The sequence below is a fragment of the Dickeya fangzhongdai genome (assembly GCF_002812485.1).
GTDB lineage: Bacteria > Pseudomonadota > Gammaproteobacteria > Enterobacterales > Enterobacteriaceae > Dickeya > Dickeya fangzhongdai.
In genome coordinates this window covers 1,611,486-1,669,156 of record NZ_CP025003.1, presented here as the reverse complement: position 1 = coordinate 1,669,156, position 57,671 = coordinate 1,611,486, and the positions used below count along the sequence as shown (strand labels likewise).

The 57,671-nt window shown below is 57.8% G+C and carries 44 protein-coding genes and 6 pseudogenes (2 of these 50 cut by a window edge); 13 read left to right on the top strand and 37 right to left on the bottom strand.

Annotation, left to right across the window (positions count from 1 at the left end; genetic code table 11):
* Both CVE23_RS07695 and CVE23_RS07690 read right to left on the bottom strand, forming a co-directional pair.
* Positions 1-1,286, bottom strand: the start of a protein-coding gene (locus CVE23_RS07695; RefSeq protein ID WP_225623144.1) for a type I polyketide synthase. It extends 5,605 nt beyond the left edge of the window; the window shows 1,286 of its 6,891 coding nt (coding positions 1-1,286); its start codon is at positions 1,284-1,286; its stop codon lies beyond the left edge, outside the window.
* Between the two features lie 165 nt (positions 1,287-1,451).
* Positions 1,452-2,429 carry a hypothetical protein gene (locus tag CVE23_RS07690; protein WP_145958411.1) on the bottom strand — a complete coding sequence of 326 codons (978 nt, stop codon included), beginning with the start codon at positions 2,427-2,429 and terminating at the stop codon, positions 1,452-1,454.
* Between the two features lie 695 nt (positions 2,430-3,124).
* On the opposite strand from CVE23_RS07690, the gene CVE23_RS07685 reads away from it, so the two are divergent.
* The 5 genes from CVE23_RS07685 to proP all read left to right on the top strand — a co-directional run bounded on the left by CVE23_RS07685 (position 3,125) and on the right by proP (position 8,644).
* Positions 3,125-4,252, top strand: coding sequence for an ABC transporter permease (locus CVE23_RS07685; RefSeq protein ID WP_049854999.1), 1,128 nt, complete (start codon positions 3,125-3,127; stop codon positions 4,250-4,252).
* Positions 4,253-4,261: 9 nt separating this feature from the next.
* Positions 4,262-4,981, top strand: a complete 720-nt coding sequence (locus CVE23_RS07680) for an ABC transporter ATP-binding protein (RefSeq protein WP_100849223.1) — start codon at positions 4,262-4,264, stop codon at positions 4,979-4,981.
* Positions 4,978-5,907: an efflux RND transporter periplasmic adaptor subunit gene (locus CVE23_RS07675; protein WP_100849222.1), complete on the top strand. Its 930-nt coding sequence runs from the start codon at positions 4,978-4,980 to the stop codon at positions 5,905-5,907. The genes CVE23_RS07680 and CVE23_RS07675 overlap by 4 nt, the downstream gene beginning before the upstream one ends.
* Positions 5,908-5,967: 60 nt before the next feature.
* Positions 5,968-6,681, top strand: coding sequence for a 4'-phosphopantetheinyl transferase family protein (locus tag CVE23_RS07670; RefSeq protein WP_100849221.1), 714 nt, complete (start codon positions 5,968-5,970; stop codon positions 6,679-6,681).
* Between the two features lie 457 nt (positions 6,682-7,138).
* On the top strand, positions 7,139-8,644 hold the full coding sequence (gene proP, locus CVE23_RS07660; protein ID WP_100849219.1) for a glycine betaine/L-proline transporter ProP: 1,506 nt from the start codon (positions 7,139-7,141) through the stop codon (positions 8,642-8,644).
* Between the two features lie 93 nt (positions 8,645-8,737).
* Here proP and CVE23_RS07655 read toward each other — a convergent pair whose 3' ends face one another.
* From CVE23_RS07655 to CVE23_RS07635, 5 genes are all read right to left on the bottom strand, one after another.
* Positions 8,738-8,965, bottom strand: a complete 228-nt coding sequence (locus tag CVE23_RS07655; protein ID WP_167389545.1) for a DUF1272 domain-containing protein — start codon at positions 8,963-8,965, stop codon at positions 8,738-8,740.
* A 50-nt stretch (positions 8,966-9,015) separates the two neighbouring features.
* A complete protein-coding gene (efeB, locus tag CVE23_RS07650; protein WP_100849218.1) occupies positions 9,016-10,329 on the bottom strand; it encodes an iron uptake transporter deferrochelatase/peroxidase subunit in 1,314 nt (437 codons plus the stop codon).
* 11 nt (positions 10,330-10,340) lie between these two features.
* Entirely contained in the window at positions 10,341-11,462 is a 1,122-nt protein-coding gene (gene efeO, locus CVE23_RS07645) for an iron uptake system protein EfeO (protein ID WP_100849217.1), read from the bottom strand.
* A gap of 58 nt (positions 11,463-11,520) precedes the next feature.
* Entirely contained in the window at positions 11,521-12,366 is an 846-nt protein-coding gene (gene efeU, locus CVE23_RS07640; protein ID WP_038918420.1) for an iron uptake transporter permease EfeU, read from the bottom strand.
* A gap of 300 nt (positions 12,367-12,666) precedes the next feature.
* A complete protein-coding gene (locus CVE23_RS07635; protein ID WP_100849216.1) occupies positions 12,667-14,226 on the bottom strand; it encodes a sensor domain-containing diguanylate cyclase in 1,560 nt (519 codons plus the stop codon).
* Between the two features lie 966 nt (positions 14,227-15,192).
* Here CVE23_RS07635 and dgcN point away from each other — a divergent pair.
* The 3 genes from dgcN to CVE23_RS07620 are packed head-to-tail and all read left to right on the top strand — an operon-like array spanning position 15,193 to position 18,066.
* Positions 15,193-16,185 (top strand): N-acetyltransferase DgcN, encoded by a 993-nt coding sequence (gene dgcN / locus CVE23_RS07630; RefSeq protein WP_038918418.1) that lies wholly within the window; start codon positions 15,193-15,195, stop codon positions 16,183-16,185.
* Between the two features lie 10 nt (positions 16,186-16,195).
* Positions 16,196-17,206: an N-acetyl-D-Glu racemase DgcA gene (dgcA, locus tag CVE23_RS07625; protein ID WP_100849215.1), complete on the top strand. Its 1,011-nt coding sequence runs from the start codon at positions 16,196-16,198 to the stop codon at positions 17,204-17,206.
* Positions 17,206-18,066 (top strand): D-amino-acid transaminase, encoded by an 861-nt coding sequence (locus CVE23_RS07620; RefSeq protein ID WP_038918416.1) that lies wholly within the window; start codon positions 17,206-17,208, stop codon positions 18,064-18,066. The genes dgcA and CVE23_RS07620 overlap by 1 nt, the downstream gene beginning before the upstream one ends.
* 68 nt (positions 18,067-18,134) lie before the next feature.
* Here CVE23_RS07620 and CVE23_RS07615 read toward each other — a convergent pair whose 3' ends face one another.
* The 17 genes from CVE23_RS07615 to tssB form a co-directional block, all read right to left on the bottom strand.
* Positions 18,135-19,067: a DKNYY domain-containing protein gene (locus CVE23_RS07615; RefSeq protein ID WP_049855008.1), complete on the bottom strand. Its 933-nt coding sequence runs from the start codon at positions 19,065-19,067 to the stop codon at positions 18,135-18,137.
* Between the two features lie 45 nt (positions 19,068-19,112).
* Positions 19,113-20,480, bottom strand: a complete 1,368-nt coding sequence (locus CVE23_RS07610; protein ID WP_049855009.1) for a tetratricopeptide repeat protein — start codon at positions 20,478-20,480, stop codon at positions 19,113-19,115.
* Positions 20,481-20,551: 71 nt separating this feature from the next.
* Complete coding sequence (locus CVE23_RS07605) at positions 20,552-21,985, bottom strand: VasL domain-containing protein (protein WP_038918413.1); 1,434 nt, start codon at positions 21,983-21,985, stop codon at positions 20,552-20,554.
* A 51-nt stretch (positions 21,986-22,036) separates the two neighbouring features.
* Entirely contained in the window at positions 22,037-25,534 is a 3,498-nt protein-coding gene (gene tssM, locus CVE23_RS07600; protein WP_100849214.1) for a type VI secretion system membrane subunit TssM, read from the bottom strand.
* A 25-nt stretch (positions 25,535-25,559) separates the two neighbouring features.
* Entirely contained in the window at positions 25,560-26,999 is a 1,440-nt protein-coding gene (tssA, locus tag CVE23_RS07595; RefSeq protein WP_038920861.1) for a type VI secretion system protein TssA, read from the bottom strand.
* An 11-nt stretch (positions 27,000-27,010) separates the two neighbouring features.
* Complete coding sequence (vasI, locus tag CVE23_RS07590) at positions 27,011-27,580, bottom strand: type VI secretion system-associated protein VasI (RefSeq protein WP_100849213.1); 570 nt, start codon at positions 27,578-27,580, stop codon at positions 27,011-27,013.
* A complete protein-coding gene (locus CVE23_RS07585; RefSeq protein WP_038918410.1) occupies positions 27,580-29,118 on the bottom strand; it encodes a sigma-54 interaction domain-containing protein in 1,539 nt (512 codons plus the stop codon). Before CVE23_RS07585 ends, vasI begins: the two co-directional genes overlap by 1 nt.
* A gap of 2 nt (positions 29,119-29,120) precedes the next feature.
* Positions 29,121-31,739, bottom strand: coding sequence for a type VI secretion system ATPase TssH (tssH, locus tag CVE23_RS07580; protein ID WP_100849212.1), 2,619 nt, complete (start codon positions 31,737-31,739; stop codon positions 29,121-29,123).
* A gap of 15 nt (positions 31,740-31,754) precedes the next feature.
* Positions 31,755-32,531: a type IVB secretion system protein IcmH/DotU gene (gene icmH / locus CVE23_RS07575; RefSeq protein ID WP_038918408.1), complete on the bottom strand. Its 777-nt coding sequence runs from the start codon at positions 32,529-32,531 to the stop codon at positions 31,755-31,757.
* A gap of 16 nt (positions 32,532-32,547) precedes the next feature.
* Entirely contained in the window at positions 32,548-33,885 is a 1,338-nt protein-coding gene (gene tssK, locus CVE23_RS07570) for a type VI secretion system baseplate subunit TssK (RefSeq protein WP_038660487.1), read from the bottom strand.
* Between the two features lie 2 nt (positions 33,886-33,887).
* Entirely contained in the window at positions 33,888-34,409 is a 522-nt protein-coding gene (gene tssJ / locus CVE23_RS07565) for a type VI secretion system lipoprotein TssJ (protein ID WP_038918407.1), read from the bottom strand.
* Complete coding sequence (tagH, locus tag CVE23_RS07560) at positions 34,409-35,623, bottom strand: type VI secretion system-associated FHA domain protein TagH (RefSeq protein WP_038918405.1); 1,215 nt, start codon at positions 35,621-35,623, stop codon at positions 34,409-34,411. The genes tssJ and tagH overlap by 1 nt, the downstream gene beginning before the upstream one ends.
* A gap of 2 nt (positions 35,624-35,625) precedes the next feature.
* A complete protein-coding gene (gene tssG, locus CVE23_RS07555) occupies positions 35,626-36,639 on the bottom strand; it encodes a type VI secretion system baseplate subunit TssG (RefSeq protein WP_039691354.1) in 1,014 nt (337 codons plus the stop codon).
* Positions 36,603-38,369 carry a type VI secretion system baseplate subunit TssF gene (gene tssF / locus CVE23_RS07550; protein WP_038660500.1) on the bottom strand — a complete coding sequence of 589 codons (1,767 nt, stop codon included), beginning with the start codon at positions 38,367-38,369 and terminating at the stop codon, positions 36,603-36,605. The genes tssG and tssF overlap by 37 nt, the downstream gene beginning before the upstream one ends.
* Before the next feature lie 2 nt (positions 38,370-38,371).
* Entirely contained in the window at positions 38,372-38,803 is a 432-nt protein-coding gene (gene tssE, locus CVE23_RS07545; RefSeq protein ID WP_013317140.1) for a type VI secretion system baseplate subunit TssE, read from the bottom strand.
* 6 nt (positions 38,804-38,809) lie between these two features.
* On the bottom strand, positions 38,810-40,288 hold the full coding sequence (gene tssC, locus CVE23_RS07540; protein WP_038660504.1) for a type VI secretion system contractile sheath large subunit: 1,479 nt from the start codon (positions 40,286-40,288) through the stop codon (positions 38,810-38,812).
* A gap of 31 nt (positions 40,289-40,319) precedes the next feature.
* Positions 40,320-40,823: a type VI secretion system contractile sheath small subunit gene (gene tssB, locus CVE23_RS07535; protein ID WP_012770486.1), complete on the bottom strand. Its 504-nt coding sequence runs from the start codon at positions 40,821-40,823 to the stop codon at positions 40,320-40,322.
* A gap of 521 nt (positions 40,824-41,344) precedes the next feature.
* Here tssB and CVE23_RS07530 point away from each other — a divergent pair.
* A complete protein-coding gene (locus tag CVE23_RS07530) occupies positions 41,345-41,632 on the top strand; it encodes a hypothetical protein (RefSeq protein ID WP_100849211.1) in 288 nt (95 codons plus the stop codon).
* Between the two features lie 39 nt (positions 41,633-41,671).
* Here CVE23_RS07530 and CVE23_RS07525 read toward each other — a convergent pair whose 3' ends face one another.
* Positions 41,672-42,829: a M20 aminoacylase family protein gene (locus tag CVE23_RS07525; RefSeq protein WP_100849210.1), complete on the bottom strand. Its 1,158-nt coding sequence runs from the start codon at positions 42,827-42,829 to the stop codon at positions 41,672-41,674.
* A gap of 500 nt (positions 42,830-43,329) precedes the next feature.
* Between CVE23_RS07525 and CVE23_RS23040 the strand changes: the two are divergent.
* Positions 43,330-43,575: pseudogene (locus CVE23_RS23040) on the top strand (SymE family type I addiction module toxin); the annotation flags it as partial.
* Between the two features lie 46 nt (positions 43,576-43,621).
* Here CVE23_RS23040 and CVE23_RS07515 read toward each other — a convergent pair.
* From CVE23_RS07515 to CVE23_RS07500, 3 genes and pseudogenes are all read right to left on the bottom strand, one after another.
* Positions 43,622-43,942 (bottom strand): type II toxin-antitoxin system RelE/ParE family toxin, encoded by a 321-nt coding sequence (locus tag CVE23_RS07515; protein ID WP_100849209.1) that lies wholly within the window; start codon positions 43,940-43,942, stop codon positions 43,622-43,624.
* Positions 43,943-43,944: 2 nt separating this feature from the next.
* Positions 43,945-44,220 (bottom strand): type II toxin-antitoxin system ParD family antitoxin, encoded by a 276-nt coding sequence (locus CVE23_RS07510; protein ID WP_100849208.1) that lies wholly within the window; start codon positions 44,218-44,220, stop codon positions 43,945-43,947.
* A 174-nt stretch (positions 44,221-44,394) separates the two neighbouring features.
* A pseudogene (locus tag CVE23_RS07500) lies at positions 44,395-45,389 on the bottom strand (IS3 family transposase); the annotation flags it as partial.
* Positions 45,390-45,455: 66 nt separating this feature from the next.
* On the opposite strand from CVE23_RS07500, the gene CVE23_RS07495 reads away from it, so the two are divergent.
* Positions 45,456-46,478: an IS110 family RNA-guided transposase gene (locus tag CVE23_RS07495; protein WP_100848778.1), complete on the top strand. Its 1,023-nt coding sequence runs from the start codon at positions 45,456-45,458 to the stop codon at positions 46,476-46,478.
* 218 nt (positions 46,479-46,696) lie between these two features.
* Here CVE23_RS07495 and CVE23_RS07490 read toward each other — a convergent pair.
* The 5 genes and pseudogenes from CVE23_RS07490 to CVE23_RS07470 form a co-directional block, all read right to left on the bottom strand.
* Positions 46,697-46,813, bottom strand: a pseudogene (locus tag CVE23_RS07490) (transposase); the annotation flags it as partial.
* A gap of 255 nt (positions 46,814-47,068) precedes the next feature.
* Complete coding sequence (locus CVE23_RS07485; RefSeq protein WP_100850424.1) at positions 47,069-47,386, bottom strand: DUF7716 domain-containing protein; 318 nt, start codon at positions 47,384-47,386, stop codon at positions 47,069-47,071.
* 55 nt (positions 47,387-47,441) lie between these two features.
* Positions 47,442-48,407, bottom strand: a pseudogene (locus tag CVE23_RS23250) (RHS repeat-associated core domain-containing protein); the annotation flags it as partial.
* A gap of 167 nt (positions 48,408-48,574) precedes the next feature.
* Positions 48,575-48,925, bottom strand: coding sequence for a hypothetical protein (locus CVE23_RS07475; protein WP_100849207.1), 351 nt, complete (start codon positions 48,923-48,925; stop codon positions 48,575-48,577).
* 4 nt (positions 48,926-48,929) lie between these two features.
* Positions 48,930-50,036: pseudogene (locus tag CVE23_RS07470) on the bottom strand (RHS repeat domain-containing protein); the annotation flags it as partial.
* Position 50,037: 1 nt separating this feature from the next.
* On the opposite strand from CVE23_RS07470, the pseudogene CVE23_RS07465 reads away from it, so the two are divergent.
* Both CVE23_RS07465 and CVE23_RS07460 read left to right on the top strand, forming a co-directional pair.
* A pseudogene (locus CVE23_RS07465) lies at positions 50,038-50,247 on the top strand (SymE family type I addiction module toxin); the annotation flags it as partial.
* The gene (locus tag CVE23_RS07460; RefSeq protein WP_100849206.1) at positions 50,244-50,594 is read left to right on the top strand and encodes a SymE family type I addiction module toxin; all 351 of its coding nucleotides are present in this window, start codon (positions 50,244-50,246) and stop codon (positions 50,592-50,594) included. The pseudogene CVE23_RS07465 and the gene CVE23_RS07460, both read left to right, overlap by 4 nt.
* A 64-nt stretch (positions 50,595-50,658) precedes the next feature.
* On the opposite strand, the gene CVE23_RS07455 is transcribed toward CVE23_RS07460, so the two are convergent.
* The 4 genes in view from CVE23_RS07455 to CVE23_RS07440 are tightly spaced (at most 19 nt apart) and all read right to left on the bottom strand, a layout consistent with a single transcriptional unit that may run on beyond the window.
* The gene (locus CVE23_RS07455) at positions 50,659-51,252 is read right to left on the bottom strand and encodes a hypothetical protein (protein WP_100849205.1); all 594 of its coding nucleotides are present in this window, start codon (positions 51,250-51,252) and stop codon (positions 50,659-50,661) included.
* A complete protein-coding gene (locus CVE23_RS07450) occupies positions 51,243-56,282 on the bottom strand; it encodes an RHS repeat-associated core domain-containing protein (protein ID WP_225622650.1) in 5,040 nt (1,679 codons plus the stop codon). Before CVE23_RS07450 ends, CVE23_RS07455 begins: the two co-directional genes overlap by 10 nt.
* Positions 56,283-56,301: 19 nt before the next feature.
* Positions 56,302-57,219 carry a DUF4123 domain-containing protein gene (locus CVE23_RS07445; RefSeq protein ID WP_100849204.1) on the bottom strand — a complete coding sequence of 306 codons (918 nt, stop codon included), beginning with the start codon at positions 57,217-57,219 and terminating at the stop codon, positions 56,302-56,304.
* Positions 57,216-57,671 carry the final stretch of a DUF4123 domain-containing protein gene (locus tag CVE23_RS07440; RefSeq protein ID WP_100849203.1) on the bottom strand. It continues 513 nt past the right edge of the window, so the window shows 456 of its 969 coding nt (coding positions 514-969); the start codon falls outside the window, past its right edge; its stop codon occupies positions 57,216-57,218. The genes CVE23_RS07445 and CVE23_RS07440 overlap by 4 nt, the downstream gene beginning before the upstream one ends.

Genomic DNA, 57,671 nt, shown 5'->3' with positions numbered 1-57,671 from the left:
GAGTGCTTGTCGGCCACCGCGTCACACGGCTGTTCGACGTTGATGGTCGGCGGCAGCACCTTGTGGGATAACGCCATCGCCACCTTGATCATCGACGCCGCGCCCGCTGCGCAGCGGGTATGACCGATTTGCGACTTAACGCTGCCAAGCGCGATCGACTTGGGCGCCAGCGCCATCTCGCCGAACACCGCGCCGAGGCTTTTCAGTTCGGTGTTATCGCCAGACGCCGTGCCGGTACCGTGCGCCTCCACCAGTTGGATATCCGACGGCGCGATCCCGGCACGCTGGTAGGCGCGATGAATCGCTTTTACCTGCCCTTCGTAACGCGGCGCGAAGATGCTTTTCGCCCGGCCGTCGCTGGACGCTTCCACCGCTTTCAGCACCGCGTAGATCCGATCGCCGTTCAGTTCGGCATCTTCCAGGCGTTTTAGCACCAGCATCCCGACGCCGTCCCCCAGCATGATGCCATCCGACTGCTGATCGAACGGGCGCGACAGGTTGCTTTTGGAGAGCGCGGGGGTTTTGCTAAAGCACAGGAACGAGAAGGCCGAGTTCTCCAGATTGACGCCGCCGGTCAGCACCGCGTCGCAACTGCCGGATTGCAGTTCGCCCACCGCCGACTTGATAGCGGCCAGGCTACTGGCGCAGGCCGCATCCACCATGTAGGAGGTGCCGCCGAGATCAAAGTAGCTAGCGATACGACCGCAGGCCACATTGCCCAGAAAACCGGGGAAGCTGTCTTCATTCCATTCCAGATACAGGTCGTGAACGCGGTTAATCACCTCATTGGCAACCGCTTCCGACAGCCCGGACTTGACCATGATGCGGCGCAGATAAGGCGCTTGCTGGCGGGCCGCCAACGAGAATGAGGTATTGCCGTTACCGCTCCCGCCCAGAATCACGCCGATGCGATCGCGGTCAACCGAGCTGCCGTCCCCAACCAGACCGGCATCCTCCATCGCCTGTTTGGCAACGTACAGCGCAAATAACTGCGCGGTGCCGATAGAGTCGACAATCGCGGGCGGAATCTTAAATTCCACCGGGTCAAAATCAATCGGCTGAATAAAACCGGCCTTGTGGCCGTAGGTTTTATCCGCCTGCGTAGGGTCGGGGTGATAAAAATCGTCTTTATACCAATAATCGTCTCCCGGCAGGGTATCGATATCGGTAATGGAACTCCTTTTCCCATTTATATTGCGCCAAAAATCATGCAGGCTGGCGGCATCGGGGAAATGGCTGGCCATTCCGACAATCGCAATATCACTCGACCCATTATTCAGGTTCAATATATCTTTCCCTAACATATATTCCCTCTTACACGAAGGCGTGGTCAGCCCTGGGCGGCATGAAATCATGCGCCTTATTCCGACCGGCTCCATTGCTAATCAAAGTTGAAGTTTATGCTCAGATGCCACAGTCATAAAAAAGTCAAAAACTAAAACAACGCCCATTCATTTCTTTGACAAAACCTCGGTTCTACCTCGCAGCATCCCTATGATAACGCCGATAATAGCGGCTATAGCGGCGACGACGATTTCAAGCGCTATCACCGAAAACATATTGGTTATGGTAAATGGGAAATACTTCACGATAATGAATATGCTCGCCACCACCGCGGCGCTGAATGCATGCAGAATGAAGTACATTGACCACTCATCCAGTTCATCCTCATCGTCGAAATGCAACATCCCTATTCGGGTGTCAATCACAGCCTGCTTTTTCGCAATATGCGTGATCCATATTGATATTATCCATGCGGTTCCCCCACAGCCGAAGGCAATGGTTTCCACATCCAGATTCGTTTGCTGGTGATAGTATTTCCATGAAATGAAACCCACCGTTAACATGGCGATAATCACCCAGGGAATAAAATAATTCACCACCAGGTGTTCGTCGCTAAACGCCTTATTTTCATTGCGCTTCCCGGCGAGCATCTGTTGCTGATACCACTGTTTCACCCTTGGAATAAAGGTCTTGTAGATCAACAGTATCGATAAAAAAACACCCCAGAAGAGGCTACCGATCGCCAGCAGCGGAATCGCTTTATACCGCATAGATACAGTGTGATAAATCACGGAGGAAATTATCATCACAGGAATAGAAATCATCACCGCGGCAATAGCCAACCTGGCCCATAGCCTGGCCGGGCGATTATTTACAGGCAGGGAGGCTTGCGCCAGCGGCAATGATGGAACCGTACCGGTAAGACGGCTAATCTCCTCCAGCATCAACTCAACGGTAATGGAGAAGACGGCAATCATCGGGAAGAAAACACAGAATAGGATAAAGTGCATTCCTTTATCGGCATCATCACTGGCTGCGGATAGAAAGAATATAATGAAGAATATTGCCAGTTCGATAGCCACTCGGATAAAGACAGCAATAGATAATCTAAAATTAATAATTCCTTGTCGCATAACGCTATCCATAAACATCTCCAGAAAAACCACCATCTCAGAACGGTATCAATTAACTGAGAAAATCATGAGCATCTTGAATATTTAAAACGTTGTTTTAGTTATTGGCTTTGGGATTAATTTAATTTTGATGACTTACTGTATACAGCAGCAATAGCACCTTTTCAAACCAGCCTGAAAGTAGAATCAAAAATTATCAAAATTATAATAATCATCCATTTAGGCGATAAGCCTGCCTCAATCGGACATAAAAATTTAAAAACAAACAAAAAATAGAATAAAATACCGAAAAAATCACAAAAAACAGATCATGTTACCGATAATTGTGTAACAAGCCACTCTTGATAAAACCTTGACAAAAGATTCATGAATAATTGATAGAGCATTCACAGAAACAACCACGCAATGTGTGCTTACAATATCTTTACATTCAGTTATATTTGAATTGATTGATAACAAATAGGTGTGTTATATAAAGTCGATGAGGTTTAAATAGCTAGAAAGCGTGCTATTAAATAATTACTACAACCGAAAATTAAGTTGTCTGGAATAATGAATTCTGACATATCTATATAAAGGGCGTTCGGATCGATTGCTCTGTTCTGATCGATTGCTCTGACGGATTCTCTGACAGAGATTCTCCGACAGGCGCTAAGCCGCGCGCGTCTCTGCGTTTATTCTTGTATTTAGACAGAAAGGATTCTGTGATGCTTTCTCTTGCACGGTCGATTCTCATCCATGAATGGCGGCGCTTTCTGCCCGCGGTACTGGCGGTTGCTTTCTCCGGCTTGCTGGTGGTTGTGCAGTTGGGACTGTTGCTCGGCATGTTCGGCGCAGTCAGTGTCTATATTGACCGTTCTTCCGCCGATCTTTGGGTCGGCTTCCCCGATACGCAAAGCATCGACTTGCCAAGGCCGATTTCAGAAAAAGTTGAAAACACCTTACTGATGAATCCGGAGATCACCGCCGTCGAGCGGCTGTCGTGGACGCTGGGCGACTGGCGGCGGCCTGCCGGCGGCAGGATTTCAGCGGTCATCATCGGCATAAATCTGCAGCCGAACGCCATGACGTTCGCCAGCCTGCTGACGCCGGAAAAGAAACAACTGCTGCAGGTGCCGGGCAATCTGCTGGTGGATATCAGCGATCTCGACAAACTGGGCGTGAAGGTGGGCGACTATACCGAACTGAACGGCAAGCGGGTGCGCGTCGCGGGTACGGTCAGCGGCATGCGGTCAATGGGCGGCGTCAACATCATCACCTCGCTGTACACCGCCCGCACGCTGGACCCGGCGCTGCTGAAAAACAACCTGGACTATTTTCTGGTCAAGATCAGAAACCCCGCGGACGCCGAGCGCGTGCGCGACCAACTGCAACCAACCGGTGAAAACCGCCGCTTCCAGGTCTGGACCGCGCAGGAGTTTTCCGATCAATCGGTCGGCTACTGGATCTTCGAATCAGGTTCGGGCAGCGGCTTTCTGTTTTCCTCAACACTGGGCTTCGTCGTCGGCATCGTCATCACCAGCCAGACCCTGATGGCGGCCATTGTCGCCGCACTGCGCGAATACGCCACCTTACGCGCTATGGGCGTCCCCACTCGCGCGCTGCGCAAAGTGGTGCTGGAACAGTCGTTCTGGATCGGCGTGACCGGGCTGTTGCTGACCACCCTTATAACGCTGGCGCTGTCGGCCGGCGCCCAGGCGCTGTATGTCTCTTTTACGCTGCCGTGGCCCGCGCTGATCTTCCTGTACGGTCTGGTGATGACCATCACGCTCTTATCCGGACTGATGGCGCTGCGGGCGTTGAACCGCGCTGAACCTTTCACCCTGTTACGTTGAGACAAGCGGATGAGCACAACCATCACCATAAACGCCAGACACGTCAGCCACAGCTTCACCACCGGCAAGGTCGTCCAACCCGTGGTGAAAGAGGTGGATTTGCAGATTGCCGCCGGTGAACTGACCCTGATTATCGGCCCTTCCGGCTCGGGCAAAAGTACGCTGCTGGCGATCCTGTCCGGGCTGCTGCGCCCGCAATCAGGGCAGGTGTTTATCAACGGGCAGGACATTACCCAATATCACGATCGCGATCTGGAAAAATTCAGGTTGCATCATTGCGGCTTCGTATTTCAGGGCTTCAATCTGTTCGGCGCGCTGAACGCGTTGCAGAACGTGATGCTGCCGCTGACTTACGGTGAACAGCTTTCGCAGCAGGCGGCGAAAGAGCGGGCGTCCACCACGCTGGATGCCGTGGGGCTCAGCAATCGCAAAACGCTCTACCCCGCCGAGCTGTCCGGCGGGGAAAAGCAGCGTGTGGCGATTGCCCGTGCGTTGGTCAAGCACGGCCAGTTCCTGTTCGCCGATGAGCCCACCAGCGCGCTCGACAAGCATAACGGTCAAATTGTTATCGACACATTGCGCCACATTGCCCACCAGCAGGGCTCCACCGTGGTGGCGGTGTCTCACGATAACCGTCTGATTGAACACGCCGACCGGGTTATTACCATCGAAGATGGCCGTATCACCCATGATTCCGGCTCTTCACTTCACGGAGTTTCACTGACATGAAAGTTATCCACCTGGTCAGTAGTCTCGTCATGGCATTGGCGCTCAGCGCCTGCGACGCCGAAAAACCGTCGCCGCCGGCAGCGCAGTCCGCCCCCTGGGTCGCCATCGCCAAAGGCTACATCAGTATCGAAGGCGGCATGATCAGCATTGATGCGCCGCGCGCCGGCATCATCAAGCAGATCCTGGCGGAAGAAGGCGATGAAGTAAAAAAAGGGCAGTTGCTGGCGCAAATCGATGATAACGAGGCGGAGCTGTCGTTGCGGCAGTCGTTGACCTCGCAGGAGGAAGCCACGCAGGATGTCGCCACCAGCAAAACCAAGCTGGAGATTGCCGAACGGGAATACCGCCGGGTGCTGCCGCTCGGCACTCAGGTTATTTCCGATCAGTCGAAACAAAACCTGAAGGACCAGATGTCGCTGGCGCGCGAGGATCTGGCCGGCAAAAAAGCCGCGCTGGAAACGGCCAAAGCCAAGGTGGCGTCCGCCCAATTGGAAGTGGACAAGTTCAAGGTTCTCGCCCCTGAAAACGGCAAGATCGTACGGCGATACGCCAAACCGGGGGAAGGTTCCTCCACGCTCAATGTGACCCGCCTGTTCACGCTGGCGCCGGATGCGCCGCGCATTGTGCGCGCGGAAATCGAGGATATCTTTGTCGATAACGTACGCCCCGGTCAGTTGGCCGAGGTAACGCTGGAAAACAACGAGAAAAAGGTCTATCAGGCCAAAGTGCTGCGGCTTAGCGAAGTCTTCGGTCCCAGCGTACAAAATACGGACGATCCGACGGCCAAACAGGACACACGGGTGATTGAATGCGTGCTGTCGCTGGATGCGCCGAAGATCAAACTCGGTCAGCGGGTGATGGTTAAAATCTACCCGTTGGGCACGGTGCCGCCCGTCGGCACTCCCGCACCGGCCGCGGCGCCATGATATTCACAGTGCAAGACATTCACAGTGCGACATTCACTGTGCCATGACATTCGTAGCGCCATGACAATATTATTTGCAGCATTGCCACACGCGTTACGGCGTCATCTTTACTTCGCCAGCCAGACGATCGAGGTCAGCGACGCCGCGCAGACCCGGCTGCTCAACAGCGGATTAACGCTGCCGGCGTCGCTTAACCGCGCCGTACTGAAACGCCGGGTGGAATTTCTGTCGGGGCGCGCCTGCGCGCGCGAGGCGCTGCGACTGGCGGGATTGACGGTCCCCGATTCGCTGCCGATTTCGCCCCATCGACACCCGGTGTGGCCGGTCAACATCGTCGGCTCCATCAGTCACTGCAACCAGTTGGCGTTTGCCGTCGTCGCCCATCGTCAGGCGTTGCACAGCGTGGGGATGGATATCGAGGAGTGTATGACCGAAAGCGCGTTGGATAGCGTGCGTGCGCTGATCGCCAAGCCGCAAGAGCTGCGCCTTGCGGCCCAGACAGGGCTTGCCGAGACGCTGGCCGGTACCCTGCTGTTCTCCGCCAAGGAGAGCCTGTTCAAGGCCCTGTTCGCCGACGTACAGCGGATTTTCGATTTTTCCTGCGCGCAGTTAACCGACTGGCAACCGTCGCGCCAGTGTCTTCAACTCACCCTGACGCAATCCCTTAGCCCCACTAACCCGCTGGGGAAACAGCTCTGCTGTTACTACCACTGTTTTGACAATCACGTTCTGACACTCTGTCTTGAGCCCCAGCGCGGCCTTGATCCGGCTTAAAACCCGGCTCAAACCGTGTTTTGCTTTCACGCGCCCGCGACCTGTTCCGTCCCCGGTGTGGCAGGCGTCATACCGCCTGCACCGGCCTCACGTCACAAGCATAAAAAACCAGTAAAATGCCAGTTAGTACATATTTAAATCCAGACAAACGGCGTTTAATTGTCATTAATTTTTATAATATCAATTTTTGTGATATTATTGATGAATTCGTGCATCGCCGACCCCAACACTGCATCAACGCAGCGGCGAGATACGATCTGATGCTCAAGGGGGAGAATGAGACGGTGTTGCGCCACGCTGCAGGCGCGCCGACGTGAATAAACGTTTTGCGGGCTGATGTCCGGCACACCCTCACCACACTACCCAATAGCACCTGACGTCATACCCGGCAAGACGGTGTTTTTCCCCACGCTTCACCTCCCTTTTCATGTCACGATAATAAAAGGTTAGTCACTTTATGAAATTGAAGAGAAAACGTGTAAAACCTATCGCGCTGGACGATGTCACCATCATTGATGACGGCCGTCTGCGTAAAGCCATTACCGCCGCCGCGCTCGGCAACGCCATGGAGTGGTTCGATTTTGGCGTCTACGGCTTCGTCGCCTATGCGCTGGGCCAGGTGTTTTTCCCCGGCGCCGATCCCGGCGTACAGATGATCGCCGCGCTGGCGACCTTCTCGGTGCCGTTTCTGATTCGCCCGCTGGGCGGCGTGTTTTTCGGCGCGCTGGGCGACAAATACGGCCGCCAGAAAATCCTCGCCATCACCATCATCATTATGTCCATCAGCACCTTCTGCATCGGGCTGATACCGTCGTACGAACGCATCGGCATCTGGGCGCCGATCCTGCTGCTGCTGGCGAAAATGGCGCAGGGGTTCTCCGTCGGCGGCGAATATACCGGCGCGTCGATCTTCGTGGCGGAGTATTCGCCCGACCGTAAACGCGGCTTCATGGGCAGTTGGCTGGATTTCGGCTCCATCGCCGGGTTTGTGCTGGGCGCCGGCGTGGTGGTGCTGATTTCCACCATCATCGGCGAACAGGCGTTTCTGGAATGGGGCTGGCGTCTGCCGTTCTTCCTGGCGCTGCCGCTCGGCATCATCGGCTTGTATCTGCGTCACGCGCTGGAAGAAACTCCCGCGTTTCAGCAACACGTGGAAAAACTGGAGCAGAACGATCGCGACGGGCTGAAAGCCGGGCCGGGCGTCTCTTTTCGGGACATCGCCACCCATCACTGGAAAAGCCTGCTGGTGTGCATCGGGCTGGTGATCGCCACCAACGTGACCTATTACATGCTGCTGACCTACATGCCAAGCTACCTGTCGCACAGCCTGCATTACTCGGAAAACCATGGCGTGCTGATCATCATCGCCATCATGATCGGCATGCTGTTCGTGCAGCCGGTGATGGGCCTGCTCAGCGACCGCTTCGGCCGCAAACCGTTCGTGGTTATCGGCAGCGTCGCCATGTTTTTCCTGGCGGTGCCGAGCTTCATGCTGATCAACAGCAACATTATCGGTCTGATTTTTCTGGGGCTGCTGATGCTGGCGGTGATCCTGAACGCGTTTACCGGCGTGATGGCGTCAACCCTGCCCGCGCTGTTCCCGACGCACATTCGCTATAGCGCGCTGGCCAGCGCCTTCAACATCTCGGTGCTGATCGCCGGCCTGACGCCAACCGCCGTCGCCTGGCTGGTGGAGAGCAGCCGCAATCTGTACATGCCGGCGTACTATCTGATGGTGATCGCCGTTATCGGCCTGCTAACCGGTCTGTTCATGAAAGAGACGGCCAACAAGCCGCTGAAAGGCGCTACGCCGGCTGCTTCCGACCTGTCGGAAGCGAAGGAAATTTTGCGGGAGCACCACGATAATATCGAGCATAAAATCGACGATATCACGCAGCAAATCGCTGAACTGGAAGAGAAACGCAAGCTGCTGGTCGCCCAGCATCCGCGGATTAATGAATAGTAATGAAGCGTGATGCGCGCCCGCCGGCCATACGGTCGACGGGCGTTTTTACGTCAGCGACAGACTATCAATAACCAACAACCAACAACCGCGCTAACGGGCGAGCACCCGCCGGGTCGACGCCGGGTTATTGATGAGCTTTTCCGCCGGTCGGATCGGCCGGCGAACCAGCTCGCCGCCGCAGTTAGGGCAGCGACCGTTCAGTTTCTCCTGCGCGCAATCGGCGCAGAAGGTACATTCAAACGAACACATCCGCGCCAGCAATGAATCCGGCGGCAGATCGACGTCGCAGCATTCACAATTAGGCCGCAATTCCAGCATGATGGCGCTCCTGTTTTCAGGTATCAACCCAGTTTATAACCCTGCCTGACTTACGCCGTCAACAACCCGCTCGCCAGCCAGTCGTCGGCATTTTTCACCCCCGGCAGCACGAAGAAATAACCGCCGCCGATCGGTTTGATGTACTCCTCCAGCGGTTCGCCGTCGAGCCGTTTTTGCACCGTCAGGAAGCCTTTTTCCAGGTCGGCCTGATAGCAGACGAACAGCAGCCCCATATCCAGCTGGCCGGAATTGGACACTCCCAGCGAGTAACTGTAGCCGCGGCGCAGCATCAGATTGGCCTGGGTTTCCCGCGTTCGCGGGTTAGCCAGACGAATATGCGCATCCAGCGGAATCACTTTGCCTTCCGGATCCTGACTGTAGTCCGGCTCGTCATGCTCATGAGTCATGCCCAACGGCGCGCCGCTGTGTTTTTCCCGGCCGAAAATGGTCTGCTGCTCCCTGAGCGGCGTGCGGTCCCAGAATTCGACATGAAAACGGATGATGCGCGCCGCCTGATAGCTGCCGCCCACCGTCCATGCCGGTTCGCCGGACGGCGCGCCGACCCACAGGATCTGGTCCATCAGCGTATTATCGCCGGTATTGGGGTTAGCGGTGCCGTCCTTGAATCCCAGCAAGTTGACGGGGGTTTCCTGGCCTTTGCTGCGCGCCGCGTGCGCGGAAATGAACCCTTCCCGCTTCCAGCGCACGCTGAGCAGGTCCGGCGTCTGCTTGATGATATCGCGCAGCGCATGCAGCACCGTTTCGTTGGTGTTGGCGCAGATCTGCAACAGCAGGTCGCCATGACACAGACTGGCGTCCAGCGAGTCGTTGGGAAAACGCGTCATGCGCTGCAGTTTCAGCGGCTTGAGCGCCTGCAAACCAAACCGCTCGTCAAACAGCGAAGCGCCGACCGATACGGTGATGGTGAGATTATCCGGATAGATTTCCGGCCCCATGATGCCGGAATCCAACGGCGGCAGACGCGGGTCGACGTCCGGCACTTTGCCGCCCTGCGTCAGAAACGCGATACGCTGGGTCAGCAACTGGAACAAGCGGGTCAGATCCGGTTTGCTGGTCGCCAGCACATCGAACGCCACCAGCATCATCGCCGCCTGTTGCGGCGTGACGATACCGGCCTGATGCGGACCGTAGAACGGCTGTTTTTCCCAACGTTCATCCTGCGGCGCCTGCGGCTTGTCCTCCGCCTGCGCCAGCCGGTCGGCGCCGAGCGCCAGCGCGCCGCCCATCATCCCCAGCCCCTGCAACAGCCGGCGGCGTGAGGGGGAAGCGATGTCCGGCTGTGCCGGACAAGCGGAGGGTTGGGAGGAATGCGGCCCGTCCTGCGGGCCAGTGGTATCACTCATGATAGCTCGCCTCAATCCAGACCGAGCACGCCGCGCAATTGCGCCAGATCTTCCGCCAACGTGGTGATCGGCCCTTTCAGCGCGGTGCGATCGGCATCGCTCAGCTTCTCGTAGGATTCAAAGCCGTCTTTGCTTTTGTACTTCGCCAGCACGCCGTCGACGGTTTTGAAGTTGGCGTCGATCTTGGTCAGCAGCGGCTTATTGGCTTTCTCCAGCAGCGGGCGCAGCAGGTTGACGATCTTCTGCGCGCCGTCGACGTTGGCCTGGAAGTCCCACAGGTCGGTGCGGCTGTAGCGATCTTCCTCGCCGCTGATCTTGGTCGCCGCCACTTCTTCAATCAGCCCGGCCGCGCCGCCCACCACTTTACTCGGCGGGAAGGTCAGGCTGGCGATGCGTTTTTGCAGTTCCTGCGTATCGGCGTACAGCTGATCGGCGTAGTGCTCCATGCCTTTGGTGGCATTGTCGGCAAACAACGCTTTCTCCAGCCGGTGGAAGCCGGTGAATTTCGGGTCTTCCGCTTTCTTTTCGTAGTCGTCTTCACGGGCGTCGATGCTGCCGTCCAGATCGGAGAACAGCTCGGCGATCGGTTCGATACGCTCGTAATGCTGGCGGGTCGGCGCATAGAGTTTGCGCGCTTCATCCAGCTTGCCGGCCTTGATGGCGGCGGTGAACAGTTTGGTCTGCTGGACCAGCCCTTCCACCTCTTTGGTCACGTAAACCTTGTATTCGGCGATCGGCCCGACCAGATCCAGCACGTTGGTTTTCGCGGCGGCGGCCTCGCCGCTGGCGGTCACCACCAGCTTGCCTTTGGGGTTGCTGAGCAAACCGCAGGTCATGTCGTATTCGCCCGGCTCCAGATTGGCGGTCATTTTCTGGGTGAAGCCCGGCGCGATATTCTCACGCTCTTCCACCACCATCACCCCTTTGAGGATTTCCCACTCCAGGTTCTTCTGGCTGGCGTTGGCGACCACAAACTGCGTTTTACCTGCCGCCACCGTGACTTGCATCGGTTCGCACTGCTTGTCGTTAACCGTTATCTTAACCTGCGGAATGTCGGCAGCCAGAGCGCTGAACGTCGGCAGAGCCAGCAGAGCGGCGCACAGCGCCGTACGGCGGAAGAATGGTGTAGACATAGACCTATCCCTTTTTACATTGATTGTTGATGGTGGTCATCGTTGATGGCGATGATGATTAATGATGATGTTTACGCGACGCCGAAGCCGTGGCCGGCTCCATGCGCTGCGGCAGGAAAAAGAACGCCAGCGCCGGGATCAGATACAGGAAATAGACCACCACTTCGCTGATCGTCGGGGTTTCCTGATAGCCGAACATGCCTTCCAGCAGCGTGCCGAATAGCGTATGGGTCGACAATGTGGCGCTAAAATCGAAGGCGATTTGCTGAAATTGATTCCACAATCCCGCTTCGTGAAACGCGCGGATCGCCCCGGCAGCCAGACCGGCGGCGACAAACAGAATGAACAGGCTGCTCCATTTGAAGAACCGCGCCAGATGCAGTTTCACCCCGCCCCAGTAGATCATCATCCCGACCACGACGGCGCACAGCAGCCCCAGCACGGCGCCGATCGGCGCATAGATGCCGACATCCTGCTGAAAAGCGGCCAGCAGAAAGAACACCGACTCCAGCCCCTCGCGCGCCACGGCGAAGAACACCATCGCCACCAGCGCCCATCCCTGACGCTTGCTGGCGTTGAGCGCCTGATCGATAGCGCCTTCCAGATGCACCCGTACCGAACGCGACACTTTGCGCATCCAGAACACCATGTACGTCAGGATCACCACGGCGATCACCGCCACAATCCCTTCGAACAGCTCCTGCTGTTTCTGCGGAAATTCACCGGTGGTGGCGTTGATGAATACGCCAAGCGCCAGACACAACGCCAGCGCCAGCACCACGCCTGCCCAGACCGCGCCCAGCCACTGCTCGCGTTGGGTACGCTTCAGGTAGCTGGCGATCAGGCTGACGATCAGCGCCGCTTCCAGACCTTCACGGAACATGATGAGTAACGGAACGAACATGGATGGAAACTCCTCAGACAGACCGGGCGACGCGCCTCACAGCCCGGACGCGCCGCCGCAGGAATACAAATCGGATAAAGAATGATAATAGTTCTTATTAATAAAGAAATGTAAGGATTGGTAAAGCACTTTTTTCTAATCAAATATTTCAACGCCGCAGTCTGGCGCGGCGGCGCGTCACGGCAGGGAAAAGCGGGCGGTGTCTCACAATAATTCGCGTCGCGGGCGCCGACTTAAAGCGCCGCTATCAGGGCGGAGCGCTACGCTCCCAAAGGGTTGGGTAATTCACGGCGGGAGCAGCTACAGCCGCACGCAGCGGTCACGGCCTTTTTTCTTCGCCAGATACAGCGCCTGATCGGCGCCCTCTTTCAGACGCTGAATATCGCAGGGGTTGTCGCTGGAGTGCGAATACACCCCCACGCTTACCGTCACCACCTGACGGGGCAATAGCGAAGCCTGATGCGGCACTGCGCATTTGCGCACATCCTCCACGGCTCGCTCGCCGTACACCGCCGCCTGCTCGCCGCTCATGCCCGGCAAAATAATGGCGAACTCCTCGCCGCCGTAACGGGCGGCCAATCCGCCGTCAGGCAACGGCAACCCACTCAGCACGCTGCCAAGTTGGGTCAGGCAGCGGTCGCCCAGTACATGCCCGTAGGTATCGTTGTAGAGTTTGAAAAAATCCACATCCAGCATAATCAGCGACAAGGTTCCGCCCTCTTCACGGGCCCGGGACAGCGACTGCTCCAGATAAAGATCAAAACGCCGGCGGTTGGCCAGCTTGGTGAGCGGATCGACCATCGCCAGTTTTTGCAGCACTTTGTTTTTGTCGCTTTCCTCCTGATGCAGACGGCTGATCGCCTCTTTATTTTTCACCGTTAACCGGATCTGCTTCAGGACGAAACCGCCGAGGAAAAACATGGCGAGCAGCACCATGATGTTGAGCGCCATAGCCGAAATATTTTCCGCCAGCCAGCGCGCCTGCAACGCGCCCCGGTCCAGACTCGCCGCCACCACCAGCGGATAACGCTTCAGTTTAACGTAGCCGACAATACGCACCCGGTTATCCAGCGTGGTGCGCCAGGTACCGCTGCCGCTGCCTTGTTCCAGCCGGGACTGTTCAAACAGGCCGCCGTCAGCGAAATTACTATTAATATATTGTTCACGATTGGGGTAGAGATAAATAGCATGGCCGTCCGCATTCATCAATGACAGCACACCGTCATAATCCAGACTGAAATAACTGTAGAAATTACCGAAATAATTATGGTCGATAGTGGCAAGAAAAACGCCCTTGAATTCGCCATTCGGCCCATTTATCCGTTTCGCCACCGGAATAATACGTCTGCCGGTGATCGTACTGACGGTAACCTTACTGATAAACAATGATGCGGTATTATTGTCCCTGAGCCAGGTAAAATATTCCCGCCGACCGGCATTATAAATATAGAGCGGCCCTTTGCCGGTGGAAGAAATCAGATTTCCCTTTTCGTCAAACAGGTAGAAACCGACCAGTTGCGGCAGCACCGCGCGATGGGTATCGAGAACGCTTTTCACTCGCGTGGAATCCAGCATGCCGGTTTGCGACAACTCCCGCAGCATGTCATCGATCGCCACTTCAATCGGCACAAAAGTATCTTCCGCCTGACGTGACATCGCCACGGACAGGTTAGTCACGTTTTTCTCCGCCTCCACCAGCATACGCTGATAGGAATCCAGAAAATTCCAAATACTGGTGGTAACAAAAATCAGGCTACAGACGGCCAGAAAAGCCATCATGGTAATACCGGGGGAAGAATAAAAAGGTAAAGAGCGAAGGAAACGCAGAGCGCTGGACGGAAAATTATTATTATTTGACATATGCGTTCTCAGTAAGGCTACAACCTTATCCATACCCTGCATGTTAGTTGCAGAAGGCGGCGACGCAGCGAATTCCCATCAGCCGACCAGGCAGATAACCGGAGAGCGAGGAACGCCAATGCGCCTGCAACGTAATGTATGACGGGTACAAACATGCTACCTGATATTTCCGACGGTGTCTGCTATCGCCACAATGCTGTCTCCCATTTTCCTAAAAGACGCAACGGGGGTATCCAGTCAGGCAAAATGGGCCCCATCGGCACTCAGCGCACATCCGTAACGTCTTACCACATCGGTACAGGCTATAATAAATCTGTGACAAAACACGCAGGTCTGTAAAAAAGCCGGTTACCGTACCGGTATCCGCGCCCTCCTGACGCCCGGTGTTACGCTACCGTATGAGTCGATATACGATCCATTGTAGTGCAACCGATTGTAGTGCAACCGTTCGCCCGATGTGAAAGCAACCTCCGTTTTGCGCGCTATTCGTGCTTTTCATTAACGTGATGATGAATATTATTTTGAGTTAATTTAACATTCCCCAGAAAAATACGATGACGCTTGTCCAATAATGGGCAGCGGCACCAAAATAACGCGAGCGATGCACTAAAATAACCACATTCATTTTTTATTCGCCTTTGTTTTTATAAAAATCGGTCGAATATTCATTTTTAAAAAAATAACAGACTTTTATTTTAAAAAATAGCCAAAATAAGACACCAGAAACAAATAAAGACCACCAAACCCAGAATATAAATCTTATTTTTTGTCATTATTGACAACATAACACTACTTGATAATATCGAAAAATCTGACCTGTCAGCATTATTTCCTGGATATCAATACGTATCCAAAAAAGGGCTGGCGCATGCATTATCTTATTGATTTTAATTTTTTATTTCCTTACCAGCGGGTGAGACGGCGGCCCTTTGTCCTGCGTTTTTTATTTCAATGACGGAGTTTGCGATGAATATTAAAAAACCTTATTTGTTGTTCCTTGGCGATGCCCACGACCAGTTGGCCGCTAAAGTGGCGATCGGCATTAAACAGTGGCATCCGGAATACTGCGTCGGTCAGTATCGCATGGCGGGATGCCAGGCGGACTGCGGGCTGCCGGACCTGGATATCGCCGCTGCGCGGGCGGCGGGCGCGCAGACGCTGGTGATCGGCGTGGCGAACCGCGGCGGCATCATTTCCGATGCCTGGATCGCGGTGCTGCGTCAGGCGCTGGAGTGCGGTATGGATCTGGCCGCCGGTCTGCACAACAAACTGGCGGATGTGCCGGAAATCAGTGAACTGGCCGCGCGGCTGGGGCGCTCATTGTTCGACGTGCGTCACCCGACGCAGAGCTTCCCGGTGGCCAGTGGGCGTAAACGCAGCGGCAAACGTCTATTGCCGGTCGGCACCGACTGCTCCTGCGGCAAGATGTATACCGCGCTGGCGATTGAAAAAGCGCTGCTGGAACGCGGCGGCAACGCCACTTTTCGCGCCACCGGCCAGACCGGCATTCTGATTTCCGGCGCGGGCGTCAGCATTGACGCGGTGGTATCCGACTTTATCGCCGGCGCGGTGGAAACCCTTGCGCCCGATAACGACGCCGACCACTGGGACGTGATCGAAGGTCAGGGGTCGCTGTTCCACCCCTCTTTCGCCGGGGTCACCACCGGTATCATCCACGGCGCCCAGCCGGACGCGCTGGTGCTGTGTCACGAACCCACCCGCACCCGCATGCGCGGCGTGGACTATCCGCTGCCGGACCTGCAAGCCTGTATCGATCTCAATCTGGCGATGGCGCGGCTGACCAACCCGAACGCCCGCTTCGTCGGAGTCTCCATCAACAGCGCGCACCTGAGCGAAGCGGACGCGCTGGCCTACATGGCGAAACTGGAACATCAGTTGGGGCTGCCGGTAGTCGACCCGTTCCGTCAGGGCGTAGGCCGCATCATCGATAACTTGTAAGGACGGCATCATGGCGGAACTGATCGTCACTCATGAACGCTGGGCGTTAAAAGAAACCTTCACCGTTTCGCGCGGCAGCAAAACCCACGCCGATGTCATCAAGGTGACGGTGCGCGACGGGCGTTACGAAGGCCACGGCGAAAGCGTGCCCTACGCCCGCTATGGCGAAAGCATCGGCGATGTGGAAGCCCAGTTGCTGACGCTGCGGGACGCGGTGCGACGCGGTCTTGACCGGAAAACATTGCAGACACTGCTGCCGCCCGGCGCCGCGCGTAATGCGCTGGACTGCGCGCTGTGGGATCTCGATAGCCAGCGGCAGGCCAAACCGGTGTGGCAACTGGCCGGGCTGCCGCGACCGGAACCGGCGACCAGCGCGTTTACGCTGTCGCTGGATACCCCGGAGCGCATGGCGCAGGCCGCGCAACGCAACGCGCACCGTCCGTTGCTGAAGCTGAAACTGGCGGACGAACACGATATCGAGCGGGTTGCCGCGGTACGCCGCTGGGCGCCGCAAGCGCAGTTGATCGTCGACGCCAACGAAGGCTGGAACGCCGACCTGTACCTGAAACTGGTGCCGGAGCTGCAGCGCCTTGGCGTCAGCATGATTGAACAGCCGCTGCCCGCCCGCGACGACGACGCGCTGGCCGCGCTGCCGCGCCCGATTCCGCTGTGCGCCGACGAATCCTGCCATGACCGCCAGTCGCTGCCGGGTCTGGCGACACGCTACGACATGGTTAACATCAAGCTGGATAAAACCGGCGGGTTGACCGAAGCGCTGCTGCTGCGTCAGGCGGCGCAGGCGCAGGGTCTGAAGATCATGGTGGGTTGTATGGTCAGCACCTCGCTGTCGATGGCGCCGGCCACGCTGGTGGCGCAGGGCGCGGAAATCGTCGATCTCGACGGGCCGCTGCTGCTGGCGGATGACCGGGTCGGCGGGCTGGAATGGCGCGGCAGCCAGTTGTATTTACCTGAAGAGGGATTGTGGGGCCACCCCCGCCCTTGTTTAACGGGAGTTGCATAATGTCACGTATCCTTTACGTTAACGGGCGTTACCTGCCCGAGGAACAAGCGACGATTTCGGTGTTCGATCGCGGATTTCTGTTTGCCGACGCGGTGTATGAAGTCACCGCGGTGGTCAACGGCCGGCTGGCGGAATACGACGGTCACATGGCGCGTCTGGCGCGTTCCTGCCGCGAGCTGAACCTGCGTCTGCCGGTCAGCCCGGAGGAACTGCATCACATTCATCTGCGGCTTATCGAGCAAAACCGGCTGGAAGAAGGCGGTATCTATCTGCAGCTCAGCCGGGGCAGCACCGGCGACCGTGATTTCGCGTTCCCCACCGACGCCGAACCGACGCTGGTGCTGTTTACCCAGTCCCGCCCTGTTCTCCACCATCCCAGCGCGGAGAAAGGCATTCGCGTCATCACCTGCCCGGACCTGCGCTGGCACCGGCGCGACATCAAAACCGTCAGCCTGCTGATGGCCTGTATGGCGAAAGAGTGGGCGCACGCCAAAGGCGCCGATGACGCCTGGCTGGTGGAAAACGGCCTGATTACCGAGGGCAGCTCCAGCAACTGCTTTATCGTCGATGCCGACAACCGCCTGATCACCCGCCCGCTCAGCAACGACATCCTGCACGGCATTACCCGCAAAGCGCTGCTGCAACTGGCCGCCGACCATCATCTGACGGTGGAAGAACGGGCGTTCACGCCACAGGAAGCGCTCGCCGCCAAAGAAGCCTTTATCAGCTCCGCCACCACCTTTGTCTGGCCGGTGGTGGAGATCGACGGCGTCACGATTGGGGATGGTCGCCCCGGACCGCTGGCGCGCCAGCTGCGGGACATCTATATCGGGATGATTCGCGCCCAGACCGCGGGGTAATGCAGTCATCATCCGCTCTGCTATCTGAGAGCGGATGATGGCTTATCTCGTCACGCAGACGTTACAGGCTAGCCCTTGCGGCACAACGGGCGACCGTTGACCTTGCCGGAGCCGCACAGCCAGCGGGTTTTGCCGTCGCTAATGGTGTAGCCGTTGGCGTCCGGCACCACCCTGACGTGGCGCAGGCTCAGTCCGGCCAGTTGCACCGGCTCTACCCCCAGAAACCAGACATGCTCGCCGTCGGTCGCCAGTTTTTCATTATTCGGCAGCATGCGGATATCCGCCGCTTTCACCCCGTCCGGGATGCTCGGATACGGCCGCCCGAAGACATAGAAACCGTTTTTGTCCAGCGCGGTGCTGAACGTCAGGCAGCGGAAACTGGCGGCATCGCCATCGGCGCGCTGCTCGCCACGGTAGTAAAGATTGCCGTCAATGGTGGCCCAGCCAAAACAGTTGCCCGCGCTCGGCGCCTGCTTGTGATAGGCAACCACGCTGGTTTCATTCTCCACGAAATAGTAGTTCTGTTTGTCAAACGCCTGATTTCTGGCCAGCGTTTTGAAGCTGGCGATATCCACGCCATGCATCTCCTCACCGTCAGGCAGCCAGACATGGTCGCGATCGCGGAAGAACGGAAAATCCAGCGCCTGAAAACTGTCGGCATCGATATCCTGCTTCATACGCTCACAGCCGACGAATGACCCGACATTGGTAATCAGAAAAGCGTCGTAGCGCAGTTTGGCGCTTTCAGGTTTGAAACCGTCCGGCAGAGGCTGCTGGTTGCAGTAGTAACGATGGCCGGATACCGCCAGCGCCACCCGTTTTTCCCGCAACAACACCCGGAAGTCTTCCGGTTTGGCTTGCGTCAGCACCTGCGGATCCGCATTCGTCGATACCCGGTACACCACCTTACCCTGCTCAACCTGATAGGGAGCCTTCACTTCCGCCTGCGACGACAGCGCCGCCATACCCAGCAGCAGAGCGAGATATCCGTTCCGTTTCATACGCTTTCCTTTAATTTTACCCATCGAATCACTTTACCCATCGAATCACTGTGTATCCGTCTCCTTGCCTGTCGACCAGTGCATGGCCAGTTTCTGCCCGGCCTTGATTTCATCCGGCTGCATGGTGGCTTCCAGATCATTGCGAGCCGCGATGGCCTCCGCCATGCCTTCGGTCGCCGCCAGCGAGTACCAGGCGTAGGAATGAATACGGTTGCGCGATGCGCCCAGCCCATCCTGCCGCATCATCCCCATACGATACTGCGCCATACGGTTGCCGTCATGCGCCGCGAAGCGATACTGTTTCATCGCTTCCACATAGTCCGCCTTGCCGCCCTGCCCCAGCCGCAGCATCTCGCCGTACGCCAGTCGGGATTCAGTATCGCCGGTCGCCGCCGCGTTGGCGAACACCTCGCGAGCCCGTTCCAGCTCGCCGCGCTTAAGCAGCCAGTCGCCCAGTTCGCGCTGCGCCGGCACATAGCCGGCCGACGACGCCAGCACCAGATACTGTTCCCGTTTGGCCTTATCGGTCTGTATCTGGCTCAGCTTGTAATCCGCCTCGCCATTGCCCTTGCCGGAGGCGCGCTCCAGCCAGTAATTGGCCTGCTTGTCGTTCTGCAACAACCCGTGATCGCCACGGCGATACGCCTGCGCCAGCCACAGTTGCGCCGTCGCCTCGCCACCGGCCGCCGCTTTCTGATACCAGTCCAGCGCGTCTTTACCGTCGGCGTGTCGGGCCATCCACAACTGCGCCTGGGTTTGCCCCTTGTCCGCCGCCCGGAAATACCAGCGCTCGGCCAGGTCGGTCCGCTTCGCCACGCCTTTCCCTTGTTCATAACGCTGGGCGAGCTGGTACTGCGCGTCCCGGTTGCCCAGATCCGCCGCTTTCTCTACCCATCCGGCGGCCTCTTCTTCCGCGCCGGGATGGGCGGCATACCACTGCGCCACTACCAGCTGCGCCGGCGCATACTGGTTGTCGGCCGCGCGTTCGAACGCGTCCAGACAGGCCGCCACCAGTTTGCCCTGATGCTGCGCCTGACAATCGGTTCCCAGCCGGTAGCCGGCCTCGCCGCTGCCCAGTCGGGAAGCTTTCTGCCACCACTGGCGCGCCAGCGGCGTATTTTTCGGTTCGCCCAGCCCGGCCTGATACCAGTCGCCCACCTGCAGCGCCGCCAGCGCCCGGCTTTCCCGCGGCCCGGACAGGTCTGACAGATCCGCCGCTTTTTGCATCCACTGCATGGCTTCGCCATAGTGTGAACGGGAAGCCAGTTGCTTCGCCAGCCGGTACTGCGCTTCTCCGTTGCCGCTCTGTGCCGACTTACGCAAATCCGCGTCGGACAGCGACGACACCGGCGCCTGGCAGGCGGCCAGCAGACACACGGACAGCGCCGTCAATAATCGTATTTTTCTCATCATGTTACCGTCGTTACCCCTGGAGACATCCGGCGACGCCGCCGGGCAGCGCCATCCCGCCCGGCGCGGCGGCCTTAACTGCCGCTATCGCCTTGCTGCAACCGGTACAGCCGGATATTGAAAGCACGCAGTTCATCTTCCATGCCGCGCAGTTCCGCCGGGGTCAGCGGCTGGCGGGCGGCTTTGCGCGCCTCCATCGTCCGTAAACGGATGCTAAACGGCACATCGGAAGCAAAATATTTCTGAATATCATAAAGTTGTGACTTCAGATACGAAATGGTCACCGTGCGGCGCTGTTTCTCCAAATCCAGCAGTTGTTGCAGCGTCTCGCTCACCCCGGCGCGCGCCTGCTCGTAGCCGCTGACGCGCGGCGGCTTATCGCCCTGCTGGCGGTCGAGGGCGATCTGCCACTGGCGGTCCATCTCTTTGACCGCCAGCGAATCCGGATACAGTTGTTGCATAACGCCTTTCAGCCCTTCGCCATACTGGTACAGATAGAACGGCGAGGCGTTCTTGACCTGCTCCAGTTGCGCCTGATAACGGTTGATCAGCTCCCCTTCCATGCCTTGCAGCTTCTGCTCGCCCAGCACGATGCGCACCCGGCGGATATCGTTGTGATCCGGCGCGGACGGCAGCGCATAGGCCGGCTGCTGCAACAGCGCCAGCGCCTCGGCTTTTTGATCCTGCCAGTACTGCCAACCGCTCACCGCCGCGACCGGCAGTCCGCAGGTCAGCACGCCGCAGACAAACCAGAACCAGGCCGGTTTCTGCTTACGGTGCGCTTCAATCTTCAATACCGTCGGTTTCATCTGCCCTTTCTCCCGCCCGACCAGAATACTGCCCGACGGCAGCGCCGGCTGGGCCGCCGCTGCCGCGGACGCCATCCCGCCCGGTTCCATGTCGGACTGGAAGAACACCATCGGCGGAATCTGCATATCCTGCTGTTTTTTCAGCGTCTGATCGTCAGAGACAATCACAATCTCGGTTTCGTCAAACAGGTGGGTGTAACCCTCGATAAAGTGCAGCAGGTTTTCCACCCGGGGGATGCGGCTCAGCCCGGAATTGTGCAGCTTTTCGCTCATCAATTGCAGAGCGCGTTCGCAGCGATAAACCAGCCGCTTGTGTTCGTGGCTGATGGCGTACTGGCGAATCACCTCGCTGATGCGGGCGATAAACCAGTCCAGAATTTCGATACGCGCCCGCTCCTGATGTACCGGCGGCCAGAAGTTTTCCCACTGGGTCACGATCAGGTTGGCGAGAAATTCACAGCCCTCGGTAAAACCGTTCAGCCCGGCCAGCCGCGAACGCGCCAGGGTGAAATAGATGGCGGTTTGCAGGTCGACGCCCTGTTTCTCAAAAATAGCGGTCGCCATATCATGCACCCGCATCCAGTCCACTTCCGGGCGGGAGGCATGGCTCAGCTTGTTGATTTCCGCGCGTAACGCCTCGTACTCAGGCAGCATCCGTGGATCACGGCCCACTTTCAGGGCCTGTTGTGCATCTTGCATATCACATCATCCGGCTACGGGCGCATTCGCATCGCGCATGCGCCCTCAGGGTTAATAGAGAGAATCAGGCAGTTTGAACTGGCTGAACAGACCACCGGCAAACGGGTTATGGCTGGCGTCGGTATAGACGCGATAGGTCATGCCGCCTTGTTCCAGCGAGAAACGCACGTCGAAGGTGTTGTCGTTCACCTGCGTCAGCTGGCCGTTGGTCAACAGGCGGAACATCGCCCACGGACCGGTGAAGCTCAGGCTGCGCGGCGAGCGCTCGCGGTCATCCGGCACCAGCGTCAGCTTGCTTTCGGCGCCGTCGCGCATGCTGTTCGGCCACACCAGCGGCGTTTTGGTCCGGCGTCCGTGGCTGTACTCCAGCAACTGTCCGTCAAGATTCAGCACGCTGCGGCGTTTGTTGGCGGTCAGTTCCACCGGTTCCACCACGAAGTGCACTTCCAGACTGCCCTGCGCATTGAACAGCGTCTGACGGATACGGGTAGCGCGGTCCAGCTGTTTCCCCAGTTCGGTCTGCAACGGCGACGCGCCTTCCCCTTCCAGCATGCCGCTTTCCATGATCGACTTGAGGTTGGTCTGGTAGAAGCTGTCCAGCGTACCGCCCGCGGCGAAGAAACGTTCCATCTCGGACAACGGCACATCCTTGTCGGAAGACGGATTGAACGGATAGCGATCCGCCAGTTTCTCGTTGAACGGCGTCAGCACCTTGTCCAGCCATTCCTGATTGAGCGACGACATCGCCAGCCCGGTCACCAGACTGGCGCTTTCTCCCGCCAGTTGGCCGACCCAACGGTCCAGCGGCGCCGGCAGGCTGCGGGCGTACTGCTGCAACGCGAACACCGGATCGGCGAACTTGTTGCCCTGACGCGCTTGTACCGCTTTCAGCGCCGCCTGCCCCGGATCGGTGGCGTTCACGATCTGATCCAGATAGTGGTAGAGATCGGTCAGCTTCTGATTGACCTCCTGCACCAGCGGCCCCTGATCGCCCCGCCCGCTCAGCGCGGCGTTGATGGTCATGAACGGGCGACCGATGCGGGTATTGATGCCTTGCGCGGTGTCGTTCTCGTCATCCGCCAGCTTGCGGATACGGGTGTTGTCGCTCAGCGTGGTCAACACGCGCTGGAACGGCTGGTCGTTGCCGGTAATATCGGTCAGGACGTTAAGCGCCTGTTCCGGGCTTTCCAGCGGCTGTACATCGATATTCGCCAGCACTTTCTGCCATTGGTTGATGTAGTCGGTGATGTAGCGGTCGTTCACCTGACGCAGGATCTCCTTGCGGTCGGCCTCGCTCAGGTGAGCGCGTTCACGCTGGCCCAGTACCCAGGCATCCAGCGCGGTCAGGTCCAGCAGCGCCTTGTCCTGCTTGAGATAGAAATCGCTAAAACCGGGATAGGTCAGCAACCGCGGCACCGTGCCCGCCTTGTCGTTACGCAGGGTGAACACCGAATCAAACGTCGGCCCCACCTCGTCGCGAATCGCCAGATCCGGCGGCAGCACCTGCGTCGCCTTCATCACCAGACTCTGGTAGACGCGCTGATACATCGGCAGCTTGCTCAGCTCGCGCTGGGCGCTGGCGATCGGGTCCACAAACGGCGCAAACGTGGAGATCGCCACCGTATCCTTCTGCTCGCGCGACTGGTGCCAGTCGGTATGATCCAGCGCGTAATCCAGATGCTGCATCAACTGCTCCTGCACCTTGCCCTGGCCCGGAAACGCTTTCTGCCAGCGCAGCGCCATAAACTGTTCCACCAGCGTCTTGTTGCGCCCGGACGCGTCGTCCAGCATCCGCATCACCCGCAGAATAGTCAGTTTCTGCTCGCTGCCGGCCGGCGCCTGATTCAGGTCCTCCAGCAGCCCTTGCATCACCGCCGGCAGGAAACGCTGATTGAGCATCTGCAGGTAGGAGCCTTCCACGTAAGGGCCGATCTTATCGCCCTGATACAGGCCGAGGTCGGCCAGCATCGGCGTACGTTCGTGGTAGTTGCCGAACGACAGGGTCGCGTCGCGGATCAGGTTCAGACGCGGCAATTGCTGGTAACCGTACCCCGCCTGCCCTTCCAGTTCGTTGGTGCCGATGAACGCCTGCGCCTTGGTCAGCACGTTACGCCCGGCCTCTTCGTTCACCCGGTAGAAATGGTGCCAGCTGCCGATCATCGCCAGCCCGAACAGCACCATGCAGGTAATGCCGATGCTCATGCGGCGGCGGCGATAAAGGCTGTGCAGCCGGTTCTCCCCCGCCAGACTGGCTTCCGGGAAAATCACCTCCGGAAACAGCTTCTGGACGAAGAACGTATTGGACTCGCCGCGCATGGCGGCGTTGATCGGCTCCGGCAACTGATAACGCCGGGAGGCGGACTGGGCGAAGGCGTCAAACGGCACGCCTTGCTGGTACACCGAACTGACGTACACGCCGCGCACCAGAAACGCGCGGTCGTCGCCGGTCGCCAGCGTTTCGTTCAGCACTTCCGTCACGTAATCCTTCAGCCCGGCCAGCTGGCGCACGAAGGTGAACAGCGTATTGCGCACGCCGCGCTCCGACTGCGTGAGCAGCATTTCCGGCAGATTATTGTTGAGGTTAGTGATCCAGTCGTCCCAGAAGCGCTCCAGCTCTTCCAGCCAGCCTTTGCCGTGGCTGGCCTGCGGCGTGAACGTCACCCCCAGCACCGCCTGACGCGCTTCCCGGTTCAGCGAGCGGTACACCACGTCAAAGCCGCGCAGCATATCCAGGCGAGTCAGCGCCACATACAGCGGCAGACGGGTGTTGATGTTAACCGCGATTTCCTGCAAACGGGCGCGCATCACCTGCGCATAAGCCTTACGCTCCGACACGCTGGCCTGCGACAGCCAGGACAAATCGATCGTCAGCACCAGCCCGTTCAACGGTTGGCGACGACGGTTGAGGCTCAGCCACTGCAACAGATGCTGCCACAGGCGGGCATGACGTCCGGCCGACGGCTCCGCCCCGACTTCCGGCTGGGCCAGCAGCTGACCGCTCGGGTCCCAGATCACCGCCGACTCGCCGACCCAGCTGTTGACCTGCTGACCGCCCGCCACTTCGCGCAGTTCCGCATCCAGTTTCGGGTTGAGCTTGTTGGCCGGATTGGCGCGATGAATCAGGCTGCTTTTGCCGCTGCCGGACAGGCCGATCGCCAGATACCAGGGCATGGCGTACAGCGCCTTTTTGCCCAACTGGGCCTGAAATGCCTGCAACCAGCGGTCCAGAAAGGTTTGCTGGCTGTCGACGTACACCTGCAGCGGGTCCTGCTCGATAATCTGCTGTTCACGCCGTTCCGCGCGCAATTGCTGTACCCGGCGCCAGACGCGCCAGGCGCTGTAGGCAAAGCCCAGCCACAGCCAGATCAGCGTGAACACCACGCGGCCCCACACGCTTTGCAGCGGGCGCATGTCGCCGAGGGTCAGACGCGGCCCCAGCCACCAGGCCAGCACCAGCGCCACCACCCATACCACCACCCCCAGCAGCAGCCAGGAAGGTTTCAGTTTCGGCAGCTGTTGCCGCAGAAAGGTAATGATTATTTTCAACATAAGTGACCATTCAACTCCGAATGTCTTATTTCCTGCGGGACGCGCCCAGCCGTTCCAGTCGGCTGACCATTCCCGGTTCCCACTGCATCAGGCCCAGTCGCTCGCTTTCCTGCCACAGGTGCTGATAATGTTGCGCCGCCAGCGCTTTCATGCCTTCTTCCGCCAGCAAATCCGCCAGCACCAGTTCAGCGCAAAAACGCTCGCGCGGTTCTTTCAACCGCCGAATACGTTCATCCAGCAGCGACAGCGCCGCCCCCAGCCCTTGCTCGGCGCAACAGGCCGCCGCCTCGGCCGCCAGGTCGTCCTGCCGCTGACCGCCGCCGCCGCGTGCCGGCTGAGCCGATTGCAACCACTGGGCGCATTTGGCGGACAGGAACGGCGAACCGTCGCTGAACGCCAGTTCACGCAGTTCCGGCAGCCGGGCGAGAAACGCCGACAGTTCATCGGCGATGGCGCTGGCGACCGCGCCATGCCCCAGCCGGGTTGCCACCGTCGCCGACAGCATGTGGCCGTCAAACCAGTACGGCGCCAGCGTCAGGCTCTGTTCAATCTTGTTCCACAACGCCAGGTCCGCCTGCCCAAGCGCGCTCTGGTATTCATCCACCCGGTCGGGCGACACCGGCGCCAGTTGGGTCTTATTACCGCGCGCCGCCGTCGGCGGCGTGGCGATCCCGGCCCAGACCGCGTTGCGTCGCAGGCGATATCCCACAGGCGCTTCCGGCTGACGCTCCACCAGCAGCGCCGCCACATTAAGCTGCGTCTGCTTCCAGTTGCGGTCATCCGAACTGTTGATTTCCACCGTAGCGACCACGCTGGTCGCCCCGGCGGCGCTCCCATGACCGCCGCCAGCGGCGGCAACGTCCCCGGTTGTTCCGCCCGACCCGCCGGACGCCGGCTCAGCCGCCTGATTGGCTTTCTCCTGTGCCTGATGGCGTTGGCGGGCGCGCTGAAGCGCCGCCACCAGTTCGTCGGTCAGGTCGGCTTTGTCGGCGGCCAGCGCACTCCAGCGCGCCGCCAGTTGTTCCGCCAACTGATGCAACTGGCTAAGTTCCGCCCCGGAGGCGTTTTCCGCCATACGGGGCAGCACGCCCTCAAAACGGCGGATGATCTGCACCATCAGCTTCTGTTTCTGTACCGGGCTGGCGGGAAACGCCAGCGTCCAGTAAGCGTCCAGCCAGCTATCGAGCAGCATGATCGCGGTGGCGAACGGGGTGGCTTTGGCCGGGTGCTGCAGGCAGCGCAGCAGTTGCACCAGCACGCGCATGTCTTTGGTACGGCTTTCCAGCAGCGTCAGGCACTGACCGGCGACAGCGTTGAGATCCACCTGGCTGTGCGCCAGCGACCCCAGCTTGACCAGCTCGGTTTCCACCTGTTCCCACAGCGGATCATCCGCCGCCACCGCCGCCCGCAGCGCCTCGTCGGGCAGGGTCGTCAACAGTCGCTTACACCAGGGGTGTGCATGCATGCTCATCGCTCCTACCAGCGGCACTGCTGGCGTAACGGCGCCAGCGCCTCGCCCAGCCCGGTGAGATCGATGCGCAGCGCATGATCCTGCTCGCCACTCAGCACCAGCTCCCGGTGGCCGACCCAGCGCTTGAGCGCGTCGATCGCCGGCAGGCCGCGGCCGAATTCCAGCAGCGTGCCGCGGTTGCGCACAAACCAGTTATCCGGCGCGCCGGCGCCGTCAAGCTGCGAGGTGACGTTGTCGCCCGGCCACGGCTGGCTGAGCGTCAGCCGCAGATGGGTAATGCTGCTGGCGCAGCTGATCACCAGCGTATTGCCGTCCGCCAGCGTCCGCGTCAGCGTCAGCGTCAGGTCGCCATTGACCGCCTCGCGGTTAAGACGAAATGCGTTCTCCCCCGCCGCGCCATTGTTCGTAGCGGACGGCACAGCGCCCGCGCGTTCCGTCTCGCGTCCGAGCGCGTCATAACAGGCCAGACGCACCTGCGGCGACGTCTCATTGCGGCACTGTTCCCACAGTGATTGCCAGGCGGGATCGGGCGAGCCGACCGCCGCCATCAGCAGCGGCACCATCGTCAGCATCATCAATTCACCTCCAGTTTCTGGCACTTGTGATCCAGGGTTCGTTTGGGAATATTCAGGCTCTCCGCCACCAGCAGCCGGTTGCCCTGAAACTGGCGCAGACGCGCCGCAATCACCGCGGCTTCATACTGCTGGGTGGCGATGCGCAGATCCTGAATGTGGTGGAAAGCATCGCTATCGGCGGCGGTTTCGCCGCACACCCGCTCACGCAACTCCGGCGGCAGCGACTCCAGACGAATAGGCTGCCCTTGCGGCGTATGGGCGCAGGCCACCTCCAGCAGGTTCTTCAGCTCACGCACATTGCCGGGGAAGTCGTAGCCCACCAGTTGTTTAAGAAATGCACGGTGCAACGGCCCCAGGTTTTTCTGCTGCTGGCGGGCGAACTGCCCGATAAAGTGTTCGCACAGCAGGCTGATGTCGTCCGGGCGATCGCGCAGCGGCGCTACCTGCACCAGACACTGGCACAGCCGATGATAGAGATCCTGACGGAACTGGCCTTCGGCCACCCGTTGCTCCAGCGGTTGATGCGTGGCGGCGATCAGCCGGAAATCGGAATGTTGCTCCTGCCCGGCGCCCAGCGGCCGGAAGCTGTGCGTTTCCAACACCCGCAACAGCTTGGCCTGCATCAGCGGCGGCATATCGCCCACTTCATCCAGAAACAGCGTGCCGCCGTTGGCTTGCGCCACCAGCCCGACCTTGTTGCTCTGCGCGCCGGAAAACGCGCCTTTCTCATAGCCGAACAGCTCGCTTTCAATCAGGTTTTCCGGAATAGCGGCGCAGTTGATGGCGATAAACGGCCGCTCGGCGCGATCGGAGCACTGGTGCAACAGCCGGGCCACCACCTCTTTGCCGGCACCGGTTTCGCCGTGAATCAGCACCGATAACCGGTGGCTGGCCGCCTGACAAATCTGCTGATGCAGTTGTCGCACCGCGCCGGACTGACCAATCAGCCCGGCGGCCACCCGTTTTTCCCGCTCACGCCGCAGCGCGCCTTCGTCTTTAATCTGGCGCAGCGAATCGCGCAGCGCGGTCTGTTCGCGCCGGCTGCGGCCCAGATCGCGGATCAGCGCCAGTTGACGACAAAACACCTGCGCCAGTTGCGCGCAATCGCCATGTTTCCCCAGCGCCTGCAGCCGTTCCGGCGTATCCAGCAGCGCCAGCACCGCCAGCGGTTTGCCGTTGTCCGCCTGCAACGGCATGGCGTACAGGCCGCAGGCGGCGCCCGCGTCGGTCAGCAACTGGCGAAAACCGCCATGTTCGATACGCGCGCCGCCGTACAGCGACGTCCAGCTGCGCGTTTGATTCTTGAGCAACACATAAGCCAGCGGATGACTGAAATCATCCACGCCAAGCGACAGCGACAGCGGCGCGTGATGCACCCAGCCGCTGCATATCAACTGGCGCCCGCTGACATCCACCATCCCCAGCAGCGCGCCCTGCGGCTGCCATGCGGCACGCAGCGTGCTCATCAGCCAGTCGCACAGGCCGGCTTCATCCCGGTGACGGGTCAGCGAGAGCGCCAGATCGAGGGCTGATTGCATGCTCAGCCCTCCACCTCGGACCGGAACTGGCCGTCTTCCACCCGGAAATGAATGCGGCTGACCGGCTGACCGGCCGACATGCGTTGCAGCAATTGCAACGACACCGGCGGCAACAGTGCGCCGTCGATCACCGACTCCAGCATGCGCGCGCCGTTCTCGCTGCGGTTCGCCAGACGCAGGATCTCTTCCGGCACCGACGCGTCGATAACCACCTCGGCGCCAAAGCGTTGCTGCAGCAACGTAACCAGACGGGACAGTTTGCCCTGCACGATCGCCACCAACGTGTCGTGATCCAACGGCAGGTAGGGAATCACTTCCATGCGCGCCAGCAACGCCGGTTTGAAGAACGCCGCCAGTTCCGGATAGAGCGCATCCAGCAGTTCGCCCGGTCGATCCGCAACATTGACGTGCTCGGCAAAATTGACAATCGTCTGGAACCCCAGGTTGGAGGTCAGGAAGAACACCACATTGCGGCAGTCGATCACCCGCCCTTCGCCATCGGCCAGTTCGCCCTTGTCAAACGCCTGATAGAACAGGTTGAGCACGTCCGGATGGGCTTTTTCCACTTCATCCAGCAGCACCACCGAGTAGGGTTTCTGGCGAATGGCCTCGGTCAGCACCCCGCCTTCGCCAAAGCCGACATACCCCGGCGGCGAACCGATCAAGCGGGAAACCGTGTGCTTCTCCTGGTACTCGGACATGTTGATGGTGGTGAGATAATTACGGCCGCCGAACATCAGATCGGCAATCTGCACCACGGTTTCGGTCTTACCCACGCCGCTCGGCCCCACCAGCAAAAACGCGCCCAGCGGTCGACCGGGACGGCGCAGGTCGGCGCGCGCGGTCAGCAGGTGCTTGTGCAACTGGGCGATCGCCAGTTGCTGCCCTTTGATGCTGTCGCCGAGGTAATCCGGCAGACGGGTGACTACGTCCAGCTCGCCCTGGGAAATCCGGTTCAACGGCACCCCGGTCCACTCGGCGATCACCGACGCAATCTGGGTTTTATCCACATGCGGGGACACCAGCACCGACGGCTGTTGCAGTTCGGCCAATGCTCGCTCGCTGTCGGCCAGTTCAGCCGCCGCGGCGGCGGCATCGAAATCTTCCGGCGCTTCATCGGCCAGCAGCGCGGTGCGCAGGGTGACGATCTGCTGCACCAGCGTTTTCTGCCGCTGCCAGTCGGCTTCCAGTTGCGCCAGCGTCGCCGCATCCGTTTCGCTGGCGTCACGCAGCGTCGCCAGCCGCTCCGCCGTATCGCCCAGGCCGATGCGGCCCTGACGCTCCAGTTGGGCGATTTCCAACGCCTGCTGATGTAAACGGGTCTGCAACTGGCTGACCGCGCGCGGCGGCGTGGTCAGGTTGATTGCGACGCGCGCGCAGGCGGTATCCAGCACGTCGATCGCTTTGTCCGGCAACTGACGCCCGGAGATATAACGGGCAGATAGATTGGCCGCCGCCTGCAGGGCTTCTTCGTCGATCAATACGCCGTGCGATTGTTCGTAAATGCTGCGCAACCCGCGCAAAATCACCGTGGCTTCGTCGACGTTCGGCTCACCCACTTTTACCAGTTGGAAGCGACGCGACAGCGCGGCGTCTTTCTCCACGTATTTCTTGTATTCGCTCCAGGTGGTGGCGGCGATGGTGCGCAGTTCGCCGCGCGCCAGCGCCGGTTTAAGCAGGTTGGACACGTCCAGACCGCCGGCCTGATTGCCGGCGCCAATCAACGTGTGGGCTTCGTCGATGAACAGGACAACCGGTTTCGGCGCCTCTTTCACTTCCTGCATCACGCCTTTGAAACGCTTCTCGAACTCGCCTTTCACCGACGCGCCGGCCTGCATCGCGCCCAAATCCAGCGTCAGCAGTTCCACATCGCGCAGCCGTTCCGGCACCAGACCGGCGACAATGCGCAGCGCCAGTCCTTCAATCAGCGCGCTTTTACCCACCCCGGCCTCGCCGACCACGATCGGGTTATTTTTACGACGACGGGACAGAATATCGATCATCAGGTCGATTTCACGATCGCGGCACAATACCGGGTCCAGCTTGCCCTGACGGGCGGACTCGGTGACATTCTGGGTATAGCGGGACAGTTGGGTGGTGGCCGCAGCCGCCTGCTCCGGCGTCGCGCCAGCGGCGGAAACCACGTCGGTTTCCGCTGAATCTTTCACCCATTCGTCAAACTGCTGACGCAGCAGTTCGCGGTTAATCTGCGCCAGCTGGCGGGTCACCGCCGCCGACAGATAACGCGTCGGCGTCATCAGCAGCACCAGCAGCAGCACGCCGCTGCGCAGACGGGCGTGCTGGAGTTCCGCCGAGGCCAGCAGCCAGCTGTCCTGCAACCACTCCACCAGCAGCGGCGAAAACGAGGGATAGCCCGACTCAAACCCTTTGTCCGCGGCATTGGGCTGCAGCAATGCCGCCAGTTCGTCAACATCCATCCCGGCGCGTTTAAGGATCTGACGCACATCGCACAACGGCGTCTCCAGCATTTTCAGCAGCAGGTGCTCAATGCGGATCTCCGCGCCCTGATGCTGAATGCACAGCGCCGCCGCCTCTTCCATCATGTGGCGGCACAGCGGGTTGAGTCGCTCAACCAGGATCGGCAGTTCGATTCGAATCACGAGAATACGCTCCTGTTATTGTAATAATTCTCCCAGCTGACGCAGCACGTCCTGGGTCTGGTTGGTTAGCTGGTAGTGATAGAGGCCAAACGCCGCGGCCATCACCACGCACAGGCCGATGAACAGCGTGCGCAGCGAAATCTGTTTACGCAGTTGGTAACGGGAAGCCTGCTGCCCCAGATTGAGGTGGAATACCGTCGGCGGATTTTCCGGCTCCGGACGCAGGGTGTCGTGCAAACGGCGCACCACCCGATCCAGCTCTTCGCGTCCCTGAGTCATCACCCGGTAGCGGCCTTCGAAACCGAGGCACAGACACAGGTAGATAAACTCCAGAATGTCGCGGTAGCGCGTCGGGTCATCCAGCAGCTTCTCCAGCAACACGAACACCTTCTCGCCGCCCCAGGTTTCATTGTGGAAACGGGTCAGCAGCGAATGGGCGGACCATACGCTCTGACCGCCCCACTCCCGCCCCATCACCGCTTCGTCGATGAAGGTGCACAGAATGTAGCGAAACGACAAGATCACGCCGTTTTCGTAACCGTGGGAATGCAGTTCCTGCTCAATAGCCTGAATTTCGGACTGCACGCGCTGGTATAGCTCCGCCACGCCGTCGTATTCAGACAGCTGACGCACCCGCTCCACCATGCCCAGCAGCGGGGTAACGGCGTCGATCATCGGGTTGATGCTCTGCCCGCGCAGGCGAAACCAGTAATCGGAATCCATATCCAGTTGCCGGGCGTTGTCATACAGCAGGTCGCCCAACTGATCGCTTTTGATGATGTCGGTACTCACGGGATCCTCCTGTTAACTACTGGCCGCGGATGGCCCACAGTTGCATGTCCAGTTCCGGGAACTCGCCGGCGATGTGGAACGCCAGCGTGTTGCTGGTGACCAGCGATTTCCAGGCCGGGCTTTGTCTGTCCAGCTGGAAGTAGCTGTAGCCGGCGTGATACGGCAGCTGACGCGGCGCCACCGGCAGCGGCAGCAGCGGCACGCCGGGCAGTTGCAGGCTGATGAGTTCGCGGATTTTGTCGCTGGAGGCGATCTTGGTTTGCTGCAACAGCTGTTTGCGCAAATGCTCCTGCGGCATACGGGCGCGCACCGCCAGCACAAATTCGGCGCTGGTCATCAGCTCGGCGTCGCCCACCAGCGCCACCCGCACGCCGTAAGGCTGCGCCTTCATCTGGATCGACACCGCACGCGGCGACAGTACGGTGCTCAGCGCCTGACGCAGCGCCATCATCAGCGGCTCAAAGCTGGATTGCTGATGCTCGTGACGGTAGGCGGGAAACTCCGGCGGCAGGCGTGACTCGTCGGTAAAGGTCATCAGTTCGCCGCACAGCTGCACCAGCGCTTCGTGCAGCCGCTCCGGGTGCAGCGTACCGAGGCGCGCCAGATGCGATAGCTGCGGCTGAGCGCGGTTAAGCAGTTGCAGCATCATGAATTCCGCCACGTCCGCCACCCCTTGCTGACCCGGCGCGGCGATGCGCTGAGACAGACTGCGGGCGCGTTCCGCCACCAGACCGGCGGACTCGCCCAAAAAGCGTTTCAGGCTCGGAATGGCGGTGACGCTGATGCTGCACGGCATGAAATTGGGGTCCAGCACCAGACCGCCGTCCGGCCGCTTATCGAGAATATTGGCAATCGCCAGCGAGGCGTAGGCGCTGCGGTCATCGCGTTCCAGCATCAGCCGCAGGCTGACCTTGCCCACTTCCACCGACACCACGTCGCCGCCTTCGCTGTGCAAATCGCGCACATCATGGCGGTGCGACTGCAAACGGGTGGCGACGCCGGCGCCCGTTTGTCCCACCTCGCTGACGCCGTTCACCGCCAGCGGCAACGCCAGATAGACTTTCTGGTTAGCCAGCGCCACATCGGTTACCTCCAGCGGCTGCGGCAGCGCGTCATCCCCCGGAATGTTGAATACCGTGCCGTCCGGCATCACGCCGGTGGCGTTCACCAGCGCGATGCGCCCGAAGTTGAGGTATTCCTCGTTGATCGCCAGCGACTGCAGGCCATAAAAATAATCGCTGAGCGCGCTAAGACGGGCATGCAGCGCGTAGTCCGTGTGTCTTTGCTGTTGCTGGAAATGCTGCGGCTTGATGAACAGCCCTTCCCGCCAAATAATCCGATTTCGGCTCGACATAGTTATTCTTCTTCTTGATCTTTCTTGATTTCGACTTCTTCACGGCGCAGATGCACCAGAAGCTGATAAGTGCGGCCGGTGTTTTTCAGCTTGACAACCTTGCGCCACTCGGCGCTGTCCGGATCGGCGTACTTGGCGATCACCCCGATGTAATGCACTTTCTCATCCAGCTTGACCGGCGGCAGGTATTTGAACTGCCCCGGCAGCAGCGTGTAGTCCTGATGACTGACGTAATTCTTGGCCAGCGCTTTTTCGATATCGGTGGTCACCTGATCGTAATCGGTGGCCAGCAGACGGGAGTCTTCCGCCAGCATCACCAGTTGAAACTCGATTGGCGCCGCTTCGCCGCTTTCGCTGGGGTTAACGTCCGGTTCCGCCACCAGGCTGAAACCGACGGTGGACGGCTGGTTATCGTTGCTGCCTATCTGAATATCCGGATTGGCCGCCACCTTCGCCATCTTGCCGAGCGTGGAACAGCCGGGAAGCAGCAGGATCAAGGCGCATAACCATAAGGCTCGCAGCATTATTTCTGCTCCTGTTGCTGGCGAACCGCGCGGTCATAGGCCTGCGCATACACCTGATGGAACAGTTTCTGGAACCCTTGCTGACGCGGCGAGGTCAGCTCGCGGTAATAGTGCTGGTACATCTGCCACGCCCAGCCGTCGTCCAGCGCCTGACGTTCGCCGCTACGGCGATAATGTTCGAACCGGCCCAGCAACGCCGCCGGCGAAAACGCCTGCAGAATGCTCTCCAGCGCCACGGCGATCGCCTGCTGGTTGGCCCGGTGATGCGCCTGCATATTACTGAGCACTTCACTGATGGCCGCCGGCGCGGACAGATGCACCGGGCTTTTATCGTCGGCAAACAGCAGCGACAGGGTATCGGTGTAATCCAGCCCCAGCCGCAGCGGGTTATCTTCGATCGGCCGCAGGTGGGTATCCGCCAGAGCCGCCTGGTCGGCCTGCAGCGTCAGCAACCCCTCCACCATCGCCTTCAGGCTTCGGCCCATCTCTTCGAGCATCTCGCGCAGTTGCTGCTCATCACCGGTATTCAGCGATACGCCCAGCCCGCGCAGCAGCGGCGCCAGCGTCACTGCGTCAGCCTGCCCGCCCAAACCCGCCCCGGCGTGCGGGTTATCAATGGTCGGTAATTCCACAAATTTCTGATCCATGGTGTCCTCAACGGCAGAAAAAGAAGAAAGCGAGGTCGGCAGTTCGTCGCCGCGCTCACCCTCCGTTGCCAGCGGCGAGCGGCTCTGTTCCTGCTGCAACGCCCACAACGGGTCATTAAATCGGCTCGCCGTCGTCTCTTCGACGGTCGGGCTGTGTCGCTCTTCGCCAAGCCACCCTTCCAGTACATCGCCGGGGCGCTGGCCCAGCACCTGATCGATGTCCTGCTCACGCGCCGGATCGTCGAGGTAAACCCCCAGCCGAAACGGGCCGATCACCAGCTCATCGCCATGCGCCAGACACACCCGGCGGTCACGGCCGATGGGCGACAACGCGCCGTTGATGAAGGTCTGGCCGCTCAGGTCGCACACACAAAATTGGCCGTCCTGCAGTTCGATGCGCGCATGCTCCGGCAATACCGCCCCAAGCCGGTCGCGCAGTTGCCACTGATCTTTTTCCGACGCGCCCAGCGTGCCGCCGCGGTGATCAAACCGGTGCTGCACCTGCGAATTGATATCCAGCTGTTCGCTGTTGAGCACCACCAGAGTGAGTGGGTTGTTTTCGTTCACAATTACTCCTGCACACAAATCGTCACATACGGGTCGGCCGGCGGCTGCCCGAGAAAGCTGCTCCATCCCAGACGGCTGCTCTGGTCATCGCCCAGCCGCAAGCCTCTGGCTTCTCCTTCGGCGAAACCGAGGCGCAGGTCCCAGGCCAGTTGATCGCGCAGGATGAAGGAAACAAAACGCACCAGCGGCTGAAAATGCTCGCCGTTGGGCAGGAAACTGAGAAAACGGCTGAAACTGAGGTTATCCACTTTGAGCAGGAATTTGCCGGCGCAGTCATTCACCTTGTCGCCAATGACAAAATCCCCGCCCAGCACGCTGTTGGCGCGCCCCAGCCGGTTTTGCTGGTCTTCGAAAATCGGCACTTTGCGATGCTGCCAGGCGATGACTTCCACGTCTTCAAGGTCAAAGCAGTGAATAACCAGACCGGCCACCACTTCCGGCGAGCGGCTGGGGCTGGCCAGCAGGCCGGCGTAAGACAGCATCTTGGCCCGGTTGACCGGCAGGCTGTCGCGTACCGCGTCATTGCCGAGCCCCACCAGCGCGAACATCAGCCGGGAAAAACCGTCCTCGCCGTCATTCTGGAAACGGACGTGATAGCGGTATTTACGCCAGGCGCGATGCAGCAGCGTCAGCAGCCGATGATGGAAAAAATCGAGAAACACGCCCAGTTTCTGCTCGCCTTGGGCGTACTCCCACGCCAGCTCTTCGAGGTAATACCCCGGCATCGGCGACTGGCTGCCGTGCAGACCGAGAAACGCGACCTCCAGCTCCTGCCGGCCGTCGACATCCTCCCCCACCCGCAGTACGTCGCTGGGGTGAAAACCAATCGACGCGGTGGAACGAAAACGAATGCGCTCCAGCTCCGGCCGGAAGTCGAGCGCCTGCTCCAGATCGACGCCCTCCATCTGGTTAAGCAGTTCCACCAGTTGGAAAAAGTTGAAGTGGCGCGCATCCTGGCGAAACATCGCCTGACCGGGCATTACATCATCGAGTGCTGACCTATCTGCACCGGCCATCGGTAGCGCTCCTTGTTATCGATGTTGACCACTTCCAGCAGATGGAAGGCGTTGACGCTGGCGTACAACGAAAAGAAATGCGCCAGCACGGTGCTGAACAGATAGAGTTCGCCTTCACTGGAGAACGCCGATTGCCGCACCGACAAGACCGACTTAAGCCCGCGTACCGGCATCCCCTGCACCAGCCGGTCCACCGGCGTGGTTTCAATCGTCTCGATCCCCGCCAGCCGCTTGCGTGACGCCTGCTCCGCCTGCTTGTCATGCAACGCGGGAAAGTCGTAGGTACGCAGAATCTGCACCAGCGCATCGCGCCGCAGCAGCGACACATAGTTCAGCGACAGGTTGGAGATCAGCGTCCAGTGCAGGCTGCCGTCCAGCGCCGGGCGCAGCGGACGGGTCGGCCGAATCAGGTTGCGGAAAGTGGCGAAAGACGGCGAACTGCCGGTCGGCACGCAGATGGCCCCCACCGGCAACTGCGCCGCACGCGAACGGTTGGTGCAGGTCAGGGTGACCGAAATGGATTCATCAAGATCGATCACCTCTTTCTCGTCGCCGCGCACAAACGACAGCAGGTGATCAAAGCCGTCGCCGCTGACCGCTTCACGCACCCGAATGCGGTAATACAGCGCCAGCCGCCCTTTGGCCCGTTCGATTTGATGCTGGAAACTTTCGAAAGGCTGATAGAGCCGCGGAATGCCGCGCGAACGCCCGCTGTTGCCCTCCACCCAGCCTTCCACCTTGTCGATGGAGAAAATTTCGAAACTGTCGGCGTGACGGTAGCTGGCTTTGAGCGGGTAATCGGTCTGGCGACCATCCAGATTGATGGGTTCGCTGTCATGGCGGAACAGATTGATGGCCGGCACGCAGTTGAGCATGAACGAGTCCGGACGGATTTTCAGTTCCGCCGGCAACGGCCGGTCAAAGCAGAAGTGCAGTTTAAAATCCGTCACCATCAGCGGCTGATTAGGCCAGCTGGCGCCGGACAACTGGAAGAACAGAAAACTTTCCGGAAAACAGAAATACTCCTGCAGGATGCGGTAGCCGGAGTAGACGTTGCCGGGATACGGCAGCATCGCGTCTTCGCGCTCGAAGCCGACGGTTTTCAGCACATTCGCTTCCTGGCGAAAGCGTTTACCGTCAATTTCCAGCTCAATGTGCGACAGCTGGCTGGCGATCCAGAAATAGAGTTCGTAAGCGGTATAGCGGTCGCCGCCCAGGAAGAAACGCAGTTTATCGAGCTGCAAGTCCCCCAGCGACAACGGCCCGTGCAGGCCGATATCCAGCGTGATGGCGGACATGTCGTTACCGCTTTGCGCGTTGATCTGGCGGATATCCGCCGGGTAAATCCAGGCATCGTGGCAGGTCTGAAAATGGCAGACCACATCGTCGATCGGCAAGCTGTCCAGCTCGCAGCCGCGTGACACGAACGCCGGTTGCGCGATGGCGCCGGGCAGTACCGAAAACTGCATGATGGTCATGCTGGGCACCGGGCGCAAATAGTTCGGCCACAGCATGCCCAGCAGGCCGTGAGTCAGTTCCGGAAACTCATCCTCGATCTTCGCCCGCAGGCTGCCGGTCAGAAAGGCAAAGCCTTCCAGCAACCGCTCGACATCCGGATCCGTCGTCTGTTCTGACAAAAATCGGGTAAGTTCAGGGTGTGCCCTGGCGAATTCGCGTCCCTGCAGACGCAAATAGGCGAGTTCATCCCTGAAGAAATGTTCCAGCGACATAATCACATCATTCTGTAATGGCGGTGGCTGTCCATATGAATATTGAAGGAGGTGACCTGCTCCAGATCTTCCAGCCGCACATGCGCGGTGACCTGAAACGACATCTCCAGCGGATTGGACAGATAGTCCGACGCACTGACGTCCACATGGACAATTCGCGGTTCAAAGCGACAGATACACTGTCGGATCGCTTCACGGATCTTGCCCCGGATATCCGCGCCGCCCTGCGTGGCGTCATTGAAATCAATCACGCCAAGCTCGGGTGCGCTGCGACAACTGCCGGGACGCGTATTCAGTACCTGATCGAGCTGGCGTTTCACCGACTCGATCAGGTCTTCCAACTCCGTTTCGGGAGAGGAACGGCGCTCCTCTCCCCGGATACGATCAAACAGGCTGGCCGCAGATCCCCGCTCCCAGGCAGAGAGCGACGGCATCAGTCGTTATTCCTTATCCAGACGCCCAACCAAGGACAGTTCGAAATTCGCCCCCATGTACTTGAAGTGCGGGCGCACCGCCATGGTCACCTGGTACCAACCCGGTTCGCCTTCCACGTCCAGCACCTTGATCTGGGCGGCGCGCAGCGGGCGACGGCTGCGTACGTCTGCCGGCGGGTTTTCCTGATCGGCGACGTACTGCTTGATCCAGTTGTTCAGCTCGCGCTCCAGATCCTGACGCTCTTTCCAGGAACCGATCTGCTCGCGCTGCAATACTTTGATGTAGTGCGCCAGACGGTTGATGATGAACATGTACGGCAGCTGCGTACCCAGTTTGTAGTTGGTTTCCGCCTCTTTACCCTCTTTGGTGTTGGCGAATACCTTGGGTTTCTGCACCGAGTTGGCGGAGAAGAACGCGGCGTTGTCGCTGTCTTTGCGCATGGTCAGGGTGATGAAGCCCTCTTCGGCCATTTCGTATTCACGGCGGTCGGTGATCAACACCTCGGTCGGAATCTTGGCCTGCAACTGGCCCATCGCTTCATAGACGTGCACCGGCAGATCGGTGATGGCGCCGCCGCTTTGCGGGCCGATGATGTTCGGGCACCAGCGGTACTTGGCGAAGCTATCGGTGATGGCGGTACCCATCAGGTAAGCGGTGTTGCCCCACAGATAGTGTTCGTGGTTGGCGCTGATGTCTTCCTTGTAATTAAACCCTTTGATCGGGTTTTCTACCGGGTCATAAGGCAGACGGGCCAGGAAACGCGGCGCCGTCAGGCCCAGATAGCGGGCATCTTCCGACTCGCGCATCGAACGCCATTTGGTGTAGGCCGGGCCTTCAAACACCGATTTCAGGTCTTTGATGGACGGCAGATCGGTGAAGCTGTCCACGCCGAAGAAGGTCGGCGCGACGGAGGAGATGAACGGCGCGTGCGCCATTGCGCCCACCGCGCTGACATACTGCATCAGCTTGATGTCCGGCGAACTCTGGGTCAGCGCGTAATCGCCGATAACCCCGCCGATCGGCTGACCGCCGAACTGGCCGTAGCCGCTGGAATAAACGTGTTTGTAGAAACCGGACTGGGTAATTTCCGGTGCGAACTCAAAATCTTCCAGCAGCTCGTTTTTGGTCGCGTGCAGCAGCAGGATTTTGATGTTTTCGCGGAAATCGGTGCGATCGATCAGCAGTTTCAGCGAACGCCAGGAGGATTCCAGCTCCTGCAGTTCCTGCGCATGCAGAATCACGTCGATCTGCTTGCTGAGTTTCTTATCCAGCTCAACGATCATACTGTCGACCAGCGCCTTGTTCACCGGCTCGGCCGCGTTACCGCTGTCCAGAATGTTGGCCACCAGCGCGGCGATACCCTGCTTGGCGACGTTATAACCTTCATCCACCGGGGTGATGCGCGCCTGCGCCATGATTTCTTCAAGCAGCGACGATGAACCACCGGCCGCGCCTGTCTGGGCCTGTTCTTCAACCATTGACATGTTTGTTTCCCTTCTCGTCAGTAACAATCAATTATTCGGCGGGTTTCACCAGATCCAGCTCTTTGAGCAGCTGCTCTCTGGCTTCTTCGCTGGACAACAGATCCTGCAGGCGATTACGGAAAGCGGGAATATTACCCAGCGGCCCTTTCAGAGCGACCAGGGCTTCGCGCAGTTCCAGCAGTTTGCGCAGTTCCGGCACTTGCTGGGCGATGCGATCGGGGGAGAAATCATTCAGCGAAGCAATGCTGAGTTTGACGGGAAGGTCATCCTGGCTGTCTTCTTCCAGACGGTTAGGCACGCTGAAATTCAGCTCCAGGTTTGCCTCTTTCATCACCGAAGTGAAGTTATTCTTGTCGATAGATACCGTTTGACGTTCTTCAATCGGCGTCTCTTCTGTGCGTCCTTTCATATTTCCCACCACCATCAGCGTAAGCGGCAGTTCAATTTCCGCCTGCTGACCACCAGTGGCCGGGACATATTTGATATTAATACGTTCCTTTGGTGCGACAGATGCACCGTCAGTTCCTTTTGCCATATGTCAATACCAACGTGAGGGCACCCTGGCCCGAAAAAACAAGGTCGAATCCTACTGAACGACCCGCCAGAATCCATGACAGACCAGGCTGTTCAGCGAACAAATAGGCTATTTGTTTTTCGACCGACGATATGCACGAAATAGAACCCGCCGCCTCGGCGCATTCACTCAACGCATTCTTAAACCGTATGGAATCAGTAAGCCAATAAAAAACGACAGAACTGTATTCAAAATGTGTAGATATATTTCTGCTTCGTTCGCCAATCATACACATAACGCTGACACATGGTCAACGCTAATATACTTTTGATATCCCAAAGCTCCAAAAATAAAAAAACACAATAAAAAACAACAATATAAATATAATAAACAGCTCAAAAATACACATTATTACCGGTGAAATAGTTACATAAACCTGCATTGCAATTTTCCAAAAAACGGCTATTTTTGGCCTCTCTAATTTCGTTAGATTTAAAAACAATTATCCCGCTAATTATTTTCAGGAATAAACCGTTTTTTATATGGAATATTCACATGACGAAAAAATGATTATTTTCATGCCGGGGAATAATGCAAACGAAACATTTCATCACCATTTCCGTCATGAAAAGCAAATAAAACGCCGAATCATCGTTCAATTAAAAACCACATTGCGTGGCGGAACCTCTCTGAATCACCAGAAAAAAACGGTTTCCGCCGGCCTGACAACGGCATTTATAGGAAACCGATTCCCGTTTTATTATTCCCAATTGCAATTTGAATCAAGAAAAAATAAAAAGCATAATTTATGGAAAAATAGTTTCCATTAACGTCAATTATTCCGGTCTTCCTACGCAGACCGGAGACATTTACCCCATCGGCAACCGTTTTTCCACCAACGCCACCCACATGGCGACACCGTGTGGAATCAACGCGTCATTGAAGTCATAGCAGGCATTATGCAGCGGACGGGATGGCGTATCGCCATCGGCCCCTAACCAGAAATAGGCGCCGGAACAGTGCTCCATCATGCAGGCGAAATCTTCGGACGCCATGGAAGGCGCGATTTCCCAATGCACCTGGTTTGCGCCAAACGTCGTTTCCGCGACCTCACGCACCATTTGCGCCGCTCGGGCGTCATTTTGGGTAACCGGGTAGCCGGGGTAGTAAGCGATGGAGCCCGTGACGCCGAATACCTCGGGGATTTGCGCCACAAACTGCGCAATCAATGCCTTCACCTGCTCGCGTACTGAGGTTTGCAGACAACGCAGCGTACCGCGCAGCACTACTTTTTCCGGAATAACGTTGATGGCCTCGCCGCCGTTAATCTGCGTGATACTGATCACCGCAGACGACTGAGGCGACAGGCGTCGTGAAGGGATAGTCTGTAACGATAGCACCAGTTGAGAGGCGGCCATAATCGGGTCAGCGCCGTTTTCCGGCATGGCGGCATGACAGCTTTTGCCGATCAGCACGATTTCAAACGAATCCAGGGAGGCCATCATCGCTCCGCTGCTCAGACCGACATGTCCCACAGGCAGCCCCGGCCAGTTATGCAACGCATAGATGTCATCCATTGGAAAACGGGTAAACAACCCCTCTTCCACCATGCGGCGCGCACCGCCCAGATTCTCTTCCGCCGGCTGAAATACTACCCGCACCGTACCGCTAAAACGCCGGGTTTCGCTGAGATGGCAGGCGGCGGCCAGCAACATGGCGGTATGCCCGTCATGGCCACAGGCATGCATAACGCCGGAATGCCGGGATTTATAAGCAAGATCGTTCAGTTCGGTAACCGGCAGCGCATCCATGTCGGCCCGCAACCCAATAACAGGACCGGGCCCGTTCTCCAGCGTTCCTACTACGCCAGTATCCGCCAGGCCGGTATGAACCTGAAAACCAAAGGCGGCGAGCAACGTCGCCACCATCCCGGACGTCTGACGCTCGTGATAGCCCAGTTCCGGATTGGCATGCAGTTTGCGCCGCCATTCAACGGCCTGCGCAATCAGCGCCGGAGAAATCCCCATACGCATCCTCCCGTTGATTCATATCAGAGCCCACCGCCTGATATGCCGTTCCCTCTGTTCAGGAATCGCCCACAGAGAATCACCTACTCTACTCCACCAGCCCCCATGAACAAAGGCATGTCCGACAAGAACGCACGCGGGATAACCCCCATGCGCGCCATGTCATCCTTCCATCACCGTTATCGGCATTATCGCCGACATCTTGCATCGGTTCTGGATAGTTACCTGTCCAGCGAACTGTTGACACCGGGGGGAAATAACAAAAAAGCAGGAGAAATCGCCTCTCATCAACGCGGCTCAACGCCACCAACTGACAGGGGAAGAGGTCACTCGGCAAAACGGCAGACTCCACCCGCCTTTTGCTAATCGAGCTTAAAAGCTGCTGGCTGAGTCGGGCTTGATTACCGGGAGCCGGTTACCGTGGCAGGAGAGTAGGTAAGGATGGTGGATAAAGATGGTGATTAAGACGCTAATCAATCTCTGACGGGTAATTCAATAAATTGCGGGTAAATAATCCTGAAGACAACGCGCTGACACAAGCCGGTTTTACCGCCGGGGCGTTGTTTCGTATCAGCCTGTACCGCAACGGGATGATACTGACCCGGCTGGACGATGACATCGATATCGCCGAGATGGGTGGCAGCGACACCGAAGGCGCAGACTGGGTGAGCGACAACGGCGAACTGACGCTGGCAGGCAACTGGCTCACCCAAAGCGGGTTACTCACCCCGCCGTTTAGCATTGAAGCAGGGAAGGAGCTACTTTTTGATACTGTCCGGCGACACCGTACTTTCAGTCAGTTTCATCCGTCAGCAGGTCACTTTCATAGTCCTGACCACCGTGCCAGATGCCCAGTACCGTTACCCGCTTTTTGTCTTCCTCCACCATAAAGGCAATGACCGTTCTTTTACGATAGTTCGTTACACGAAGCCCTGCCAGAAGGTCATTACGGGCGTTTCCCCTCGCCGGGAACAGGGATAGTGATTCACAGTAATCAACCACACTTTCCGTGTAACTCAGCGCCGTGTTGGGTGTCGCCGCCTCCGCGATATAACGATACAATGCAGCCAGTTGTTCTTCCGCTTCAGGGGCGAACACCACCTGATACTCCATTATTACTCTCCGGTTGCCTTCTTATGCTCGGCTTTCAGTCTGTTTCTGATGTCGTTACTGCTGAGGCTGTCCGTTTCACCCCGTTGCAACGCATTCCAGGCCGGAACAACCTGCTCCTGCAACCATTTTTCCACCGCATTATCGCGTGCCAGCAGTGCCCGAAGTCCCTCCCGGATAACCTCGCTTTCCGACGCATATTCGCCACTGGCGACGCGCGCTTTGACCAGCGCCGCCATCTCATTCGGCAACGTGATACTCATCTGCTGTGTCGTTCTCATTGGTAACCCCTTTCTCCCGCCAAGTAGGATTTAATCATACTCATTCTTTTGCCCCTTGTCAGGTGCTGCTCGTGTCGTTTTCTTCCGGCGAACCTTTCGTTTCCGCTCTGCCGGGTGCGTCTTCTCATCATGCACCTGTTTCAGATGCCCGATAGCCATGTAAGCGCACCCGTTTTAGTTCCACACACTTTTTGAGATTTCCGGGTCTTCAGCCATCAGCCGATATTCCTCCGGCGTCAGGTTATTCAGCGATTCATGGGGACGCTCGCTGTTATATTCATGCAGCCAGCGCTCCGTAATTTCCCGCGCTTCATTCAGTGTCCTGAATAGGTAAAAATCCAGTATTTCTGTCCGGTACGTCCGGTTAAAACGTTCGATAAAGGCATTCTGTGTCGGCTTGCCCGGTTTAATAAATTCCAGTGCTACACCATGCTCTTCCGCCCATTGTGCCAACGTCAGCGAAACCAGCTCCGGGCCGTTATCCATCCGCATCTTTAGCGGATACCCTCGGTTTGCCACTATCCTGTCCAACACCCGAACAACGCGTTGTGCCGGTATATTCAGGTCAATTTCTATCGCCAGCACTTCACGATTAAAATCATCCACCACGTTAAACGTACGAAAACGTCTGCCGCATACCAGCGCATCATGCATAAAATCCACTGACCAGCTCTGATTCAGGTGTTCCGGCGTCGCCAATGGTGCTGGATCACGCACGGGCAAACGTTGCTTTCCTTTACGACGAAAATTCAGTTTCAGTAAGCAATAAATACGATGAACGCGTTTGTGATTCCATGCATGCCCCTGCCTGCGTAGCTTCTGGAACAACTTCTTGAAGCCGTATCGCGGATAGCGTTCCGCCATGTCGGTCAGTGCCTGAATGACCGGCTCATCACGCCGGGTGTCAGGCTGATAAAAATAGACCGTCCTGCTCAACGATAACGTCCTGCATGCCTGGCGGATGCTCATCGTAAACTGCGCGGTCAGATAACTGACGAGCTCACGCTTTATCGCTGGTTTTAAAGCTTTTTTTCAATAACATCTTTGAGTGCCCGGCACTCCAGACTGAGATCGGCAAACATCTGTTTCAGTCGCCGGTTTTCGTCCTCCAGATCTTTCATCTTTTTGATATCAGAGGCTTCCATTCCGCCAAACTTCGCTTTCCAGTTAATGGGATGGACTACCTCCTCCCCCTGCGGTTAACTGTACGAAATATGCTCAACAGGAGAGTCACCATGAATATCGTATTTCTGGGTATTGATCTGGCTAAAAATGTTTTCCAGCTTTGCGGATTAAACCAGGCTGGCAAACCGGTTTATACAAAACGTACCGGCCGAAAAGAATTACTCCAGACGGTGGCAAATATTCCTGCCTGTCTGATTGGTATCGAAGCGTCAACAGGGGCATTTTACTGGCAACGCGAGTTTGAAAAACTGGGACATAAAGTAAAAGTCATCAGCCCACAGTATGTAAAACCTTTTGTTCGCGGGCAAAAAAATGACGGTAATGATGCACAGGCGATAGCTGTGGCCCTTATGCAACCCACGATGCAGTTTGTTCCGCCTAAAAGTCCCGAACAGCAGGATATTCAGGCTCTGCACCGTGCAAGACAACGTATTGTCAATCATCGTACTGCAACCGTCTGTCAAATCAGAGGACTGCTGCTTGACCGGGGAATAACAATCGGTGCAGCGGTCTCAAGAGTTCGTCATGCAGTTCCGCTGATCCTTGAAGATGCAGAAAATGGTCTCAGTACCAGAATGCGCAGGACGATTGCAGAACTCTATGATCTCTTTAACGATCTTGGTCGTCGCATAAACTTTTTTGATAAAGAAATAGAGGCTGTGTTCAGGCAATCTGAAGCCTGCCAGCGCATTGCCAAAGTTAAAGGTATTGGTCCTAAAACGGCAACGGCTGTTGTTGCCGCTATTGGCAAAGGAACTGAATTTAAAAATGGTCGTCACTTCGCCGCGTGGCTTGGTCTGGTTCCCCGGCAACACTCAAGTGGTGACAGGCAAGTTCTCATGAATATGACGAAAAAAGGCGACAAGCATCTGCGGACTCTTTTTATTCATGGTGCCCGCGCTGTCGTCAGGGTTGCCACGAATAAGAATGATAGCTGTCTGCATCAGTGGGTTAATCAGTTGAGGGAACGGCGAGGGTTTAATAAAACGACCGTGGCGGTAGCTAACAAGAACGCGAGAATAATCTGGTCGATGCTGAGAAATGATACAGAATATCAGGCAGCCGGAAGTTAATTCCCAGCCAGAAAAGTTGCAGTGTACTGAGAAATGGTGACAGGTTGCACCTGCACAATCGGAACCTGATTTTTATACTGGCCTCAGAGGCCGTCCAGTTGTTGAGGCGATCGTGTGCGGATTACCCATTTGGGCACAGGTTTTCCTGATGCCGGATAGATGTAAGCAACAACCCAAAACCAGAATCAGTGCTTGCAAAACGGAGGTAGTCCATAGATGTAGTACGAAGCCTCGGATATTCCCGCTTCGCGGCAGACGTCTTTGACGGTACGTCCGGCTTCAACGGACTTCAAAACGGCGATGATCTGGTGCTCGGTAAATCGGGCTTTGCGCATAGCGATCTCCTCAACGGGACATAATCAGTATGTCGGAAGATCGCTAAAAGTGAATGGTTCGGTTTAGCGGGATACTTACAGGCTCACCCAAAGTGGCTTACTCACCCCGCCGTTCAGCATCGAAGCCCTGTCCGGTCGGATCATCCTTCGGGCTGAACCGGGGGAGATTCTGGCGTAATAATACCGACGGATAAATATAAAAAAGCCAGAAGGATCTTTAGATCGCTTCCGGCCTAAATTCAGCACTATCAGTGCTTATAATTTAATAAAAGCATCATTTTCAAAGTAATATATAAATGCCTTGAATAAATCCTCATCTGACACATTCTTCTGAAGATTTGCATTATTAACTATGCCTTGTATTGATTGGATTCCCATAACATACCTGTACCCAGCATCCTTCACCACATCAGGATCTTCATCTGGATCATCTGAGTCTACGTCATCGGGATCTTCTACCATAACTAATAAATCTAAACTCCAAGACGAAACATCCTTAGGTAGATACAAAGCTAAACGCCAATCAATATTTTCAGCATCCCTTAATATTTCTCTTAGATTTTTCTGAACCATTTCATCGTCCTCCGCCCCAATTATACATTCCTCCTTTTCCACCTGGATGTAAGGTTTATTGAACCACACCGGGAGCCTGATGCTGAGATAAAGGTACTAATTGCATAACTCCAGGTTTCTCAGGATGATGATGCCACGTCAAATCACTTATAGGTGAGCGTCTTGGATACGCACCACGAGATCCTGGCTTAACCCCATCAGTGATTCCTGGATACATATCCTCCATGTTTTTCGCAAAGCTCGGGTCAGCCTGCATTGCCTCATGTAGCTTTTTATTTGCATCTTGGAAACGAACTTTATCAGAGCGACCAGGATAAAACTGGTCATCAATCTTGGTTTCGTAAGCTACTGAATATCGTGAACTCTTAAGCGGCCGTCCAGAGGCATCTGTACAGACAGACTTCGCAAGCCCCAGCGGATCTATCCATTCCATCGGGTTATGCACATACCCCTGCGGCCTCAGCCCTCCCGCTAAACCTATCGGGTCTGAAGACAGATACTGCCCGCTTTCCGGGTCAAAATACCGGTGCCGGTTGTAATACAGCCCCGTCTCCGCGTCGTAGACCTGACCCTGATAGCGCAGCTCGCAGTACACTTCCTCGTTGGCCGCGTCGCCCAGATAACGCCGCAGCGGTATGGGTCGCTTGTCTTCCCGGTACGCCCCCCACAGCCCCTGCTCGCCACGCCAGTGCACGTCGCCCGTTTCGCTGCACAGCTCACGCGCCGTCCCCGTCAGGTCCGTCACGATATAGTGCAGCCGGGTTTCCCCCTCCTGCTCCTCCACCTGCGCCAGCGGCCGGAAACTCCCCGGCTCGTACACCCACTGCACCGCACGCGCCACGCTGCCGTCCACCCGGTACTGCGTCTGACCCGACAGCTGGTCGCCGTCCCACCGGTACGCCACCCGCGCTACCGCCTGCGCCGACGGCACCTGGCCCTCGCGCACCTTGCTTACCCGTCGTCCGAACGCGTCGTAACGATACCGCCATCGCGCCCCGTCCGGCAAACTCACCCGCGCCATTGAGCCGCAACGCCTGCTCGCCCCAGTGGCTGTCGCGGATGCCCGTCACCGTCACGGTGGAGCGCGGCAGGATTATTATTGAGACGCAGATTAATTTTTAGCGACTGACCAGACCATAAAATAAAAAGCCGGAAGGATCGTTGGATCACTTCCGGCTTTTTTATTTTTTAATTATAAATACCCTTATCCTCTGCCTTTTCAATGAATAGATCCTGTAAATCTCCTTGGATCTCTTCATCACCATAAATCAATTTAAAATCATCATCTATTCCAGGAGGAAAATGAGAACCATCAATAGTCCCTAGTATTATTGACGCTGTATCTGTAATAGTTATTTTAAAAAAATCAAAAATAGCCTCTTTATCCTCATCACTAAGTGACGATAAAGCTCTTCTAGCTTTTGCATAAACATCAACACCTTCATCAGGTGCCTTTGTTAAGCTATTCTTATAACGAAGAAAATTATCTTCGAGCGCTTCATTAAAGATTGAATCAACAAATTTCTCATTACCAGACATAAAATCACCTCCCAAAGTTTTTATATCTCACTTCCGGATACATTGATTTATTCAAATCAATCAACTCACGTAGTTTAGCATTTGGGACATCAGGATAAACTCTTCTAAGCTCTTTAATATCTCTAGCGATAACATCCCTAGCGGAGCTGAATGGTTGCCCTGTCGTCGGATTTATTTTACTTCTTGATACTATTCCAACACCCTCTTTAGAAAGAGTATGACCTTCTTTGGGAACTAACATTGAGGGAGCTGTTTTAGGATCGTAATCTTTTACTAAATCTTTCATTATTGCCTTTTGACCAACGTGGTGGGCATCTAATTCAAGATTTTTTCCTTTCACTGAATTTCGCAGATCCTCATAACTTCCTACGTCCCATTTTTCAGGACACTTAGTTAGGCCTAGAGGGTCAACCCAACAGAAGGGGTTAGGAACATACCCCTGCGGCCTCAGCCCCCCGGCCAGCCCTATCGGGTCCGCCGAGATATACTGCCCCAGTTCCGGGTCGTAGTAGCGGTGACGGTTGTAATACAGCCCCGTCTCCGCGTCGTAGACCTGACCCTGATAGCGCAGCTCGCAGTACACTTCCTCGTTGGCCGCGTCGCCCAGATAACGCCGCAGCGGTATGGGTCGCTTATCTTCCCGGTACGCCCCCCACAGCCCCTGCTCGCCACGCCAGTGTACGTCGCCCGTTTCGCTGCACAGTTCACGCGCCGTCCCCGTCAGGTCCGTCACGATATAGTGCAGCAGGGTTTCCCCCTCCTGCTCCTCCACCTGCGCCAGCGGCCGGAAACTCCCCGGCTCGTACACCCACTGCACCGCACGCGCCACGCTGCCGTCCACCCGGTACTGCGTCTGACCCGACAGCTGGTCGCCGTCCCACCGGTACGCCACCCGCGCTACCGCCTGCGCCGACGGCACCTGGCCCTCGCGCACCTTGCTTACCCGTCGTCCGAACGCGTCGTAACGATACCGCCATCGCGCCCCGTCCGGCAAACTCACCCGCACCAGACGGTCCTGCGCGTCCCACTCAAACCGCGTTTCCTGCGCCCGGAAACCGGGACGGCTCTCCCGTCTGACCGCCAGACGACCGCACGCATCGTACTGATACTGGGCAGGCCACTGGCTGAAGGAAGCCGGGTTCCGCACCGGGCAACCGCTGAAGCTGCGCGTGATGCCCGGCTGCATTGTCATCACCACGCAGGATATCCGTGCGCTGTGGCAGGACCTGCACGCGCTCAGTATTGCCGCGTTTGATGAACAGGCGGTGGCTCGGTGGCTGAGGGGGTTTCCCGGTGGGCTGGATGTTGGGGGCGCACAATGAGCATCGACATTGATATTGCCTGGCAGCAGGGCGACCAGCCGGAACTGACCCTGAGCGGCACCGCGCTGGCACAGGCTGGGTTTACCGCCGGGGCGTTGTTCCGTATCAGCCTGTACCGCAACGGGCTGATGCTGACCCGGCTGGACGACGACACTGATATCGCCGCGCTGGTGGACGAACTGGATGGCAGCGACACCGAGGGCGCGGACTGGGTAAGTGACAACGGCGAACTGACGCTGGCAGGCGACTGGCTCACCCAGAGCGGGTTACTCACCCCACCGTTCAGCATTGAAGCCTTACCCGGTCGAATCATGATCCAGGCTGAACCGGGGGCGATACTGGCGTAGTAACACCGACGGCTCAATATAAAAAAGCCGGAAGGATCGTGAGATCGCTTCCGGCCCTCTATATTTAATGATTCAAAAAATCCTTAATATCTTCAACATCCTTTCTTACATACCCCTTAGGTGGAAGTTCTAATTCAGGGTATAGGAATTTTATCTGAGTATCGAAATTAACCCCCTCAGAGAAATACTTCACCAACCTTTCCTTTATCTTATCCACTTTCCCACTCATACCAAGCAATTCAAATGAATAAAGAATATCTTTATGAAAAACAGGATCTAAATCTTTAATCAAAACTCTAATGTTATTAGGATCGAATATTTTCCCATATTCTATTAAATTTAGACCAAAAACACCTGTACTTTCCCTTACTGATGAATAGCTAAGTCCAACTAGACAACGCTCTCTCTCATTAAATATAACTTCTAATGTGATATTTCTGTGAAATAAAGCTAGTAATCGATGTGCAGCAACCACAATGCAGAAAAGTACTTTTTCTTCATTTAGATTTATCCCATCCCACTCATCCCTATCTCTAAGAACATCAAAGAACTCCATTTGACAATCATCTCTTAGTTGGGCAATTGTATAACCAATACCATCCAAATAAATTGAAAAAACAGAATTTTCAACCAAATCTTTCTTCTTTACTATGGACATTTATCCCCCTTTGTTCTGTGATTATCTGCAGCAGCCAAATAATCATCTCTACGAGGATTATTTGGACCTATCGGGTTTTGTTTATTTGATGTTCCTTCTAACCCGCCAAGATCTTCAAATGTCCGTTGTTCCAAACCTCGTGCAGTATACTTTCCTTCAAGGCCATCTCCTCTATAGAAAGGCTCAGGTTTAACATCAAACACATCAAAATTATTCCCATACCGATAATTGAGCACATCTTGTGCTGAATGTCCTAGCCCAGGTTTGCTGGCATATCCCACATAAGGCTTACCATTTTTTACACCCTGATAGGTAATATGCGTCGCATTTGCTGGGTCACCTACAAGCCCCAGCGGATCCACCAATTCCATCGGGTTATGCACATACCCCTGCGGCCTCAGCCCTCCCGCTAAACCTATCGGGTCTGAAGACAGATACTGCCCGCTTTCCGGGTCAAAATACCGGTGCCGGTTGTAATACAGCCCCGTCTCCGCGTCGTAGACCTGCCCCTGATAGCGCAGCTCGCAGTACACTTCCTCGTTGGCCGCGTCGCCCAGATAACGCCGCAGCGGTATGGGTCGCTTGTCTTCCCGGTACGCCCCCCACAGCCCCTGCTCGCCACGCCAGTGCACGTCGCCCGTTTCGCTGCACAGCTCACGCGCCGTCCCCGTCAGGTCCGTCACGATATAGTGCAGCCGGGTTTCCCCCGCCTGCTCCTCCACCTGCGCCAGCGGCCGGAAACTCCCCGGCTCGTACACCCACTGCACCGCACGCGCCACGCTGCCGTCCACCCGGTACTGCGTCTGCCCCGACAGCTGGTCGCCGTCCCACCGGTACGCCACCCGCGCTACCGCCTGCGCCGACGGCACCTGGCCCTCGCGCACCTTGCTTACCCGTCGTCCGAACGCGTCGTAACGATACCGCCATCGCGCCCCGTCCGGCAAACTCACCCGCACCAGACGGTCCTGCGCGTCCCACTCAAACCGCGTTTCCTGCGCCCGGAAACCGGGACGGCTCTCCCGTCTGACCGCCAGACGACCGCACGCATCGTACTGATACTGATGACCGCCGCGCTGCGTCACCCGGCCGGCCGCATCGTAACCCGCCGACGACTGCACCGTTGCATTTTTTGCCGACAGCCGCCCGGCTCCGTCCGGCGCTATCGCCGACACCTCGCACAGGTTCTGCTCGCTGTCGTAGCCAAACAGCCGTGCCTGTTTCTGCCGCCCCTGCTCGCGCCGCTCCGCCGTCACCTGACCCGCGCCATTGAGCCGCAACGCCTGCTCGCCCCAGTGGCTGTCGCGGATGCCCGTCAGACGGTCCAGCACGTCGTACTGGTAGCGCCGCTCCAGTACCCCATTCACTCCGTCCAGCGCCTGAACCGCCAGCAGCCCGGTGGCGCTCCACTCGTGGCGCAGCGCAAAGCCTTCGCCGTTGCTGCGCAGCTGTTCATACCCCGACGCCGTGTGGCTGAACGTCAGCGGCTGATGCGAGCCGATGCTCAACGTCGTCAGCCGCCCGCCCTGCCAGCCCAGACTCAGCGACGACAGCAGCCCTTCCACCACCGAACGCTGCCCGCTGTCGTCGTAGCCGCTGCGCACCTCTTCGCCGTTTACCCGCTCCGACACCACCTGACCGGCACGGTTATAATCGTACTCCACCACCGCGTCCGGGCTCGCCGCCTTCAGCAGCCGGCCCGACAGGTCATAGGCAAAGGTCGTCGCGCCCTCGCTGGCCCCGTCTGCCCGGACCGCCTGAATCTCGCTCAGCCGGTCGCCGGCGTCATACCCGTATTCAAGATGGCTGCCGTCCGGCGCCGTGCGCCGTGTCAGTCGGCCCGCCACATCGTAACCGTAACGGTACACCCGGCCGTCATAATGCCGTTCTTCGCTCAGCCGACCACTGGCGTCAAACTGATAGTGCCACGCCTGCCCCTGGCTGTTGGTCACCCCGGCGAATTCCGATTCCGCATTGTAATGATAGCGGACGGTCGCGCCCAGCGGGTCGGTCGCTTCCAGCAGGTTATCAAACGCCCCATAGCGGAACAGGTAACGCTGCCCCAGCGCATCCGTCACCGAGGTCAGATTGCCTTCCGTATCATAGCCAAAGCGGGTTTCGCTGCCGTCTTCGTACACCACTTTCGACGGCGTGTCGCGCCCGCCTTCATAGTCCCAACGCCGCACCTGCACGCCTTGTTCATGTGCGATGTGCCGCTCCGTCAGCCGGTCTTGCGCATCGTAGAAAAAGGTCACCGCCGGCGCCTCGCCGGGCTCCAACCGCTCCAGCAATCCACGCCGGTTGTAATGATAATGCTGCTCGCGGCCATCCGGCCCGGTTACTGCAGACAACAGCCCCTGCGCCGTGTAGGCATGACGCCAGCTCCGCCCCTCCGGGTCGCTGGCCGTTTCCACCAGCCCCTGAGCATTGCGCGTATACTGCCAGGCGTTGCCCAACGGGTCGGTATAAGCCAGCAATTGACCGTCATCGTCGTAATCGTAACGGTGTAGGCTCCCGTCCGGCAGCGTCACCGCCGTCACCTGCCCCCAGTCGTTACGCTGATATTCGGTGCGTTGGCCCAGCGGGTCGGTCTGCGCCGCCAGTTGGTTGTTGTTGTCCCACTCGAAGTGAACCTCGCCGCCGTCCGGCTCGCGGCGCAGCAGAATATTATTGCGCGCATCGCGCACATAGGTGGTCACCCCGCCGAACCCGCTGTGATAGTGGTTGGTGAGGCTGTCCGGGTCGTAGCTGAACGAGCCGGGCCAGAAACCTTCCGCCGTTCTGTCGCGCAACGCGCGGCCCTGTTCATCGTAATCGTGTTCGACCCAGGTATGAGCCAGATCGGACCAGCGCAGCAGCCAACCTTCCGGCGAGTAGCGGTAATCAAAATTACGCCCTTCGCCAGCGCGCACGCTGAGCAGATGACCTTGCGCATCATAGCGGTAGCTGGCCAGCGTTTTTAGCGTCTGACGGTGCTCATCGCACAGGGTCAGTTTGACTATCCGCCGCCGCTGCGTCTCCACATGCACCAGACGCCCGTCCGGCAGGGCTATCCAGCACAGATCGGCGCGATCCCACAACAGGGCGATTCGGTTACCCGCCTGATCTTCAATCGCGCTAAGGCAAAGTTGCAGCCCCAGGGCATGCTCAAAGCGATAACGCACGCCGTCCACGTTTTGCAGCACGAGCTGACCCTGTTGACGAGTCAATCGCCACGCCGGATTCGACGCCGCCCGGCTGAACGCGCCCTCGTCAGGCAGCACGAACACCGCCTGATTGAACTCGCCGTCGGTCAGCGTGGCGATCCCGTTTTCCAGCTCCAGGCCCATATCCCAGTTGGTGCGCCACAGCGCCCCTAACAGCCCCGGTTTTCGCTCCCCGCCTGAACGGTAATACCGTTTCATGGATAACGGCAGCAGGCTCGTCAACGTAAAGTCGGTGCGCCAGTCCACCACGTAACCGGTCGCCATATCCACCGGTTCGCCCTCGCTCTGACACTTCTCGCTGCCGGCTTTACACGCCTTGTCGTCTTCCCCGGCTTTTTTCTGCTGTGGGGTGCTATCCGGCTGTTCGCCCTTATTGCTCCCGGCGCTAATGTCCTCGGTTTCTTTCGACGGTGCGCGTCGTTTCTTTTCACTCACCGCATTTTTCGGCTTTCCGTCATCGGCTTTGGTTATTGCGTTGTCGGATTTTTTGGTAACCGGTCTGCCTTCTTTGATGCCGTCGGCTTTGGTTTCGGCTTTTTTCCCTTCCCCCGACTTGGTAGTAGTTGCCTCCGGTTTTGCCGCCTGACTTTCAGCATGCGCCGGCGCTTTCGGCGCTTCGGCGGCCTTAGCAATGCTCCCCTTCGGCCTGGCGCTGCCGCTCACGCGGGTGACCACCTTGCCGATAAACTCATTGAATTTGGACTCGATGTAGGCCAGCGCGCTGTCATATTTGGCAATAAGCTTTTCCAGCGCGGTGATCATGGCGCTGAAGCTGTCTTTCATCAGCGACACAATCCAGTTGTTTTTAAGCGCGGACTCGGCCAGCACCTGTTTGAGCGCCGCGTGGATCTTCAACAGCAAGGCCTTGGCCTGCGCGCCGTAGTTCCTCAGCTCGGCGCGCAGTTTGGTCAGCCCTTTCACCAGATTGCCGTCCGATAGGCTGCGGATAGTCCTGATGGCGAACTGCAGCTCTTTCGGCGTCCCGACCTTGAGCGCGCGGATAATCGCCCGTCCGCTGACCTTGAGCGCATCTCCCAGCCCGGGAATGACGCCAATCGCACAGAGCGCGCCTTCGGCGATATGCAGCGGGTCTTCGAGCTTGGCCGGCTCCTTGTAAGACTGCCAGCTCCACTCGCCGATCGAATACACATCCATCGCCTGCCCGACTACCGGAATAAAACCCAGCGCGATTTCACAAAACAGCATCAGCGCGGCGTTGTCATCTCCACCTTTGTCCGCCACTTCCGCCGCCAGGCTGTGATGGATTTTGTTAATCGCCTGTTTGAGCTGACGGCTGCCGCGATTGACGCGTTTATCCAGTTCCCAGAAACGGTCATAGGATTTGCGGTACTCCTTGGGAATTGAGGTAAAAAGCCCCGCGCCATCGACATCCACATGACGATCGCTGCTATCATCCACGTCGTAGGTCACCAGACCTTGCTTGCGCAGCAACAAAAACAGCGTGAAATATTCCCCCGCCAACGTTGCATAAGCCGGGTTCGCCTGTAATACCGGGTTGTTTTCCACGGTTTCACGGGGTTTGAAATCGTCGGAGCCTTCATCCAGCATCAGCTCAAACGTGCCGCATCCCATGTCGTAAATTTTGCACAACCCTTTGGCGTCGGTTTTGCCGTGAATCTCCGTCTTATTACTATCAACCAATACGAACGGCGCGTTGGGCACCGGTTTCCCGGAGTCATAGTGGTAATAAATAAGCACTTCACAGCCGCATTTGGCGCAACCGCCTGAAATTTGGTTATCCGTGGCAAAATTCTGATTGGCTGCGTCTTCACTCGACAACAGCGTCGCCTTTTTATCCTGACTCATGACAAGTCATCCCTTTTAGTTATGCGTCGTCCAGTTGGTCAATCGCCGTCTTATACAGGCGGTCCATACGGTTTTGCGCGCCGATATATTCCGGCTGCGCCAGAATCTCCTGCGCCCACGGCTGATAAACAAAGGCCGGCTCCAGCTCGGTGGCCAGCGCCAGATAGCGCACGATATCCCGATCGTTATTAAATCCCTGGATACGGGCCTGTTCGGTTTGTTGGCGGGTGAAATTCAGCAAGGCGTCGTCATCGCTCGCCTGCCAGCGCTGGTGATGGGTTTTGAGGTGCGCCATGTAGCTGTCCAGCGCCTGACGCGTAGCCGGCGCCAGCAGTGCCTGCCACTGCGCCTCGCTGAGCGAACGCGGCAAGGTATCAGGCAGATTGTGCGCGGTCCGTTCGGTCAGCGTCAGGCTCTGCACGGCGCCGTCAGGCGCAATGTCGCAGAACGTGGCGATCGGGCCGCAGAGCGCGGTAGCCTCCTGCGCCGAACTCGCCGCCAGCAGCGGCGTAAGCACCTCCCAATCGCTGATGCGCAGAATGGCGCTGTCTCCCTCCTGGGTGGCGACCAGACTCCACTGCCGCAGGTGTTTCACCAGTTCCAGCAGTTGGTCAAGCGGCGAGTAGGCCTGCATAAACCAGTCGAGTTGAACTCCGACTCCCCAGCCCGGCTGCGTTAACAGATGCTCACGCACCTGCGGCCAGTTGGTCGGGTGGACGGGAATACAATAAGGCGATACGGAAGCATGAACCTGTCCGGTTTCTCCCCAGTACAGACGGGTTTGTTCCAGGCTACCGCCCCAGCGCTCCGCCAGCCAGGGAACCGCATCGTTCAGCGCCGCTTCGGCGACCACGAAGCACCCGCCCGCGGCCAGTCGCGCCTGCCAGGCCGCTTCCGTTTCCGGTTGCAGACTCAGAAAAGATTGAGACAGCGTCACGGCATAACCTCCGTCGTATCCGGTAATTCGCCCCGCATCCAGCCGGGCCGGTGATAATGAAGGCGAACGTCTTCCACCCGGGCGGATTCGGATTTAAAAATCCGAATGCTGTCGCCCAGCGAATAACGCTCGGTCAAATGAATAAAAACCGGGTGATGATAAAACTCGCTGCCGATGATCCAGCGGTGGGCCGACCAGGCTTCGCACTCCGTTTCCGAGGCAAGCGGATACCGGATGCGGGCCAGCGTAACGCCGCTGAGAAAGCGGCTTTTCACCACCTCGATATCCAACTGCATCCAGTGCAATGTGCCGGCATAAAGAAACAGCTCATTCGCCAGCCGGTGCAGACGATTGTCGTTGGATAACAGATAAAACTGGTCGCGATTCAAGGTGATCAGATAATCGTCATCGGTGGATTGACGCACTGGCTGCCTCCCATGATGGTCCGCCAG

Excerpts from the sequence above, each read along its gene's own strand:
- CVE23_RS07680 (WP_100849223.1), top strand. The coding sequence starts at position 4,262 with ATGAGCACAACCATCACCATAAACGCCAGACACGTCAGCCACAGCTTC.
- CVE23_RS07450 (WP_225622650.1), bottom strand. The coding sequence starts at position 56,282 with ATGAGTCAGGATAAAAAGGCGACGCTGTTGTCGAGTGAAGACGCAGCC.
- CVE23_RS07475 (WP_100849207.1), bottom strand. The coding sequence starts at position 48,925 with ATGTCTGGTAATGAGAAATTTGTTGATTCAATCTTTAATGAAGCGCTC.
- tssJ (WP_038918407.1), bottom strand. The coding sequence starts at position 34,409 with ATGCTGCGAGCCTTATGGTTATGCGCCTTGATCCTGCTGCTTCCCGGC.
- CVE23_RS07620 (WP_038918416.1), top strand. The coding sequence starts at position 17,206 with ATGTCACGTATCCTTTACGTTAACGGGCGTTACCTGCCCGAGGAACAA.
- tssM (WP_100849214.1), bottom strand. The coding sequence starts at position 25,534 with ATGTTGAAAATAATCATTACCTTTCTGCGGCAACAGCTGCCGAAACTG.
- tssK (WP_038660487.1), bottom strand. The coding sequence starts at position 33,885 with ATGTCGAGCCGAAATCGGATTATTTGGCGGGAAGGGCTGTTCATCAAG.
- tssE (WP_013317140.1), bottom strand. The coding sequence starts at position 38,803 with ATGCCGTCGCTCTCTGCCTGGGAGCGGGGATCTGCGGCCAGCCTGTTT.
- CVE23_RS07455 (WP_100849205.1), bottom strand. The coding sequence starts at position 51,252 with ATGTCCATAGTAAAGAAGAAAGATTTGGTTGAAAATTCTGTTTTTTCA.
- CVE23_RS07675 (WP_100849222.1), top strand. The coding sequence starts at position 4,978 with ATGAAAGTTATCCACCTGGTCAGTAGTCTCGTCATGGCATTGGCGCTC.
- CVE23_RS07610 (WP_049855009.1), bottom strand. The coding sequence starts at position 20,480 with ATGATGAGAAAAATACGATTATTGACGGCGCTGTCCGTGTGTCTGCTG.
- efeU (WP_038918420.1), bottom strand. The coding sequence starts at position 12,366 with ATGTTCGTTCCGTTACTCATCATGTTCCGTGAAGGTCTGGAAGCGGCG.
- dgcN (WP_038918418.1), top strand. The coding sequence starts at position 15,193 with ATGAATATTAAAAAACCTTATTTGTTGTTCCTTGGCGATGCCCACGAC.
- tssC (WP_038660504.1), bottom strand. The coding sequence starts at position 40,288 with ATGTCAATGGTTGAAGAACAGGCCCAGACAGGCGCGGCCGGTGGTTCA.
- efeB (WP_100849218.1), bottom strand. The coding sequence starts at position 10,329 with ATGAGTGATACCACTGGCCCGCAGGACGGGCCGCATTCCTCCCAACCC.
- vasI (WP_100849213.1), bottom strand. The coding sequence starts at position 27,580 with ATGATGCTGACGATGGTGCCGCTGCTGATGGCGGCGGTCGGCTCGCCC.
- CVE23_RS07685 (WP_049854999.1), top strand. The coding sequence starts at position 3,125 with ATGCTTTCTCTTGCACGGTCGATTCTCATCCATGAATGGCGGCGCTTT.
- CVE23_RS07530 (WP_100849211.1), top strand. The coding sequence starts at position 41,345 with ATGGAATATTCACATGACGAAAAAATGATTATTTTCATGCCGGGGAAT.
- CVE23_RS07495 (WP_100848778.1), top strand. The coding sequence starts at position 45,456 with ATGAATATCGTATTTCTGGGTATTGATCTGGCTAAAAATGTTTTCCAG.
- CVE23_RS07690 (WP_145958411.1), bottom strand. The coding sequence starts at position 2,429 with ATGGATAGCGTTATGCGACAAGGAATTATTAATTTTAGATTATCTATT.
- CVE23_RS07485 (WP_100850424.1), bottom strand. The coding sequence starts at position 47,386 with ATGGTTCAGAAAAATCTAAGAGAAATATTAAGGGATGCTGAAAATATT.
- CVE23_RS07585 (WP_038918410.1), bottom strand. The coding sequence starts at position 29,118 with ATGCAATCAGCCCTCGATCTGGCGCTCTCGCTGACCCGTCACCGGGAT.
- CVE23_RS07635 (WP_100849216.1), bottom strand. The coding sequence starts at position 14,226 with ATGTCAAATAATAATAATTTTCCGTCCAGCGCTCTGCGTTTCCTTCGC.
- tssF (WP_038660500.1), bottom strand. The coding sequence starts at position 38,369 with ATGTCGCTGGAACATTTCTTCAGGGATGAACTCGCCTATTTGCGTCTG.
- CVE23_RS07605 (WP_038918413.1), bottom strand. The coding sequence starts at position 21,985 with ATGCAAGATGCACAACAGGCCCTGAAAGTGGGCCGTGATCCACGGATG.
- CVE23_RS07655 (WP_167389545.1), bottom strand. The coding sequence starts at position 8,965 with ATGCTGGAATTGCGGCCTAATTGTGAATGCTGCGACGTCGATCTGCCG.
- tssB (WP_012770486.1), bottom strand. The coding sequence starts at position 40,823 with ATGGCAAAAGGAACTGACGGTGCATCTGTCGCACCAAAGGAACGTATT.
- tssA (WP_038920861.1), bottom strand. The coding sequence starts at position 26,999 with ATGCATGCACACCCCTGGTGTAAGCGACTGTTGACGACCCTGCCCGAC.
- efeO (WP_100849217.1), bottom strand. The coding sequence starts at position 11,462 with ATGTCTACACCATTCTTCCGCCGTACGGCGCTGTGCGCCGCTCTGCTG.
- CVE23_RS07460 (WP_100849206.1), top strand. The coding sequence starts at position 50,244 with ATGAGCATCGACATTGATATTGCCTGGCAGCAGGGCGACCAGCCGGAA.
- CVE23_RS07525 (WP_100849210.1), bottom strand. The coding sequence starts at position 42,829 with ATGGGGATTTCTCCGGCGCTGATTGCGCAGGCCGTTGAATGGCGGCGC.
- CVE23_RS07615 (WP_049855008.1), bottom strand. The coding sequence starts at position 19,067 with ATGAAACGGAACGGATATCTCGCTCTGCTGCTGGGTATGGCGGCGCTG.
- proP (WP_100849219.1), top strand. The coding sequence starts at position 7,139 with ATGAAATTGAAGAGAAAACGTGTAAAACCTATCGCGCTGGACGATGTC.
- CVE23_RS07670 (WP_100849221.1), top strand. The coding sequence starts at position 5,968 with ATGACAATATTATTTGCAGCATTGCCACACGCGTTACGGCGTCATCTT.
- CVE23_RS07510 (WP_100849208.1), bottom strand. The coding sequence starts at position 44,220 with ATGAGAACGACACAGCAGATGAGTATCACGTTGCCGAATGAGATGGCG.
- CVE23_RS07515 (WP_100849209.1), bottom strand. The coding sequence starts at position 43,942 with ATGGAGTATCAGGTGGTGTTCGCCCCTGAAGCGGAAGAACAACTGGCT.
- dgcA (WP_100849215.1), top strand. The coding sequence starts at position 16,196 with ATGGCGGAACTGATCGTCACTCATGAACGCTGGGCGTTAAAAGAAACC.
- tssG (WP_039691354.1), bottom strand. The coding sequence starts at position 36,639 with ATGGCCGGTGCAGATAGGTCAGCACTCGATGATGTAATGCCCGGTCAG.